Here is a 57671-nt window from a genome sequence, read left to right as displayed (position 1 = left end):
CGTAGAGTGTCTTGTGATAGAGGGTAATGGACGAGTGACATATGCAAGTATAAAAGTCATTTAATCAAATCTTTCAGAGTTAGGAATCTACCAATTGGCAGTAGTTTTAATTCTAAAGACAAAAGAGGGTGTAATTCCGGAGAGTGCCCGGAATTTTGTGTAAACCAGAAGGCAAGTGATAGTTCACTCAATAGGATTTTCTGTAAAATATTTTCTGTGGAAACAGCTCTAAAAAAATGGGGAAACATTTTTTGGTATAGATATTCGTTGACAGTTCAGCTGTCCACTATCAATTTTAAAATCCTCAAATATCAAAATGCTATTATATTTTTAAATAAAACTACCTTTGATTTTTAAGCCTGTCTGTATAAGCAGGATTTAATTTAATTGCTTTATTAAAATCCTTCCTGGCTTTTATGTGGTCACCACACATTCCGTATACTAAACCGCGATTATAGTAAGCATCGGCCTGCTCTGGCTTCAATTCTATAATCTTATTGAAATCTTTAATTGCCAATTGAAACTGTCCCTGTAGAGCATAAACTATCCCTCTGTTGCTATAAGCTTTTATATAACTGGGATTCAGCGAAATCGCCTTAGTATAATTTCTAATTGCCTCAGTTAATGCAGTATTTTCGTTTAGATACAATTTCTTCCACTGAGTTTGGTACAACAAACCTCTATTGTAGTAAGCTTCAATGTAGTTAGTATCTAAATCTATTGCTATATTGAAATCATCAAGAGCTTTTTGGGCTTTTCCAATAGATGCATAAGCAATCCCGCGACTATTATAAACAATCGCATATCCGGGATTTATTTCTATTGCTCTGGTAAAATCTTTTATAGCTTCCATAACTTTACCCAGCTTAAAATAAATCATACCCCGAGTATTATAAAATGATGCTGTACTTGATTGTAATTCTATAGCTTTATTCATTTCATGTAACGCCTCGTTTAGCTTGTCCATACCAAGATATGCAGATGCAAGATTGTAATGCGCTAATGCTGAATTTGGTTTGACATTAATAGCCTTTCCAAATACCCTTATCGCTTTTTCATACAATTTGTTTATTAGAAACTTTTCACCAATATTAATCAAATCTACAAACGAATAACCATCCATACTCGATATATCAATTGATTCCAATTTGTTAATCTCGTTTAACATAAACAAAACTCCTGGGTGATTAGGCCAAAGTGCTAAAGCATTTTCAAATTCATCTATAAATTCCCCTTCTCCTCTTTCCCTCATTATCAAGCCGCGCATGAAATGTTGATTTGCCCTTTCACAATTTTTTAGCTTCTCTATAAAATCTCTATAATTTGAATTGATAGTGTCAGCGCTAAATAAATGTGATATTACCGAGGAACTATTAATCAACACCAGTTCATAACATTTGGCTTTATCTATATTAGGAACTGCTAACCGGGGCGAAAACTCTAAAATCGGTTTATCAACCGTATTTATTGGCACATCGCCAAGCCAATTTGAGAAACCATCATGATCCATCTTATAAGTACTTAAAAACAAAACTGGATCATTAAGATTTACAATTTCCAGGTCCTTTTCAGCATATTTATAAAAACGTTTTAGGAACAGATTCAAATCTATCTTCAATGGCTCCATCGAACCCACTAACAATGCATGTTTATTATAATGCGTTGTTGCCACCCACAATGAGACATATGAAAACACTGAATTAAAAGTATTTAGCAAAATCTTAAAACTCTCCAGCGGGAATTCAATAGGTAACCAACTAGTCATTATCCCACCTTTTTTCAAATGTTCCCTACAAGTCTTAAAATACTCCAACGTATATAAACTGGCATTACCTGAATAAAAAGGCCATATCGAATCGTTCATAATCACATCATATTTTCGATCTGTCAGAAAAATGTAGTTGGCTCCATCCATTAAAATAAGTCTAAATTTGGGATTACTGAAAACGTTAGAATTTATATTAAGAAAATACTTAGAGGCCGCATCAATTACGCCTAAGCTAATTTCAACAACATCGACTTTAGCAGTTTCATACATTGTAAGTATATGACTTGTTTCACCGCTACCAAAGCCGACCTGCAGAACCTCAACAGGGTGGTGATGTAAGAGCATTGGGATATGGGCCTGAAGCTTCTGAGTAGTTCTTAAGGTAAAATCGGTACCAGCAACATTTGTAGAACCTGTCGTTAATACTTTACTGCCATCTGGGTATTCATGAACGCTTGTGACTCCTTCAATTCCTTCGAAGGCATATAAGATCTTTACGCGACTGTTGACTTCCTTTTCCGTTATGTTGTAATAACGCATAAGATAATCTCTAGGAAGAATTACACTAAACAGCACAGCCAAAATCCACATAAGTGAAAGTAGAAACAATGTAATAGCTTTAGGTTTGGAAGTTTTATACGGATTAAATACATTTACACTTCCCACAACCAGAGCAATGAAAGAAATTAATTGAATACTATATTGTGTTCCCAAGAGCCTAACAAGAAAAAAACCCGTAACTATTGATCCCAAAATACCACCGATTGTATTAGATGAGTATATGTAACCTACAGATTTCCCAAGAGTGTCAGGATCATCGATATAAATTTTATTGGCTGCTGGAAATAACATCCCCATTAACGTTGTTGGAAACAGCATTATTAAGCCGGATATAAGGAATTGCTGCTTAATTTGGTCTTGCCAGGATATCATCCCACTAAAACTTGATATGTACTCTAAATTTGCAAACACAAAAATTAAAGAAAGTCCAAATAGTCCAATCAATACTTCCAGCAAACCAAAAAATATGTTATGGTTTCTAATCAACTTAAGCTTATCGATTACAGAAAAAATTACTCCACCAACTCCCAAGCCCAATAGAAAAGTGGTTAGCATTATTGTAAATGCGTAAACGGTAGTGTGCAATTTCAATTCTAAAAGCCTCATCCATAATATTTCATATGACAGCGCCACAAAGCCGTAAAAACCATAGCTTATTAAAATTAAGTTTTTGTTGTGTTTTTCAGAAATTGGGTGTTTTACACCTTCTTTTTTTCTTCTTTTGTATTCGTGGTAATCTATGTCGGTTTTTTTATAAACCTTACTTAAAAGAAGAAAAATCAACCCCAGAAAAATATTAACAAAAGCTCCAATAGAAACAGATCTAACAATGCCAAAATGCTCCAAAAGGAAAAAGCCGGTAATAAAGCAACCCAAGGTGGCACCTAATGTATTAAATCCATACAATAAACCTACAATCCTTCCACTTTGGTCGATATCTCTCACCAAGTACTTACCTATCAGAGGTAAGGTCCCTCCCATCAGAAAAGTAGGTATAAACATTATCACAAACGATATTATACCTTTTACAAATATTAGTAATAATGCTGAATCCGAAAGGTAGTTAAAGAGAAACTTGTAGAAATAATTAAGTTTACCACTTACAAACGGAATTGCTAAAGCTGATAACCCAATGCAAATTTCCACAATGGCAAAAATAGATAATAAATTAGATTTTCTATCGGAAACCCTTCCAATAAAAATGCTGCCCAATGCCAAGCCAGCCATATAGGCGGCCAAAACAACACTTGCAGAATATGTGGTATTACCAAAAACGTTCGTAAAAATTCTAAGCCATAATACTTCATAAATCAGCCCGGATACCCCGGACAGCAGAAATAGTATATAGTATATCCCTTTTCCCAAATTACTGAATGGAAGCTGCCTCAAGGATGTCTTTGCAGATTTTATTATACCATCCCTCCCTCTTTTTCCATTCCTCCCACTTATGGACATTATCGCTTGGGTAATTTAGCTACTTCGCCTCTATATGTAACTACTTTTCCAAGGCTAATTGTAATTCCTTCGCTCTTTGGATTTTTCCTACCTGTCACTTTGACAACCAGCTTGTGGTTCCCAAACGGCAAGCCAGTTATCCATACCGCAGTAGATTGATTAGCCAGTTCCCACTTCTTAGGTAAATACATATCCCTTTCTTGCATTAATTTTCCATCTATATATGCTTCCAAAATACCCTGGTCATACCTTAAATCACCCTGAACATAGACAGCACTTCCTTCAAAATTAACTTCCATGTAATCACCCGGATTATCCGATCTACGCATGACTTCATCGCCTTTATAATCTACTTTACTCCAATCCCCAACCCATTTAATTCTGTCATCATATATACTAAATTTATCGATAGGCTCCAATGTTGGAAAAGATACTTCAACCTCTTCATCTTTGTTCACAAAAGACTGAATAGCAAATTCTAAAGTATCGCCTCTTTTATTCCCATTATTTCTTAGGATATTTTGAACTGCCAAACGTAAGCAAACTTTGGAAGCTGAATCTATCGAGAATGGAGTAAAGCAAAACACTTCTTTCATGTACGGTTTCATAGCCTCTTTAATATCCTTAGGTAATCTACTATAACCGAGCATAGTTCCTACAACCCCACCAGCATTACCGGGATTACAATCAGAATCCTGTCCGCATCTTGTCGCTATCTCTACAGTTTTCTTAAGATCTCCGTTGCCATAAAGTATTCCCAACGCTATATAAGACCCATTTAATCGGGCTTGAATATTAAACTTGCTCTTTACCCCCCATGGACACAGATCCCTGTTATATTTATCTTCTATTTTCTTCCAGACCTTTTTCCAATCGTCCGGATATTTTTCATACCAATTCAATACGTCCCTGATTATTTGGGCATAACCACTTCCCTTAGGTAACATACTCAATCCGTACTTTACAATTTTATAAGGATCATCCTCTATGAAGGCTGCTGCATACATTGCAGTTACAAAGTAACCCCCGTAGACACCATCGCCGTAATTCATAATGTGCCCAACCATATCACAGACTTCTTTACTTGACTTTGGCAATCCTGGACTAACAAGCCCAATAAAGTCACACTCTATCTGAAAGTCAATGTCGTCGGCATGGGGGTTGTAATATGGGTGCCCTGATTGCCCTGGTTCTATGCCAGATAGTATATTCTGTCTCCCTTGACCATTTGCATGCCAGAGTAAAAATCCACCGTAAGCAAAATCTTTTGCAAAATCTTCGATTGTTGCGCTAAATCCTTTTTCAACCAATGTTTTTAGAAAAGCCATATTTACATACATATCATCCTGCCAAGGTAGCCATTTTAACCCCTCTTTGTCCAAAGATAGCGGACCCTCGATTATTTCACTCTGGTACCTGAACTCAGTTGGACCACCAAACGAAACGCCATAGGCTTTACCAATCCATCCACCCTTTATTTTATCTAAAAGTTCTTGCTCTGTTACTCTGACTGTTTTTTTACCCGAGTAATTGTTACACGCTTTATAGCTAACAAAAATAAAAGAACCTACCAATAAAATGACCACAATTGTTCTTTTCATAAAATTTGCCCCTTTTTTTATGCGCTACCTTTTAATTATCAGACATAAACCTCTTCACTTCATCATAATTTGGCATTGACGGTTGCGCTCCCTTTCTGGTCACGGAATACGCGCCTACAAAGTTAGCAAAATGTATTGCCTCTTTTAATGACATTCCACTGCCCAACGCAAATGCTAATCCCCCGTTAAAGGCATCACCGGCAGCAGTTGTATCAACAGCATTAACCTTCTTAGTTGGGATCAGCATATTGTCACTTTTAGTATATAGAAAAGCTCCTCTTTCCCCTAGTGTTATAACAACATTGTTTACGCCTTTTTGTATAAGAGCTTCGGCAGCCTTAGCAGCGCTTATATCATCAACAACTTTTAAGCCTGTTAAAACCTCCGCTTCCGATTCATTAGGCGTTATTACATCTACTTGCTTCAATAGCTGATCACTTAGCTTTCTTGCTGGTGCAGGATTTAAAATGATTTTCACATTGTGCTGTTTTGCAACATTTACAGCATACTCTACTGTTTCAATTGGTATTTCCAACTGTATTAGCATTATAACAGCTTTCTTAATTTCGTCTATCGCTAATTTTATGTTTTCTTTTACTAAGTTAGCATTAGAACCAGGTGAAACAGCTATGGAATTTTCACCTTTTTCATCAACAAATATGAGTGCAACTCCAGATGGATTTTTTTCATCTCTGAAGACAAAATCAGTGTTTATTCCTGATTCTTGAAAATTTGCTATTGCCCTATCACCGAACATATCTTTTCCTACTTTAGCAATAAATGTCACATCTGCACCAAGCCTTGCTGCTGCTACTGCTTGATTTGCCCCTTTCCCTCCAGCAGCTATGTAAAACTCTTTCCCAATTACCGTTTCCCCCGGTCTAGGCAAGTTCTTTACCTTTATAACCATGTCAGTGTTCGAACTTCCCACAACCACAATCTTATTCCTTCCTATCATTACATCCTCCTACACTCAATTAAGATTATAAAAGGATAGTACAATAACTTTACTGTATGTATTCTCTTATACGTATAGTCTTTCTATCAGGTTGTTTTTTTAAAGAACCTCTATATAATCCTTGATATGATAATTAATAATAGACCCGCGATAAAAGATAAAAACATTAAAGCAATTAAACTATTTGTTCCCTCTTGTGCTTCCTTAAATTCCTTCCAAATAAAAACTCCCCAAAATGCTGCAACCATAGTCGCACCTTGTCCTAATCCATATGAAATAGCAAAGCCTGCTTGTCCAGCCGCAATGATACTAAAGGTCATACCTATACACCAGATAATTCCCCCAAGAATTCCAATTAAGTGAGTCCCAAAACTACCTTTAAAATACTCCCTATACGATACTGGCTCACCGACAAAAGGCTTCCTCATAATGATAGTATTAAAAACAAAGTTACTTATAAACACTCCAATGGAGAAAAAGAAAACCGCGGTATATGGGCTAAGTTTACCAGGTTCAAGATTAATGAAATCTGACGACATCGATCTCGCAACAAACCTATAGAAAAATCCCATTAGTATCCCACATAATATCGATAGTAATAATCCTTTTGTACTAACACTTTTCGGTTGCCCTGGCAGTCTCCTATATGCAACTGAATCTAAAATTATCGCAGCAACCACTAGTGCCACACCCACAAATAAAAGGATTGGATTCCCCAGCGGAGTAGCTATATAGTTAACAATCACTCCTAACACCAATGCTAATCCGATACCTACGGGAAATGCTACAGACATACCCGCAATTGCAATAGCAGCTACTAATAAAATATTTGCTGCATTGAAAACAACTCCACCAGTAAACGCATATAGTATATTTGAAAAATCAGCTTGGGAGATATCCCTCACAAAGCTTCTGCCTAAGCTTCCAATTGAACCAAGTGTAAATGCAAAAATAACTGACATTAACAAAACGCCTACTGTATAGTCCCAATAGAACAGCTCATATCGCCACTCTCTCCTGGCCAGCTTTTGTGTATTCGCCCAAGATCCCCAACACAACATTGTAATGAAACAAAAGATAACCGCTAACAGATAACTTTGAACTACAAACATTTTTCACCCCTTTATTTTCTTCTCAGATTACTCACCTTTTTGCCATATACAACTATATCGCTTAAACTAACCTCTCCAGAGTCATTTGGATTTAAAAGCTTTAAAAACACCTTATGTTTTCCAACAGGCAATTGGTATTTCCAGAACAAAGTATTTTTTCTGTCATGAAAATTGCATGGCAGTTCAGTAACCTCCTGTAGCTTACCATCTATATAAACTTCTACTTTAAACACATAATCTTCATTGTCATTATAAGCTTTACCGTTTATTACAAAACCATTTCCGTAGAATCCAATAGTGAGTGTGTCCTGTAAAACTAAGCCCTTTCCCTTCCTCCACAAAAACCGCTTCTCAACAGGAAAGTGATCTTTAAATCCAACTTCTAATTTGACAGGACGTGGATCTTGCAAGGATATCATTACCTTGTTCTTTTTAACTTTCCCACCGTTTCTCTTTATGTTTGCAATTGCATGTTTGTATGAGATATCGTACAATTCTTTTAGAGACGTTTCTGTATATATGAAGTCTATATCTTCAACTTCTTTTAGTTCTTTTTTCCAGTACTCGGGGATATTGTTATAGCCTATTATAGTTCCCAGTATACCGCCTGCAGTTGCTGGATTACAGTCGGAATCATCTCCGCATCTGGCGGCGATTTCAATTGTCTTCCCAAAATCCTTTTTACCATATAGCAATCCAAGAACAACCCAAGCAGAATTTATTTTCGCATCTATATTGAACGGAGTAAATACACCATCCGGGCACCCAATATCCTCACTCCATTTTTTATGAACTCTCCACCAGGTTTCTTTCCAATCATCAGGGAATTCATGGTACCGTTTTATTACATCACTTACACACTTTGCATATTGACTCTCTTTGGGTATCATTTTGAGAGCTTCTTTGACTATATATTCCACATCATCAGACACGAATGCCAGAGAATACATAGCAGCTACATATACGCCTCCGTACCATCCATCCCCATAGTTCATAATATGACCTACCTTATCACAAATCTCAGCAGCAGCATTTGGCATCCCGGGGCTCATCATACCTGCGAAATCTGCTTCTATCTGAAAATCAATGTCATCAGCATGGGGATTATTTAACCAATGGCCAGATTCGGGTGGCATCATCCCATGCAGTATATTATACCTTGCCATTTGATTTGCATGCCACAGTGGATATTCAGCGTTTGCGAAAGCTTTCGCGAAAGATGATCCAGGTGCATCTATACCTTCCTTCTCGATTACTTCAACAAATGTAATATCCATATATATATCATCATACAAACCGGGGGCATTGTCATACCACCACTTTATAATTCCTTTGGGCCAAGCAATCGGCTGATAATCTGGGATATAGGTGCTTTGATGTCTAAATTCTGTAGGGCCTCCGAAGGTACACCCTATTACTTGGCCAGCCCATCCTCCCATTATTTTATCTTTTAATGCACCTGGAGAAATCTTATATGATTTCCCAAATGCTATCCCAATCATCAAAAGGATAACTATTGAAACTAACAACCCTTTCAAAACTTTACTCATCTTGCTTTCTCCTTCAAATATTTTTGGTTTTCCCATTTCTTATAACGACAGACCAATGGTGAACATATGAACTTGCTCCAGTATTCCAAAATTTACATAAGCGTAACCTACTCTCGCTGTTAACCCATCAATCGTATAGTTTATTTCCCCACCAAGTGTAAAATCTTCCTCATCATAATTCACCCTATATCCACTCCGTAAGACCAGTAAGTTACCGAACTTATATTCTAATCCTATATTTATTTTTTCAGGGCCATCGTTGGGATGAGTACCTTCTATAGCACATGAGAGAACATGAGATGAACCCTCAAAGAAATCATAGCCTATACCAACTCTAAAATCCAATGGCATTCTTATATCAACTGCTTCCATTTGATATTCTTCAGACCATCCTACAAGATGAGCGTCGGGACCAAAATTTCTTGCCGCCATACAAAGGCGTAAACTCTTGAAACCAGTATAATAGGTAGTGCCAAAATCCACCGAAACATTATTCATACTCACTTCTGCTATTTCCTCTCTTATCCAACGAACATTCGCACCGATCGATAGTCTATCAGTAACACGTTTAGCATACGAAATACCAGCGGCCAAATCACCAGCTGTAAAAGTATTACCGGTAATAACTGCTTCGGTTCTAGTTTCTCCGGGCACTGCTCGATTTATAGTCTCATACATTTCTCCAACATTAAGAGAGACTACACTAAACCCAAGTACACCCATTCTCCCAAAGTTTTTTGCTAACGCTATTGATTGTCCTTTAACATCAGCAATCCAATTGACATTTGTAAATTGAATGTCAATATTTCCAACATCTACCAATGCTGAAGGATTACCAAAAATCGACCCAGAATTCCCATGTGAAAGTGCAGTGAAAGCTCCCCCTGTTGCAGAATAACGTGTATCATATGTAATTTTCAAAAATTGCCATCCGGACAAGCCAACCCTTTCTACATCGTATGGTGCGATACCACTCTGGGCTCCAAGATAGGTAAACGAGATTAGGGTCAGAAAAACACCCATAATTATAATTCTTTTACTAATCATATCCCCTTCTCCTTTTTTATGCAATTTTTCATAGTTTTCTTACCCTTTCATTTAATAATTGCAAATTTCCCAATGTAATATTCATCTTCATGCCCAGGCACTTCATTCTGTACGTGGAATATATATACACCCGGTGACACATATAGCATCCATCTATTAGTTTGATAATCAAATGTCTCAATACTACCCCAGGATTCAGAACCACTACCATCATCGTGGTGTATAGTTCTCACAAGTTCACCCGCAAGAGTATAAATCTTTATTGTACATTTTGCTGGCAATCCTATGAATTCCATTCTTAACTCTTCACCGACACCTAACAATCCGCTATGTTGCCTAAAGGGATTAGGTACTACATAAACATTTTTTGGAAAATTCTCATTTGGAGCCCTTAATGGATAAACAGGAAAACGGTTTGGATTTACCTTGCCAGACTCGTTTCCATTTTCATCATACGAAGTCACTGTATAATAATAACCTACACCTAAGGATAACCCTTCATCTGTATAAGTCACTAGATCATCCTCAATATTAGCACTTTCATTAGGTATAGTTGCTACCAATTCCCACGGTCCTGTACAGAAATATGAAGACCTATATACTTTATAACCTGCAAAATCGTTAACACCTCTAACAGGATCAACGTATGTATCGGGAATGGGTGGCCACTGTATCTTGATACCTCCTCCAACTGGTGTTAGTACTAAGGTATTTTCCCCATCAGTTGGAGTCATCGGTGGAGGATCAGCAATGTAATAGCCATTACTATACAACTCTCTTGCAGCTTCAACATTCTTTAACAAAGAATCCTTTGAATCAGTTGCAAGTCTTTGAATATTTTCAACACCCCCTTCAACAATTCTGGCGCGATCCATCTCACCCAGAACTATCGCGTAAACAAGTTTTACAGAGTCATTAGGAGCTATATCATGGGAGCCACACGAAACTACGAATTCAGGACTCCTCTCATATTTATTTCCTCCTTCACCACCCTTATCTCTCGCATCATCCCACGATAAACGAGGCTGTTGATGTGTCATGACTTCAAGGAATCTACTCGGTGGATCGGTACCCAGTCTTGGGGGAATATCTTCTCGAGGGGCATCACTTGAGGTCATCTGCCCAAGATATTGTAAAATATTTTGATAGACGTTGGCACCAGCAGAATCTAGACAGATTAAAGTCATGTATCCGGGTGACATAATCTCGTGACTTTTTGCACCCGGGTCAGTGATATTGGCAGGATCTCCGACATCTCCAGTTGTTGGACCAGGACCAAAATTGAATTGTACAGGTTCCTCTGTTTCCCAATTAAAACTCCTATCATCATAGAAGTAAAAACAATTATGTGCCTCATCCCATCCGTATTTATCATCGAAATCACTTCCAGGTCCTATCCAGTCACCCCTTTGGGTGATCCATACACCTAGCCGAATTCCAAAATGCATGTTTTCAAGTAATGTACTTCCTGTGTTTTTTATCGAAACCTCCAAAATAACAAAGTCATCATACTTTGGGAAACTCCAAACCATCCCTTTTAAGTTAACATCTACATCCAGGTCTTTAACATGATGCCCACCTAAAAATATTTCTTCAGCTTTAAGATTAGGATTAACTAGATTATAATTTTTTATAAGTTGAGCATTCCTTGTGGGGTAAACATACTGAGAGGATGGATAAAATACACCGTGTATACTATATCCATAATTATCTGTACCTCTCTCTCCATATATCATGTATCCACCACTAATAATATACGCAGGTCTATCTGATGGATCGGCTCCATGAGAGTAACCCGGGTAATCGAGAGTGTAATATGTCCATGGTAAATCTACCTCTCCTAACCTGAAAGCATTATGTAAAGTAACCCATACTTTCCCCCTTGTAAGCGATTCCTTTCCCCATTGAATCTCTTGAGATTTCAGGATCCCCGTGAAAAATATTAGATTAAATATTATAAAAAGAGAGATTATTCCTTTACTAAAACCTTCTCTCTTTGTAATTATTTCTTTTTTCATATCAAATCTCCTTTATTTTAAATATCCAACCTTAGCGCCTAATTAAAAGTCAACCTGCAGCTGGAAGTAAATTTGACGAGGATGATTAGTCCACATATTATACCATCCCCATTTGTTGGGCTCACCGGACCACCAGTGTTTAGGTAACCGCTCATGTAATGGCTTATCTTTATTCTCTTCAAAATATACTAGATCATCCCACCACAACATGTTAACATCATAATTGTTAAAGAGATTTCTAACTTCACAAACCAGTTCAAATCTTACGTTCCCAGCATAAATACCTTTTGAAACTTTTAAGTTTGTTCTCATGTGAGGAAACCATCTTTTGTTGTTAGGTTCTGTAGATGGATCATCCGGACCATGGTAAGTATATTGTTGACCACTCCAATATTCATAATATAGATTCATATTGAAATCACTCAAGGGTTTAAATCCCAGTATAGAAAAACCATATCCTTTCTCGAAGGACAAATTCATAATTCCTTTGAATTTATGATTGCTATTCCAATCTTTTTTTACCATCCCATAACCTTTTGGTTGATTTACACCCAGACCAAATTCATACATACTTTCATATCCAACAACACCCCCTGATACGTAAGATAAATCATAGTTTAGTGAGAAATTTAAAGGGAATCTAAATCTTGTATCTAACCTAAGCTCAACACCTCGTATATCTGCGTAAGCACAGTTACTAATCATCAATGCCACATTATATTGGTTTGTAGCGTTGTATAATGTTGTCCATGTGTTCGCATCTCCCCATCTTGGCTCTAAAAGAGTAGCTTCTCTAAAAACCGTCTGGCGGCTGGCATCCTTATAGTACCCTGTTATGCTCAATAGTGCTAAATCAGCAATATTTTGGTCAAATCCTATCTCAAATTGAATAGTCTTCTCATATCCCATTTTAGGATTACCATAATACCCTTGCCACTGGTCCATGTACGTCACTGTGCTGGTGTCATACGGATCGTATACTTTGTCCCAATCCTCTGTAAAATTTATATATGGAAAACCAAACATTTTGTGCCAAGAAGGTCTCTGATAGAAGTGACCATACATGAAATGGAGAACGCTATTTTCACTTATCGGGTGAGATATTCCCAGCCTCGGTGCCAGTGCTATCTGCATCTTAGTTCTTTCCTTTTCGGGTATGCCGGGATACCCTGGCTTTATATTTCCAGAGGTAGTTGCCTCATATGCTAAAGGATCAAACATATTTTTGGGTGCTTCTCTATTTTGATCAAAAAAGCTTAATCTCAAACCGGCATTGAGTATTAAACCAGAAAATTCTATCTTATCCTGTGCATAAATTGCAACTTCGTAGGGCTTCCCATCATATACATTCATCAGATTCCATCTCATTCCACCCTCGTAAGCTGACATTTGGTGATCATAGTAAAAATCATAAGATTTGATATCAAAACCTGCTTTAACCAAATTATTATTATTTACCTGACTTGAAATATCACCCTTGACATTATAGACTTTACTTTCCCACTTATCTTCCCAATGTTCATAAGCTTTAACAAGGTAATGTCCTAACGGACCGAAAACGTCATCGTCAAAAGACCAAGGGTACTGATGTGGATAATCTTCATCCCTTTTAACCCAACCATAATGATCCGTTCTATTCATTTTATCATCAAGAAAACTAAAAGTTAAATTGTAATAAGTGCTTGAACTCAAGATGTGCTTTAATCTAATGTAAAATTGCTTAACCCTTCGTAACTCAGGACGGCTACCCCAGGCTCCTTTCATACAATATTTATTCCACTCATACGGATCTCTCAATTCGGGGAGGTCATTCCATGCCATCTCCTGGGCTGTTTCAATAGATAGAAAATTAGTGGGCAGAGAGGATGAAGCGCTTTCATACCCACCATACAAACCATTTAAAGTTATTTTAAGCTTAGGGGTAATGCTGTAAGACACCTTTCCTTGAAAGTTAAACTCAGGATTGTACGGAATTACCTGAGGAAAAACATTCACTCCCCTCTTATACCTACCAGACAGAAGGAAACTTAACTTACTAGATGGAGAACCATAAATTGTCGCTTCAGTTTCGTATTCAGCCCTCTTTGTATAATTAGCTTGGTCAGGATCAGGGGTTATTACTTCTCTCCAAACATTGAATAGAGAATCTGGATTGAGTCCATAAAACTCACTATTAGGATCATTAGTTTGATCAGTCCACCAATCAAGGTCAAAATGCTGCCAGTCATAATTCTTTTTACTATACATATATCTTCCCCAATGGTACTTGCCAGGAGGACGAACTCTGAATAGAAAGGTACCGTGTATACCAGGTACTCCCTCTTTTGTTATAATATTGACAATACCCGACATCGCATCCCCATATTCTGCATTATATCCACCGGTCAGAACACTAATTTCCTGTACCGTAGTTAAATTTAGTCCCTGATAGTTGTCTGATAGCAACCCACTGTTCAGACTTACATTGTCCAACATATATTTCGATTCTAATTTTGTACCGCCTCTAAAATGTCCTCTAAAGATTCCTGGCTGTATCTCCAAGACCTCAGATAATGACCTTACCCATGTTTGAGATACCTTTTCCGGTGTCAAAATCACTTCACTAGCCGTTTTGTCTTTTTCAACAATTGGCCTCTCTGCTGTAACTATAACCTCTTTACCCATAACAGTAGTCGGCTTCAAAGGTACATTCAATTCTGTAGTTCTACCAGAACTTACAACAACATCCTTCAGTACCACTTTCTCATAACCAATATAATTAATCGCTACTGAATATTTACCGGGAGGAACATCAATAATGAAAAAATAACCATTATCATCAGTACTAGCACCTAAGGTTGTTCCAACGATGATGACGTTTGTACCTGGCAGAGGTTTCCCGCTTTCAGAATCATAAACTTTACCTGCAATTTTTCCTGTGATTGCTCCCCTCAGGCCGTTTCCCCCAACAATCAATACAATAACAAGGAAGCATAAGAAAAATTTCCTGCTTAAAGATTTTCCTTTCATTGTAATTTTACCTCCTCCTCATTTGTTTCCCCCTTTGAATTTGAAAAAACTTACTCATTGATATCTTTAACTGATTTCCTAATTATTAGTCTTGTTGGTAACATTATCTGCATAGTATTTCCAGCATTATAGGATGTATCTGTCGAGCTCATTTGATCGATCAGGAGTTTTACAGCTATTTCTCCCATCTCCGCTTTCTGCTGAGCAATCATGGTCATGGGAGGTGAAAGGTACTCGCAATATGGTTGGTCATCAAAAGATATAACCGAGATATCCTGGGGTATGCTTAAACCCTCCTCCTTAATAGCTTTTAGAGTCCCTAGTGAGATTAAATTGCTCAACGCTAGTATAGCTGTAGGTTTATTTTTTCCATTCAATAACAATTTCGTTCCAATATATCCGTTTTTCTCTCCGAAGCTATCGCCAGTTATCAGGGTCCTGTCAACCTCAATTCCATTATGAATTAGTGCATCTTTATACCCTTGAACCCTATCACTATTTACCGATGTTCCTATTAAACCCTGTATACATCCAATCACTTTATGTCCGCATTTGATTAAGTAGTTAACAGCGTCGTATGCACCTTTATAATTGTCGGAAACGACATAGGAACATTTAAGCTCTTTGAAATACCTGTCCACTATGACTATAGGAATCTTTTTCTTAAAAATAATTTCCAAATGATCGGAACTTATACCAACAGGACATATTATAAAACCATCGACTCTTCTGTTTATCAATATTTTTATCAACTCAGCTTCTTGACTTGTATTTTCCCCGCTATCACATAGCATAATCGTATATCCAAATTTCCTTGCTTCATTTTCAATATTCTTCGCAATTGATGCAAAAAATGGATTTGATATATCGGGAATAATTAAACCTATAGTGTTTGTTTTCCTTTCCCTAAGACTTTTTGCGATTGGATTAGGTGTATAATTCAGTTCCTTTGCTAACTTCAAAATAGCATTGGCAGTTTTCTCGCTTATTCTGTACTCTTTTGCCTTCCCATTCAGCACCCTGGAAACCGTCGTTATGGATACGCCCAGTTTATCTGCGATATATTTTATCGTAATTATGTTTCTGTTACCTTTGTTTTCCTCTACCATAGCCTCTCGAGCAATATAATGCCCTTGGGAAAGAACAAACGTTTGTCCATAGTATAAGCAATTTTAGCTTATTTGTCAAGCCTTACGAAATATTAATTCTACTTAAAGATTATTTTCCCTTTGAAAACCTTCTAAAAAGATTATTTAAAAAACTATAAGAATTCATTGGATTGCCGTAATCAAGTCTTGTGTCTGTAGTTAACTGAGGAAAATTTGGGACAATATCTGGAAACGGTTGTTTTCTCTGAAAAACAAACATATCTATACGGGTGAGTTTAATTCTGTTAAACTCATCGACATCTATCCAAATGAAATCTGAATACTTTCTCTGCAATTTATCAATATACGGATTCAAATATTTTTCTATTATAGAAATAGTATTTAGGCTATCTATGTTACAATTAAATTTACTCTTTAAGTAACAATCTAAATAATATTGAGATAACAATGCATCATACCACATTGCAGTATGACGCCTTACAGACAAATCTTTATCATATCCACGTTTATAAGCTTCTTCTGTCAAATAAACATCTCTTACTAAATCTACCATTGCTAATTTCAATTGTTCATAATATTCACTTTCTCTCCTTATCTTCTTACGAAAAACGAGCGGATGCCTTTGCATATCTTTTAGAAAAGACCTTACTGTCCAAATTCTATCATTTACTTTTAGCAATGGTTTATCAAGTAGTTCTTCTAACTTATTATTCAAGCAACAAGAATCATAGCTTGAAACTTCTTGGCCAAAGAGGGAATCTTTGAAAAGTTCCTTAGTTTCATCCGGATTCTTTAGATATATTTTTTTCAGGTAATCTGCCAAACTATAAAATGTATCTTTATAAAAATCTAACCTTTTACCTTTCATTATTTTTAAAACAAATTGATCATAAATCCTAATGGCTTTTTTTCTCTTTAGTTCATCCTTAACCATTTCCATCCTTTGTAATTGTTCCTGTTTAGAAACGGCTATTTTGTCCTCCCAACCTAATATCTTCATCATTAAATATTCATTTGGACTATACCTGATCGGGCCAAGTACTTTCCCTTTTTCCAATGGTTTCGAAAACAAAGCTTCCCTAACCACAGGATTCATCATAGTCTTCCACGATACATCTTTTGTGGGTACCTTTTCCTTACCCCAAATTTTTTTATATACCTCCTCAAAAGAGAAATTCTCCATTTCACTAATAATATTCTTTGCTATACTATCTCCTCTAAAATAAAAGTATTCTATTTCATATGTTCTCCCTATTGAATTATATAAATCTCTAATTTCTTCCTCATTTAAAGTAACCTTGTCAATTCCTTCTTTCCTAAAGAGTAACTGCCTCATTGCCTGTTCTTTTCTTCCTACAATATAATTTTGAATACTTTCGCTCTTTTTAAAATTGCTATAGAAATCTTTGTTTTTTTCAGCTTCAATAGCTAACAATTTTTCAGCTATTAGTGAATTTAAAATAATCTTTTTATGCACATTATTATTTAGTCGGCAATATTTAGGTCTTATAGTAAATTCAGATCTCTGATAAAATTCACCTACTGAAATAGTCTTATTTCCAATCTTTGCCAAAATTTTAACATCACCGCCATAGAAACCTTTTCTTCCACAATTTGAATATAAAATAAATATCATTAGAAGAATGCAAACAAATATCGAATTCAATTTTCTACACTTATACGTTTTAAATATAACCGGATACAACGTCATTCTCATAACACAGATTACTTAATTACAACTACCTTTTTCGTACTCAGTAAATTATTCGAAATCATTTTTACAAAATAAACACCACTGGTTATGCTACGTCCACAATCATTTTTCCCATCCCATATTACATTATACGTCCCCGCAGGTAATAACCTGTTGACTAAAGTAGAAATTAAATTACCATTTATATCATACACTAATAACTTAATTCCTAAATCCTCTGGAATCTTAATCTGAATATTTACTTGAGAATTAAATGGATTTGGATAAGCTAACACACAAAAATCTTGAGGCATTTTCCCCACGGAAGATTCCTTAATAGATGTTTCATTACAAATAACTTTAATATTATCAAAGTAAACTGAATAGTTTCTCGAACCAAACCCAATCCTACCTCTCCTTACCAACCTTGAACTAGAACATTCCAACAGTTGAGTATCATCTAAAGTTACCTCTATACGATTATCAGTTAGACTCATCTCTAATCTATGGTACTTATTATCAGGAACACCTTCTTCTTTAGTCCAATTCAAATAAATTTCCTGGTTATTTGTCACACTTACCAAACGTGAGCCGTTAGCAGTCAAAAACAAATAATTACAGTTGCCTTCATCTTGATATCCAAAAATTATACAAGCTTCAGCTTGCTTAATATCAGATTCCCCTGTACGAAAATCCAAAGTTAGATTAAAATCGGAGTACAAACTATCCTTTACAAAACAAAAACCAGGCAAAGAACCAGCTCCAGATCTTTCACCATTACTCAAATAATAGCGCAAATCTCCATTATCTATTTTCGTTGCCCATAGATTTTCTTGCTTTCTCTCGTAATTTCTTGCATCTCCAAAATACAATACGGGACTAAAAATAGGGTCATAGACATTTATTACTTTAGATGTATCATAACATTCATTTTCATTGTCTTTAACTGTCAATTTCACTTCATACTCTCCACTACTACTATATAGATGAGTCACTTTATCACCCTCTCCTGTGGTCCCATCTCCAAAATCCCAGTAAAATTCCTTAATCACTTTATCCAAACCTAGATATGAAATCGACGCATCAAAAAAAACCTCTAAAGGAGCCCAACCAAATTCCGGTTCAGCATTGAAGTCAACTCTTATCGGAGATTGCATCATTAAATCTTCAATTATCTCTTCATACTCGCTATTAAATAATCGTTTCTCTATATAAGTTCTAAAATTTGGTTTCATTTGCCATTCATAACCATTTTCTAGACGACCAGTTCCCGAACTCACTTCATAAAACATATTCGACAACCCTCTAACAGCATATAATACAGCAATTTCATCCCAACTGGGTCTATCTTTAAATTGGCAATTGAAATATCGAGAGTATGCTTCTCTAACAGGATTGGTAGTTGGCGCATTCTTTAGGCATGAACCTGTTAAAATATCTCCACCTGGTTGACTAAAAACTATAGGCGTAGGCCAATTTTCTATAACATTTTGAGACACATTAACAAGACCATGTCGTACAAGATTAAAACCATCATTCCATATCCCACACATAATAACTAACTTCTTAACTTTTTTCGAAATCAAATCATACTCGTTTTCAAGAAGATCATTTATATTGTTTAGAAAACCAACACTTATTATAGTAACAGAACTATCTGGTTGCTTACTCAAAATAGATCGATAAACTTCCAAAGCACTTGGTGCATCTTTCTTTTCAAGATCATGTGGATATTGAGCAACAAAATACAAATACGACGAGTAGTCAGGATCTGAAAGGTTACCTTTATAAATGCCAATTGGTATATTTCCACGACCATACCAGGTATTTATCGCATCAATTGCTGGAGGTCCATAGTCATGAACTTCATTGTAACAAACTGCAAGTATTTCAGCTTCCTGATTATTTGCTAAAGCATGAAGTATAGCTAAACCACCTACATCATCTACATCTGCACACATATCTGTTTCATATATAACTTTTACCTTCTCTTTAGCATCCAAAAAACAATTCCCAAAATAGGTCCCAGCAAAAACCAACATTAACAAAAATAATTTAGATAGCTTCTTTCCCATATAGAGTCCTCCTTAAATACATTTTACTTTAGAGATACACCAAATCTCCATCACACTAATAAATCTCATTTCCCACTAGCAGGTGGTTTAAGCATCAAATCTTCAATAATTTTTGCACAACTTTCAGGACTTAACTTCGCTCTAAAATACGTTCTTTGCCCAGGAGGCATACCCCATCTTTCAACATCAATTAATTCAGAAAAGTAATCGGATATCCCTCGGACTGCATAAAGTACAGCTATTTGATCCCAGCTGTGTCGACTGCAAAAATGCTTATAAAAAAATTGGTAATAAGCCTCTCGTACCGGATTTTCTTTGGGTGCATTCCTTAATCCTTCTCCGGTCAACATACCTGTACCTAGTTCACTAAAAACAATTGGCGAAGGCCAATTTCTAATTACATACTCAGACATATATTTTGTCCCATGTCTTTCTAAATTGAATCCTCCTCCATATCTGCTACCCATAATTACCAATTCTTTAACTTTTTTCCTTACCAGATCAGGTTTAGCTTTTAATAATTCATAAAGATTATTTAGAAACCCAACACTGGCTATAGTTACTGAATGATCCGGTTGAGCAGAAAGAACTTTAGCATAAACTTCCAGTGCACTGGGAGCATTTTCCCACTCAAGATCATGCGGGAATTTGGCCACAGAATCCAAATAAGCAGAATGATCAGGTTCAGGAAGTTTCTTTTTATATACTCCAATGGGAATATCACCTCTTCCGTACCATGTGTTGATAGCGTCAATGGCTGCCGGCCCTGATGGATGGACTTCGTTGTAACAAATTGCTAATATCTCAGCTTCACCATTATTGGCTAAACCGTGTAGCATGGCTAATGCGCCTACATCATCTACATCTAAACACATATCCGTTTCAAGAATAACCTTCTTTGGAATTCCGGTTATAACTGTCATCAGTTTTTTTCGACTGACAACCAATCCTTTATCATCAATCACTGTAAGGTTAACATAATATTCGCCAGGTTTACCATATACATACTTAACAACACTACCTTCTTGAACAACTCCATTCCCAAAATCCCAATAATAACGTACTATTTCCCCATCTGGATCAAATGACCCTGAAGCATCAAACGTTACTGTTTCTCCGGGTTTAGGACGATCAGATAAAATACTAATTTGAACTACAGGCTCATTGTCATAAACATGTATTTTTTTTATTACCTTACTCTGTAACCCCTTTTCATCTTTAACAATAAGACTAACTTGATAAATACCTTTTTTCATAAACCCATGTTTTACCCTTTTCCCAGAAGTACGAATATTATCTCCAAAATCCCAAGTCCAAGAAACAATAGATCCTTCGGTACTTGACGAGTAAGATCCATCGAATTGAATGAGTTTATTAACTAGAGGAATTTCGGTATCAATCTGAAAAACCGCGTCGACACCAGGACCTTTCCCTGTAGGAATAAAGCCCATATCATTAGTAATGAACCATTTATCTATACGGGCCTGATCCATACCGTAAGTCAATGTAAGTGTATGTATGCCTGGTTCAAGATAATAGGTTACAACTTCTTTTTGATTTCTATAGTCGTGTACTTCATCCCAATGCCATTCACAGTTAACATCTATACCATCCCATAGGACCCATTTTGAATCATCCATTCTAACCCAAAAAGCATCTTCATAATCCATATCAATTTTGACTCGACCCCATATTTTATAGGTTCCAGCATTATTAACTCTAAATCGATATGTAAAACGGCCATCTTTAGGAGGATTTATAATATTATTATTACCTTCCTTAACCTCAATATACTGTCCCCCAGAAGCCTTTTCATTATAATGAATCAACATTGGTTGATTTATATTACCTGCTTCGGTCTCAATCCATATATAGCATAGATCATTCTTTTGCTTTACAATATAAATTTGCGAAACCAGAGAGTTTTTCAATAAGATTACAAGCAGAAAAATAATACCTAATTTGACTTTCATATAGAATCCTCTATTCAATTCACATACACATTACCACTAATTATGCACCTTCAAAAATGTATTATAATAGTCGCTAATAATACTCTTACAATCCAAATTTTCCCATATTACAACACTTCTATCTACGTTTTTAATCTTTTCCCATCTTCCATTTACATATTGTAACCCCTTCACAACAAGACGATCTGCCCATGATGGATTTTTTAATATTGCAACCGCTGTTACATCAAATAGTGGCCTACTCTTAGGCCTACCTGGAAAATTCTCAAACAAGTTAACCAAATAATCCCCTATGCAATTAAACTCACCTCCGTGTCTACCTACTATCGGCTCCTCTATTCGCGGTCCTATACCCTTCATCTTACTTCGAAAGGTCTCCAAATCTACCTTTGCCGCATCAGCTCCAGTATTCTCTCCATAACGTACAACTACCATCTCAAACTGAACATCAGATTTTAAAATTGCACCTAATGCCGATGTGTCATTCTCTAAATTATACTCCCCCGGCATCGGATAATTTGACCCCAACCATACAACCCGAACATCCTTAACTATACTCGGATCCTTATATATAGCCAATGCAATATTGGTCAGCTTCCCTATACCCAATAATACCAACCTCCTCTTATCTGACTCCTTAGCTCTCTGAATAATGAAATCTACAGCTTCATGACCATCAAAACCCTCTTCATTAATGTGGGCAATTATATCCTTAAATGTACCATTAGCTCCCCTGTAAACCCTAACCCTATCCTCAAAACCACATAACTTCACTATCCTTTCCGCTTCCTCAAAATGTTTGTTTACATCTCCACCATTATAAGTCCTATTAACTGTTATCCCCTCGATATCAAAAACATTATCATTAAACAGTAAACACGCAATCGCATTTTGATCATCCATCTCGTTGTTTGCATCCGTATCAAGTATAACCCGTATCTTTTCATTTACTTTTAATGACGAACCTTCATCTCTATAAGTACAGGCATTAAAAATGAATAGTAATAGTATTACACTAACGAAAAAAAATCTGTTCATTCCTTATTTCCTCCTATCTCTCAATGAATCAGCTTACTATTTACAATAGATGTCGAAAATTATTTAATAATTCGCTCATTATAAAAAATCTAAAGCGCAAACAATTATCGAGCTAATTTATTAAGAAACTAAACCCTATAGCATTGCTATTTCCTAATACTCCTATACTACGAAATGCATAATCAAATCGAAGTGACACACCCCTATTTACATGTATCAAGATACCGAATCCAAATGTGGGGCCAAATACAGAATCTTCCATAAACAACCCTCGATAACCAGCTCGAAAGATGAAATCTGCAATACCTGGTAAACGGATTAAATACTTAACTCCAACATTTACTGATTCACTATTATTATTTGGATGTATGGCATCCAATGCTAAAGTTAAAAGCTGATTTGTCGAAGCTATTGGATTTAAAGAAAAACCTATTCGGAATATCAATGGTAGTTCCCACGAATCAGTTTTGAATTCTACTTGCACATCTTTATAGTTTCCAGCCTCATCAGGTGCTATATCTAAGGATCTTAACAAATCTAAACCACGGTATCTCATCCGACTACCATAATTAGATAAACACATCCCAATTTTCATACCATACTTCCCATCACTCGTCGGCGAAAAAAATTTCGTCTGGATTATAACTCCAAAATCTGCAGATACAGCACTTGCACTACAGTGATATATAGATGAGTTGATATATTTTATTGTTGCCCCAAAGCCAAACCAGCTAGAAATAAGGTGCCCATAAGAAAACGTAAATGCCAAATCGCGCGGAGAGAAAGTTTCACCTGTTCCATCCTGCAACTCCACAGTTGTTACTTCCATTTCACCATAATCAATACCAAATAATGAAATTGCAAAAGTTCCTACATTTTTAACAGGTATACCTGCAGCACAAAAAAATGTATTAGTGTTCACTATCCATGGCTGATAAGAAAAGAACGCTTCTTTTTTATTCATAAATGATAAACCACCTGGATTCCAATAAATACTCGACAATGAGTTTGCTATACTTACATATGCATCACCCATAGCAATTCCTTTTGGATCATATCCCAGCTCCAGAAAATTTGCTACAGTTGTACCTACTCGATTCGGAGAAAAACGGGCATATACAAGACTTATTGCTAGGTAGATAATCACTAAAACTCGCGATATAAAATTTTTATTCATCATTTTTCACCCCTAATCTTAATTATAATTACTTAATAACAGCAAACTTACCGGTTTTAACTTTACCCGTCTTCTTAGATTTTATATAATATACATAAACACCAGGTGCTATCTCCATTCCCTCTTTTGTCAGCAAATCCCAATAAGCTATACCATTGCTATGCTCGTTGTTGACTTCAAATTCGTCTACTAAATATCCACTTATCGTAAAAATTTTAATCTCACATTGCGATGGAATATTTGTAAACATAATTCTGCGTCTTTGATTTAAATAAATATTACGAACCGCTGGTTCTAGCAAATTTGTAACAATATATGGATTGGGAACAACTTTTATTTTGTCCAAATCCTCGGCTTTCGAAACCTCTTCCTCAGAAGGTGGCAATATTTCAAAATAGTATACATCATCTGCAGTAAAAGGCCTTACTCCATCAATTCTATAAACATCTCCAGCTTTGGGTAAATTTTCTTCCGAATTTGCTTGTCTGAAATTAAAAGCAAATAAACTTACCATCCACTTATACTCGCCATCCTCATTAGAAGCATATCCGGCAATAACATAATCTTCCAATATATCAAACTGACCATTTTTATTTGCATCATATGCCACTAAATCTAATTTGTAAAAACTTCCAGTTGAATCTCTGAACAATTTATTTTCCACATAAAAATCAAAAGTAGCTGGTAGTATTAATGATCTATCAAAGAGAGTTATCCCTTCGACAGAATACATACTCTTAAAATCATTAGAAATGGTTGTGTATTGTTCAGCTCCTCCAGTAAAGACTATATCATATTGCCATGGAAAGAGCTTATAAGCATTTTCCGACACCGTAATTTCTATTGGAGAATCTCCTGATATCCAACCTATTCTTGAAGAATCTAGTCGAGCCTCAACAGGAATATTAGTAGCTCGGAAAATTATACCATCAAAAAAATCCGATTCCACTAATTCTGAATTAATATGATAAAATCTGCCAACCATATCATATTGAATATTATTACCTGTATAATGTTCTGGGCTTTCTTCTACCAATATCTTTTTTTCAATAGTGTCATAAATAGTATATCCTATATTCCTGTAGAAAATTCCGAGTGGATATCCTTTTCCTTCTTTCCCAAACACTCTTATCGTATCAACTTTAAAACTTAATTTATAAACATGGTTCGGCTTAAGATCTGTTTGGCTTACTACATCAAAGCTAATTTCCCCAGTTCCTTTAATTATATCAGGAGAGTTTAATTCTATACTAGGTGGAATATAACCACTTGCTAAAGGATGGGGAGTCACTACCTGAACATTTGGACTCATATAAACTATTTCCTCATTCTCATCAACTACAATTGATGGTACAGTCTCAGAAGGTGCTATATCTACTCCCAGACCCTGTATACCATGGTCATACGCCGTTATATAGTAATAATATGTTCTTCCGTTTTCTACATCTTCATCTATATAATAGTGCCTTATACCTGTATTTCTTCCTAGGAAAAACGATTCACCATTTACTAGTGCATAGTCAGTAAAACCATAATAATCATTCTTCAAATCACATTGAAAGATTGGCACTTTCCCTGAAACATTACCAAATGCATCTCTGACTCTTGATGCGTCAGAAAAGAAACGATCCGTTGATTTGTATAATTTATACCCTTCAAAATCATTCTCACCACCAAGTAAAGGCTCCCTAGTTAACTTTTCCGCTCTATCATCCCAATATAAGATAACCTTACCATCTAAAGCTGTTGCATGTAAAGTTGACATTTCGGGTGGTTTAGCAAATCTATAATCATTCTCATAAATCATCTGAACTACCTTTTTTTGCTCCATCAATAAATAAGGCGGATCACCACTATTTAGACTTGCAACATCTTCATACGCTGCCATTAATGCACATGATATTCTTTCAGTTGTGCCTTTACTTAATACAAAAGGCCCTGAACCAAATACAGGAGCATAATCACTTGGTGGCCCTGTATATTTCACTAGATTTCGATCTGCAACCAATTTATATAAATCTTCGTCAAATCTTGGACAAGGTGGATTGGTGAACGGCCAAGGTATAAAATGAAAGCTTGTTAAACCTAGCATATCTGATTCTGATACATCGTTTATACCAAAATTGGGTTCACTATTTATACCTATCACCATATCAGGCTTATGATTACACTCTGTACCATCAGGATCTGGTCCGGTATAGTTTATATCACCGGGGCCAACACCATCAAGGCCTACATCATCTCCTGCATATTCTCCAATATCATAAACACCATTACCATTCAAATCTATACCATCTTGCCAATCTTGATCTTCATCAGCATCCCAATGCTCCTTTAAATCTTCCTCTTTCTTACCATAATACGATAAAAACTTAGATAGATCCGAAATACCATCATAAGGGCCTACTTTCTTAGTAGCAACATTATCTCTTCTTTCATCCACTAAACCATCCTCATCATTATCAATTCCATCATTATATATGCCAGGACTTTCCAAAAAAGCTATACCACATGTTCCAGGAGCGTATCCGCCTGCACCCATATTATTTGAATCCCAAACATATGCCAATTCCATACTTTCTTCAAAACCACCAAGGTCATCACCATCATCCCAAACATTAAAAGCATTTCCTACTCCCATATCCACAAAAAAACCAAATATTGCACGTGGGATATCATAATCTGAAATATTAGTTATATTATACTCCCAAAAAATTACATTCCTTGTCTGAGGATTTTCCCACTGATAACCTCTCACTTCTACACGATATCCCACACCACCCCATGGTTTACCTTTCTGAATAGTAACATTTGGATTTTTATCCCCTATAAATACTCCAGGTCTTGGGTAATACTTAATCCTTCTTCCAGGTGTAAGATATTCCTGATCTTGCGCGTCATTAGCAACAAAACAACATTCTAATTGAGCATATTTAACACCTCGCCCAAATCTACCATTCCACTCTCCTGGCCATTTCTTCTCATCACCACGAGCTGGCCATCCCTCAGGAGGCCACGAAAAAGGATCGTTGCTTATAGCAGGAGATTCACTCAAAGGATTAAAGTAACCTGGAACAGGGTAAAGCCCCCAGACAATATCTCCCTCTGGATTTCTATCAAGCATATCTTCATAGTTCCAGTAAGTCTCTATAAAATATAATGAATCAAGATCCTTCCTTGCCATTATTTCAGACAAATCTGTGACCGGAATGGAATCATTTTCAACAAATACCTGTGCCCCAAGCAAAACAGCCAAAACATCAAATACCTGTATTCCCTTTTCTGAATCTCTTGGCCATTTTGAACCATCCACCATATATTTGTATCCTATTTGTGTATTGTTAAAAAAAACTGTTAAAAACTGATTTCCATCCATCACCCCCATTCTAACAGCACTTCTATCACCTGCAGGATCATCTGGACCTTCATAAATTCTACCCTGGGAAAACAACTTCGAGCTATATAAGCAAGCTTGAATTAGGACCAGAACTCCAATAATTATTCTTCTAAATTTATTCATCCTTATTCCCCCCATAACTACTTATTAAAATTAAATTCCAATCCAACTCTAATTGAACGTGGAGCACCATACATTCCCGGATTATGTAAAACATCGTAATAAATACTGAAATCACTTCTATATGTATAAAGATCTACTGGACGAACAATTCCCGTGTAAGCCCTTCCAGTTGTACTATTCACAGATACTTCATTCAGTCTATCCAGAACATTATATGCAATTAAAGTTAACCTTATGCTTGTTCCCTTTATGGTACCTAAGTTGTAATATGCATTAATATCAACCCAAAACTGAGAGGGTTTACATTGATTATTTGGCAATAGATTAATTAAAACTAATGGGCTTTCGGAAATAGGAGTCCAAGTGTAGGGCGTTCCAGTGTTGTAATTCATCAATATTGTCACCCCACTTTTTCTCCCCTCATATCCCATAGCAACCTTTAAAGTATGTCTTTGATCCCATGACATTGGAATGAGCTTATTCACCGGATCCATATCTTGTCCCGCACGATTAAATGCTAGATACGGACTATCTGCCACTCCTCTAGAATACTGCAGTGAATAATTAACATTTACAAAATACATTCCAGAGCGAAATTGATACTTCAATTCCAACCCCCTAGCATTTCCATAATCCTTATTACAAAACAAACCATATCGTATTTGGCTATATGTGTAAATCAATTTTGAGCTTAGCAAGTCATAAAAATCTTTATAAAATAGCACAATCTCCAAATTCATATTACCAGTCAATTGCTGCCACAATCCAATCTCATATTGAACAGTTTTTTGACATTTCAGTAACGGATTCCCCACTAACGCTAATTCTGTAACTATAAAATCATTATTCTGATAGAAATAATTATAAGCTGGTATCTGTAAGAAATGACCATAGCCAAAACGTAAAAGTGCATACTCACCCAATTTATAAGAAAGACCCAACCTAGGACTAAATAAATATTGAGGTTTTACCTTCGGATACTTACTCATTCTTGATTCATCCTCGAAATAGTCTTGATTTGCCGGGTTCCTCCAGTTCGTTGGATACATAGTATTTGGATCAAAATAATCAAAGCGGACACCTGCATTTACTACCATCGATTCAAATTCCATTTTATCCTGTATATACGCAGAAAATTGAATCGGATTTTTCTTGTAATAATCAGTATAAATCGAAGAATCAGACCTAATTTCGGGCTTATAATAAGGATACATACGCTTACCGGAAAGACTATCAATTATAAAAATACTTTCTAATGAAGAGCCCTCGTATTTATTTCTTATATTAGCATACCTATTATTCAAAAAAACATTATTTAGATCAAAACCCGCTTTAATACCATGATTTTTATTAACTTGCCAATTAAAATCAAATTTTACATTTGTTTTTTTCTCCGTCCTAATTGTATGACCTTTAATTTGTCCTCCTGTTGAAAACCATTGACCTGTTATCCGACCATAAAAATCATGAACATAGCCACTGTCCAGAGGATCTTCAAAAACATAATTGCCATATTTATACTTATTATAAGACAATTTTAATTCGTAAAACATATTCGTTGACAACATATGATTTACGTATAGCGCTATAAAATTAGTCCTTTCGTGACTGGTTGGCAATCCATAAGGATTGTATTTAAATTGATGATTATAGTTTTGAAAATCACTAGTGTTACAATTATAAATTACGTTTAATTTCAGAGAAGAAATAGGTTTTAGCGTAAATTTAGCAAACAAAGAAGTTTCTTTATCATCTTCAAGGGGGACATAAGAGCTATCCCCATTCTTCTCGCTTATCCAGGAAATTGGATAATTACTAAAATCACTATAATCATCAGGATTAAAAATATTTATTCCGTATAAATGCCCCATATTGTAGTAATACCTAAAATTTATTAAATATCTTAAAAACTTACCGAATAGTGGACCAGAAACATTTATTTTATAATCTTTTATCCTCACTTTATTATTATCTAATCCAATAAAAATATCTTTATGTGTGGTCAAGAAATCTCCAACACTTACTTCTCCCGACATATTAAATTTCTCACTTCCTTCTTTCGTTACAATATTTACTACCCCACTCATAGCATTTCCATATTCAGCATTAAAAGTCCCAGTTATTACCTCCACTTCTTCAATTATATCAGGATTTAGCTCAACCGTTTGACTTTCATGAAAAAAAGATTCAGTTACAGCTATACCATCGACCATATATGATACCTCATCACCTCTACCACCTCTAAAATGCGAACCAACCACACCCGGTTCAAGACTTACTATTTGATACATGTTATCTATGGGTAATTTATTAATTTCTTCCGAAGTTATATTCCTAACAGAACTCGTTTGGTCTTTCTTTATCTCAATCTTTTTCGCATAGACAACAACTTCTTCACCCTCAATTACAGATTGTGACATACTAATATTCAAGTATGTAGTTCTGTTAACATTTACTATCACATCTTCCAACTTAACTTTTTTATATCCAATCATTTGAAACTCTATATCATAACTTCCTGGGGGAATATTAAATATAAAGAATCCTCCATTATTATCAGATGCAGTCCCCATTTGAGTACCTAAAATGACTATGTTTACACCTACAAGCGGCTCCCCAGTTTTTTCATCTACCACCTTACCTGATATTTTTCCACTAGTTTGCGGGTACCCAAACCCTACAACTAGACACACAGTTACTATTAACACCTTAGCGAGTTCCCAAACCCTCATATCTTCCCTCTCGATATATATGATATTATATTAATCGGGTGGGGGATATTCAATTAATCAATCCCCCACCCATTTTTTACTATTTCTACTTAATCAAAACCATCTTTCTTGTAAGTGAAAAACCACTCTCTGTTTCTAAGCGATAAAGATAAACGCCACTGCTCAGAGAACTGCCATCAAAAATGACTTTATAATCTCCCGGCTTTTTTACCTCATTCAGTAGAACGCATATTTCCTCTCCCTTGAGATTGTAAACGCTCAATTTTACATGTTCGTTTTTCGATACAGTAAAAGCTATTTCTGTGATCGGATTGAAGGGATTTGGATAATTTTGACGTAATGAAAAATCTTTCGGTCTATCATCGGTTTTCTCGTCAGCTATCTTTGTTAAATCGCGATATTGGAGAAGAACCGCCTTAAAGGTTGAATCTCTTTCATCCCAGTTCCAAGTGTGTCCACCTCTACCTCTTATATGAAAACTCACAAGTGGATTTATCCCATCAGACCACACAGCAAGTCTAAATTTTGTTGTCACAATAGGTGTTTCAGACTGCCATACAGATTCTGCATCCGTATCAACACCCGGTCTGCCTTCAGCCTTAGATCCACCTACACCATTCATAACAGTAACCCATTCTTCTCCATCCCAATATTGAACAGCCCATAGTGTATACGGTTGAGGTTGGTTTCCGTAAACTCCGCCCCATGTAAAGTAATTCACATATTTTGGTACTGGCCATTCAACCATCCAGTAAAAAGGATCCTCCTCTGTAGGATATCCAGCATCAAATTCAAAAGGATATCCAAATTCACCCCACTCAGTAATTTCATAAAAATCACCTTTTACAGGATCAAATAAGATAGTTGCAGGCTGACCACGGATATATTCATATTCCCTGGCTTTAAATGCAGCACTGACAACGGCTTCTGGCAATAACCCTAAATTAACCATTTCATCTTTTTCATTATCTGGCTCTGCATTCGAAAAATCCAGGTATTGTATAAGCACAGATTTAACATTACCATTTGTACCTCTAAAATGAATACTCTTTAAAGTATCATTATCCACAAATTCATCCGTTGTATCACAATATGCTATAACCCTTAACTTTGTAGTGACAATTGGCTCTAAACCTCGCCATTGAAATACCCCATTGTTAATCCAACCGCCCACTCCATTTAACGTATCAGCTTCCCATCCATTATGGGCTTTAGGGACATCAATCCACTTCTCATTTTCACTATCCCAATATTGTATAGCCCACGGAGTATTTGGCTGCGGCTGATTCTCGTAAGCTCCACCAACCGTAATGTAATTAATATTTTTGGGTGTTTGCCATTCAACCATCCAATAGAATGGATCATCTTTTGTTGCAACCAACTTATCCTCAAAGGGAATTCCATATTCATGATATTCTGATGGATAAGCAAAATCTTGTTTAACTGGATCCCAGAGAATATCTTCTGGCTTCCCCCTTGCCATACCTTCTGGAACGGAACCACTGACAGTAGCCTCATCAAGCAAAGCAAGATTAACGTTTGGATCCTGAGAATTATCACCTTGACCATATACTAAAGATGATACAAAAAGAAAAAGACTACAAAAAACCAAAAACATAACAATTTCTTTTTTCATGTTACCTCCTCCTTTTATGATTTCTTTCCAACTCAGACATATAGAATAGTTTTTATTCAAAACACAGAACAAACGTTTGTTCATAGTATAAGCAATTTTAGCTTATTTGTCAAGCCTTATTAAAAATATTTTTCTGCTACCACACCTTTTTTAACTTAGATTCAAATAAAGTCGTTTAATATCAGTATTAAATACTTCGCTAATATGCACAAATGATTTAGCAGAAACATTATCTTAAAAGGACCCCTTTGAGAAATATAAATGTATGACTTCTAAGTATACACGACAAATCTTGTCTCAATTTGCTTAAATCTCTTTTTAGCTCATTTAGAATAATTGTAATATTTACTTTGAAACCCTGCTCTTTGTATATTCACGATTGCTTTTCTATATTATTTCTTTTTTTTATTAACGTAAAAGTCCTCTTTTAACTTTTGTCCCATAATATTTCCATATTTGTATATAATTAATTTGTATTTTTTATAGGGTGACCAGATTTTTACACAAAATTATGAACACAATCATAAAAGGTAACCTGAATCCCTTCTCACTATCCAGACCGCAGACAAAGCAGCGATTGTTATCTTTTATTTCCATCTCTCCATTTTACTATCTTCATAGCTTTTATAACTCGATAAAAATCATCTTTATTCCACTGCCCCACCCACCTAAATATTTCTTCACCCTCTTTGTTAAAAATTAAAATAGTAGGGATAAAGAATATATCATATTTTAAGACAATCTCATCGCAATCTAATACATTTACAAAATAGACATCAACTTCATCTCTATATTTGTACCAGAAATCTTTTAAAAAATTTCTATTTGCCATACTCGGTCCGAACCATTTATTACCAAACTCAATTATATGGGGTCTGCCAGATTTTATGACTTTATCATAGCCTTTACATGGCAGTGTAGGTGGTGATTCTATCTTTAGAATCTTACAATTATAAACAAGAATACTAATTAATAGAACAATAACGATCTTATAATTTTTTAATGATCTCATTTTTGTATAATTCATAAAACTTTTTCTTTATTTCATCTCTAATCACTCGAAATTTATTGAGTTTTTCCTCATAATTTCCTTGAAAATTTGCAGGGTCTTCAAAACCAATATGGAACCTTTTTTTAACTTTACCTGAAAAAAATGAGCAGTTCTCTTTTGCATTATCACATACGGTAACAACCATATCAAAATCCTGATCAAGAAACTCAGACACATTCTTGGGTTCGTTTCCACTTTTTATATTTATACCAATTTCTTTCATTACTTCCACCGCTAATGGATGCACCTTTTCTGTAGGTTCAGAGCCAGCGGAGAGTACCTCGATCCTACTGTCAAAGGATTTCAAGACCCCCCCTGCCATCTGACTCCGACAGGAATTGCCGGTACATAGAATTAATATTTTCAATATCTGCCCCATCAAAAGCTCTGTATTAATTTATCTTTTTTTACCAAACATACAATCCTAAATTGTATTAAAAGTAAGAAATTTTTTATAAAATTTTATTAATTTAAAAATGAATAAATTGAGCTAAGAAGAAATGGCAGACCTATCAAGGCAATTAAAAAACTTCCTGGAAAGACAGGATAAATCAAAAATAGAACCCGCTAAAATATCAAACCTTAAAGAAAAACTTCAGAGAATATATGAAAAATCTACAAGAGAAAAATTCTTTCCTGAAGAGGTGGTTATTAAAGATTATAAAAATATTGAACATTTCATTAACGGAAAATGGTATAATACCCCACATGGTGATGTATTTATCGCAAGAAGTCAATTTCAAATTTCAAATAGAATGGGAAATAGGAAATTAGAGGAAATATTACAGATAAATGATACATGGCTGGCAAAACTTGGTAATTTTAAACAGATAGACGCAATTGATTTTAACCAGACAATATTCCTTGATACAGAAACAACAGGATTATCTGTAGGTACTGGAACAATCAGTTTTATAATCGGTATTGGCTATCTGAGCGAGGAAAAATTTTTTATTGATCAATATTTTATTGAAAACTTTAACAAAGAAGCGGGAATGCTATCATTACTTGCCGATTTTTTAAAATCTTACAGTACAATGATTACCTTTAATGGAAAAGCCTTTGATATACCAATTCTGGAATCCCGCTATATCTTAAATATGCTTGACTCCCCTTTTAAAAATCTTTCACATCTTGACCTTCTCTACCCTGCAAGACAGCTGTGGAATCTGGAACTTGAAAATTGCAAGCTTTCCACAATCGAGGAAAAAATTCTTTCAATAAAAAGAGAAAACGATATTCCAGGCGAAGAGGTGCCCAGATATTATTTCAGATATCTTCATACATCAGACCCGAAAGAAATAAAACCAATATTTGATCACAATAGACAGGACATACTTTCACTGGTACTTACAACAATTGCTATCTGGCAACATTTCCACAATATCGACCCACATGCAAACACCCCATCTATAAAAAAATCAAGAGCAAAAATCTTAACCAAAAAAGGGGAAATCGACAGAGCAATTGAAGAGTATAAAGAGCTAATCAGTCACAATATACCATCATTCGTAAAAAAAGAATTTCTAATAAAACTTGGCATGCTATACAAAAAGAAAAAGATATTTAGAGAAATGGAAAGTGTATTTTTGAAATCTATAAAAATTGATGATCCATTTTACTTAACCCCTTATATAGAACTTGCAAAATACTACGAACATAAGATGAAAAACTATAAAGAAGCATTAAAATATATTGAGATGGCTCTTGAAAGAATAAGTAATACAAAAAGAGAAGACATTCAACAATTAATAAAAAGACTAAACAGAGTAAAAAGAAAAATAGCTACCTAACACTCTTAGATGACCAGTTAATCCCCGTAATATTTCCTACAACCATCGCATCGTAAATACCTTTAGCCTCATTTGGAATTATATCTCTAAGTCTATCGTTAAATCTATAAATAACTTTCAGGCTATTGATACATGATTCACTGTAATGGATACATAGTTTGTCTGGATTATTATAATGAAATTGAATTGCTGAATTGTCTTTATAGACAGACCATATCCGAAACTCATCCATATAACCAATCCATAAGGTTGAATCAGAAAATCCAAGGGCAGAGGCACCAATTAAAATTTTATCAATAGCTAAATCAATTAATATGGGGAACTGATCAATAATTGTTCCATTCATATACAGATAAATAATATTGCCTGATCTTGTAACACATATATGGTAGAATCTATGGCCTCTATAATCATCTTCAAGCTTGTTGTACCGGAAAATATTTCCTTCCAATGTAAAAATTAGCTGAGACAGATACTTTGCATCTTCCCGCAGCTGCAAAATATCCCTATTGTGCCTTGCCAGTGATAAAATAACTCTATCATGAATCGTAGAATCATCAATACCAGATACCCACATCTCAATTGCAAAATCATTATTAAAAATACCATTCAGAGAGTCATCAGAATTTATTATAAGATAAAAATCACCGTCAAAATAGATTGAGTTGATATTCTCTTCCTTTCTAAGCCCACATCTAAAAAATATTAATATTGTAAGAAAAAATATCCCAAGCCTAAAAGCTTTAACGATCACCTGCTACTACACTCCTTAATCTAACTTCCAGATCCCTTTTTTCTTTCTGAATTTGACTCAGCCTTTTCAGGTATTCGGTTTCAAGCTCCCCTTTTAATTCCTTTTCCTTAATTTTATTTCTCAATAACCTTATCTCCTCATTATACTCATCAAAAATGATTCGTTTTATGCAGTCTATTGCTACCGTTCTGATATCCTCTTGATCAGGTATTTTTTCCAGATCAAGAGCATCCTGCATTAACTTCGATATAAACTTATTTTCACTTTCCATCCAGCCAAAATCAAATAGTTCCGATGGATTAAAATCACCCTCTTTTTCTAGCTTCTCAACAATTAAGCTGAACAATTTTCGCAAAATTTCTATCGTGAATCTCTCTTGATCAATATATTCCTGCACAAAATCTTTATACAGATGGGGGCTATGCAATAGAATTTTAATCAGTTCATATTCGGCCTTTTGTCGCCCCTTCAACTCCTTAAAATCAATAACTTTATCTCCCGTAGACTCTAACCGCGCTGACTTTCTTTTAAGTCTATTTATTAAATTGAAAAATGAAGACTCTTCGATTCCTATACGTTCAGCAAACTGCCTTGAGACCATTTCCTTTAATACGGGATTCCTTATATTCGCAAATTCCACTGCAACTTCATTTATCAGTTTTGTCTTTTCCACATTGGAAACTTTACTCCCTGCAATCTTATCGGCAATAAAATCAATAAAGTCAATTGCTTCTTCTATTATTTTGTTATATGCTTCAATTCCATTTTTCATCACAAAATCATCCGGATCACTTCCATCAGGCAACCTTGCAACTTTTACCTCGCACTCTTCTTTTAAAAGCACATAGCCTGCCCTCTCCGCGGCTTTTCTACCTGCTTCATCTCCATCGAAACTCAAAACGATACTATTTGCAAATCTTTTCAAAACCCGAGCGTGATGCTCATTAAAAGCAGTCCCCGAAACAGCAACTACATTTCTAACACCACTTTCATAAACTCTCATAAAATCAGTATATCCTTCAACGATTATTGCCTGCTGATTTTTTCTTATATAATCCTTTGACCAGTTTAAACCAAATAGTGTTGCACTTTTAAAATATATATCAGTCTCCGGGGAATTCATATACTTGGCATTATCATCTTCCTTAAGTGACCTACCAGCAAATGCAACAACTCTATTGTTCAAATTATAAATTGGAAACATAACTCTATCACGAAATCTATCATAACAGTTCCCCTTTTCACTTACAATAAAAAGACCTGATTTCTTTAAAACATTCAAAGAATATTTTGATAAGTTTAGAATATTAAACAAACCATCCCACTTATCCGGTGAATAGCCAATTTTAAACCTTTTAATTGTTTCCTCTCTAAGTCCCCTTGATTTTAAATAATTCAAAGCCTTTTCACCCTCTGGTTCAAATAACTTGCTTGTATAGTATTTAAGCGCAATTTCATGTAATTCATAAAGAAGTGATGTATCAGTTCTATTACCAACTCCTTTTTCGTCATACTCTAATTTGATACCATATTTTTCAGCTAATCTTTCCACAGCTTCTATAAAATCTATTTTTTCATATTCCATTAAAAATGTAAATACATTACCACCTCTTCCACATCCAAAACAATGATATATACCCATTTCAGGATTTACACTAAATGAGGGTGTCTTTTCATGATGAAAAGGACACAGAGCGAACCAATTTTTTCCTCTCTTTTTAAGCTGTACTACCTCTGAAATAACTTCAAGTATATCTGCTCTTGCTCTAATCTGATCTATCACATGCTGAGGTATCCTCGGCATTATTCAAACTCCACTATTGTCTTACCCGAGCCACCTCTTTCAGGAACATCGAAATAGTAATTCCTTATTCCTTTTATATTTTTGAGCAGATTCCAGACAAGCTTTTGCAGTACACCGGTTCCTTTCCCATGGACAATTTCGGCTCTTTTGACCCCCTTTAACATAGCCCTGTCGATAAATCTAATAACCTCCCCTTCTGCTTCATCGGGATACTTACCTCTTATATCAAGTGTCGTAGAGACTATATCTTCCTCAATATTAACAGAAAATCCATCATGTTCATTACTCTCAACAACCTTATCACCTTGCTCTACCAGTTCCAGTTCTGACGTATCAATCACAAGTATTTTATCATCAATAACAACCGATGCTTTATTTGTTTTTTTATTTACTTCCTTAATTATACCGTTTTTATTAAGTACTTTTACAAGTACCATATCACCTTCGTTTAAATCAACATTTATAATCTTTTTCTTTTCTTGCCTCTGTTTTATGTCTTTTTCCATATCATTTATAATATTTAACGTTTTCTTAATTGTCATTTTGTCTGCCTTTGTTTCTCTGATCTCTTTTATAGTTCTGTTTAACTCTCGCTTATATTCCTCAACAATTGCCATTAATTTTTCTTTCAATTGCTTTTCAAACTTTTTCTCTTTTTCCTTTAATCGATCCAGTCTTTTTTGATATTCCTGTACAACTTTATCCAGTGTTTTCTTTGCTCTTTCAACTTCCTCTCTTTCTATTTCTAACCTCTTCCTTTGCTTATCAATCTCCAAAAGTAATTTTTCATAATCTACAACATCTTTGCCAATATAGCTTCTAGCTCTTTCTAACAGGTCACTATCAAGACCTATCCTCTTGGATATTTCGATAGCAAAACTATTTCCAGGAATCCCAACTTTCAATTTGTAGGTTGGCTCAAGTCTATCAGGATCAAAATCCATTCCTGCATTAACTACCTTTGGATTCTCCTCGGCAAAAGCTTTTAGCGCATTATGATGAGTTGTTACAATGGTAAATGCACCCCTTCCAATCATTTCCTCGACAATAACCCGCCCAAGGGCAGAGCCTTCGACCGGATCAGTACCCGTCCCAAGTTCATCTATTAAAATCAAACTCTTATTATCAGCAACATCTATAAAGTTTTTTAGATTTTTCATATGGGAAGTAAATGTAGATAGGTCATCTTCAATTGACTGCTGATCTCCGATATCAACTAAAAACTTATCAAAAAACGGAATGTAACTCCCTTTATCAGCAGGAATTGGTAATCCACACATTGCCATAAGGGACAAAATCCCGACTGTTTTCATTGCTACAGTTTTACCACCAGCATTTGGACCTGTTATAACTACAGCTTTAATATTTCCCGATACTTGAAAATTTAGTGGTATGACATCTTTGATCTTTGCAAGTACGGGATGTCGGGCATTCAGTATGTAAAAACCATTGTTTTCACCAACTATCTCCGGTAACGAACACTTCTCTTCGACGCCATAGGTTGCACAAGCATTCAGATAATCCAGCTCAATAAGTTCTACAATATTTGCTAATATTGTATCAATATTGGGTCTTATTTGTTTTGTAACATTTTTCAATATACGTCTTATCTCATCTTTTTCCTCTTCTTCAAGTTCTACTAATTTATTATTAATATCTACTATCTCCATAGGTTCAGTAAATGTAGTCTGTCCCGTTGCAGACTGTCCGTGAATAACTCCACTTACTTTTCTTTTAAATTCAGTCCTTACAGGAATTACGAGCCTGCCATCTCTAATAGTCGGTTTATCCTCCATTAACCAGCCTTCTTTTCTGGCTTTCGTCATAACATGCTCTATCTTAATGTGCATTAGATCAACCAGATGTTTAATTTCCGCCCTTATCTTTGCCAACTGCGGAGAAGCACTGCTCTTAATCTTCATATTTATATCAAGAATCTTATCTATCCCTTTTCGTATATTTAAAAGCGGGTCTAACACAACTATGTTAAAGCTTAAAGGTTTAAGGCAATCTTTGTGCTTTGCATAAAAAGATTTTATACCAGCACACATAGTGAGAATATTCCTGAGCTCGTTAAGCACTTCAACCGGATAAAAAGACTCTTTAACTCTTCCTTTTAAAATCTCATCCCTAATGTCATTAAACTGCACAATAGGGAGTTTCTCACCCCTTTCAATCAATGACATTAAAGACCATATTTTATCCTGAGTGGATTTTATTTCAATTAAATTGTTAAAAGGCTTTATAGATAAAATTCTCTTGCAACCCGGGGAAGAAAGAGCTTTTTTGGATATATGACCAAGCAACTTATAATATTCAAGTTTCCTATAAACATTTTCCATTTCTATCATAAATTATTCGTTCTTTTGTACTTCAAGATTAAAAATGCTTCTTATACTGTTTCCAATGTTATCAAGCTCGTCAGATATATGGAAAATTTTTGTAACATCGGTTTTTACTCTATTCAAAACGGGATACAGAACAGACTTTTCCCTTATCTGCTTATCAATCGTTAATTCAGGGAAAACTGAAATAAGCCATATTACAAGGCACATAATTACCACACCTTTGAGTCCACCAAATGCAAGTCCCAATGTTTTATCAAGCCACACAAGACGAAGCATCTGTATTAAGCCCTTGACTATTGTTCCGAGCAGGTAAAATGCCAAATATATAACTATAAAAACTATTAAAAATCCTAGTACGACCTGCACTCCCTCAGCAGATGGGAAGAAATTTTTAACAAGTGATACCCCGACTGAATAATATTTAATGCTTAACACTGTTGAAAATCCGAGGGCAATTAGCTTTACAGCCTCCTCAATCAACCCCCTTCTGAAACCCCTCAATGCCAGGAAGCCAATAATAATTAATGTAATAAAATCAAAAATATTATTGATCATTGATTTACCCTGCCAGCTTTGAACGAACTATTTTTTGTACCTCAGAACCATCCGCTCTACCCTTAACTATCTGCATAATCCTTGGCATAACCTTGCTCATATCTTTCATACTACTTGCCCCTACTTCTTTTATAACCTGATCAATAATTTTAATAAGTTCCTCCTGACTTAACTTTTCTGGTAGATATGTCTGTATTATTTCCAGTTCACGAAGTTCCCTTTCAGCCATATCCTCTCTTCCAGCTTTTTCGTACGCCTCTATTGCCTCTTTTCTCTGTTTGACAGCATGATTTAAAACATTAATAACCTCGTCGTTAGATAAATCTCTTTTAAGTTCTATTTCTTTTTGTTTAATTCCATTTTTCAACATCCTGATAACACTGACCATCAATATATCTTTTTTCTTCATAGCCTCAACTAAATCTCTTTGTAACCTCTCTTTTATACCCATACCAAACCTCTTTTAACCCTTTTAATTATTTATCATTATAATTGAATACATCCTCCCTGTTTTCCCCCTATCTCTTCTATAAGAAAAAAACTTCTCTGGATCACAGGCCGTACAATGCTTTAAAAATTCTATATTATCTACTGGTATGCCTACCCTCAATAACCTGTCCTTGATCTCTTCTTCCATATTGAGAAAAATTTTCCCATTTTCTAATTGATAGTAATGCTTAAAGTAGCCAATGATATCATCCCCGATTTCGTAGCAACATTCCCGAATAAATGGACCCACAGCACAGAAAATCTCGTCCATCTTTGAACCAAATTCTTTTACAACTACATCAGCGAACTTTTCAATTATACCCTTTACAATTCCTCGCCATCCAATGTGAACAGCACCGATAACCCTCTTCTTTGTATCACAAAATAATGCAGGAGCACAATCAGCTGTCTTTACCGCTAATATCAACCCTTTTTTATTCGTCACCAACCCATCACCCCTACCTGCTATCCCAGGTTTTGATACTATAAAAACCTTTGAGCTATGAATTTGGTCGACCTCAGAAATGAATTCTGGAAACAATCCAAAACTTTTAACAAAATCACCCAAGGTATTTATTTTATTACCAGTCGACTCACCTTTAATTCCAAAAGCATGATTAACCCAGGGTATTTTATCTAACAAAATCGAGCTTAAATAGTGCAAGCTTCCTTTTTTACTCGCTATCTTTAATTGTATTTCTGATCTCAATCAATAACCTTTCCATTAACTAATATTGCAACTGGCTCAACCTTTTCTCCATCAAATCTAAGTATAAATGAACTATTATTTACTCTTGGCCTATTGCCAGTAAATGAAATATTCCTTGAAATACCCCTGAATAGATTTAACTCATTCAAACGATCCCTTAAACTTTCCCTTGAAACATCTTTTTCATTTATACTGGAAAGAATAGCATTCATTGTATCATATCCATACAATTGGAATCTCCCTGGATACTTACCAAACTTTGCTCTAAATCCTACTGACATATTTCTATAGCTAACCTTCATTTCATCAATATAGTAGTCACTTATAAAAAAAAGATTCTTAATATAGGACTTACTCCTTCTTAACCTATAAATATCATACCAATTTCCGTCACCCAGTAAAAACGTCTGAATATTATAGTAAGCTACCTGTGGTAAAATATAATCCATATCCGAGGTATGTATAGGTAGAAACAAAGCGTCAATGGTGGTTATCTTATAATCCAGAGTATCCCGCTTCGGTATTTCAAATTCTGCTGAATCCATCAATCCAGTGTATATAAGAACATCTTTTAATCCCATTTCAACTATGCTATCGCCAAGAATATAACTATATAACGAATCATTTATATAAAATAATAGATTATAGTATAAGGACCCTGGCGTATTTATAAGAGCATTTAAACTGTCAGCCATAAATTTCAACTTTTTCTCAAAATTTTTTCTGGCTATTTCCAAACCTATTGCTCTAATTCTTCTCAGCTGTTCTGAAATATCCTCAGGAGTACCATAATACCATTGCTGGGTTAAAATATTACCTCCGTAAAAATCAAATGCCTCACAGAATGCATCCGCCATCTCTTTACCGTACATATCAAGCGGTGCAATTACCGCTACATTTTTGAATTTCATAACATCTACAGCATATTTTGCAAGCATGTAACCCAAATTAACATAATCAACATTTGCCTGAAAAATGTATCGCCCTAACCCAGTTAATCTACTATCAGTAGCAGTAGGAGTAATAAGTGGTATTTTTCTTTCATTAGCAATTACTCCTGCAGGTATACAATTTTTACTTGTAACCGGGCCAAAAACGCATATCACTTTATTATTCCTAGCAAGGTAATTCATTTGATGAATTGTCTTATAAATATCACCATTGTTATCAAATATGATAAAGGATATATCAATATCCGAAATCCTTCTAAATTGTATTAATGAATACTTCACACCTTCAAGAATAGCATTACCGATTTTAGCATAATCACCAGACAGTGGCAGAATAACCCCTATATAGTATTTTTTATCATGGCTCCCCCTTATTTTATCATATATATCCCGATAATACTGATCCGATAATATTTCCGAAATCTCTTTTCTAACCGTCTTTAGCTCTTTTATCCCCTCGCGATCCATTCCCATATCACTATATTTCTCAGCAAGTTTCAATACAATTATTGCATTTTCAGGACCCGTTGCAATATCCTTTAAGTCCTCAAGTTTTTCCAAAGATAAATGAAAGTCAGAAATTATACTCAACATATCAGATGCTTTATCAATAAGAATTGAATTATCAGAATAGGCAACAGCCTTTGCATAATTCACAAATGAACTATCATAAATCCCAAGTAATAGGTAGGCATCACCAAGTGCGTAATACAAATCATCAATGTACTTTGAATTTTTAACACTCCTAATGAAACTTAGCCCTTCTTCTATCACTTCTTTATATCTACCAAGTCTCAAATTACATTTAATAGCCATTAAAAAAGAGGCGTTATAGTATTTATTTTTCAGGGATGGAATCGACCTCAACTCATCAAACAATTGATATGCTCGGTTGTATTCCCCTCTATTATAAAACTTTACACCATCTTCAAATTTAATCTTCAGTGTATCAACAAATTCCTTTAGAGTATCAGCTTTAAGAGTACTATCACCATACAAAGTATCCATAACTATAGTATCAATAGCTGTCGATTTAATAGAATCCTGTATAGAATACTCAGGTATTAATAGATTAACAAATATAAATGAGACAATTATTAATATAAACGTACGTGCTATTCCCATTCTATCGTCCCCGGTGGCTTTGTAGTGATATCATATACAACCCGGTTAACACCTTTAATTTTATTCACAATTTTCGTGGCTATACTGTCCATGATATTATAGGGTATCTTTGCCCAATCCGCCGTCATACCATCCATGCTCGTAACAGCCCGGAGTGCTATTACATTTTCATATGTCCGCTTATCACCCATAACCCCCACAGTTTTTACCGGCAATAGCACAGCAAAAGCTTGCCATATTTTATAATACTCACCGCTTGATTTCAGCTCATCAATAAATATCTTATCTGCTTTCCGCAGCAGTCTTAGTCGATACTTTGTAACCTCGCCAATTATCCTTACAGCCAATCCGGGACCAGGAAACGGATGACGGTAAAGTATCTCTTTCGGTATGTTAAGCTCCTCACCTATTTTTCTCACTTCATCTTTAAATAAAAATTTAAATGGTTCAATTAATTTAAATTTTAACCTCTTCGGCAAACCTCCAACATTATGATGACTTTTAATCGTCTGGGATGGACCTTTTACAGAACGACTCTCAATAACATCCGGATAAAGTGTCCCTTGTGCAAGAAATCTTACCCCTTTATATTTTTTTACTATCTCTTCAAAAGCTCCTATAAAAGTTCGCCCTATTATTTTTCTCTTACGCTCAGGGTCTGTTACACCTTTTAATGCTTTTAAAAAATTATGGCTATAATTATAACTTTCTATAGGAATACCAAGATCTTTTTTTAGCCTTTTTACCACCTCAATTTGTTCATCTGCCCTCAAAAGCCCATTATCTATGAATACTGGGATACACTGCTTGCGAAGAGTCTGATATAATATTACCGACATTACAGATGAATCAACACCTCCACTAACTGCAACTAAAACCTTTTCTCCACCGACTCGTTCCTTTACTTCGGACTTAATTTGGTCAATTATATATTTCGGAGTAAAATCCTGTTTCAATTTGGCTATCCTAATAAGAAAATTGCGAATAATTTCTTTACCGTATGCGGTATGAATAACTTCAGGATGAAATTGAACACCTATAATCGGCTCTGTTTTATGAGACAAAACCGCCGGGACATTATACTCAGTAACAGCTATTATTTCAAAATCTTCCGGTAGAGTATCGACATGATCACCATGACTCATCCATACTATGAACTCTTTGTCAATTCCTTCGAAAAGAGGCGATTTTCTTACTACCCTTAAAAGACTTCGCCCGTACTCTCTTTTAATATCGGAGTGCACCTTAGCGCCAAAGTGCTTAGCAATTATCTGTAATCCGTAACAAATACCAAGCATTGGCAAGCGTAAATTAAATACTTCAGGGTCTATATCTGGGGATTCCACCTCATACACACTTGAAGGACCACCGGAGAAAATAAGAGCTGATACTCCATTTGCCTTTATCTCATTGGCAGTAACCTTAGGTTCCACAATTTCCGAAAATATATTACACTCACGAACTCTTCGGGCAATTAGCTGAGTATATTGTGAACCAAAATCTATTATCCATACTTTATTAATTTTCCTGTCGTCCATTAAAGCGTCTCTACCCATTTTTTAAAATGATTAATAACAGTGTAATTTGTAAGATCATAATGGATCGGTGTTATGGAAATATAATTATTAATAAGAGCAACATCATCTATATTTATATCATCTTCTTTAATTATTTTATCCCCTTCCATCCAGTAATACGTTCGATTACGCGGATCAACTCTCTTGTCAAAACTTTCTGCATAACCAGAAGTTCCCTGACGTGTTATTCTTACGCCCTTTATTTCGTCAATACTTTTTACATTGGGAACATTAATATTGAGCAATGTTCCTTCAGGTAATCTATCTTTTAAAATCTTATCTACAATTTTCACTGCAAATTGAGCCGCAGGTTTAAAATTGGGATTGGTATAGGTTCCAAGTGATATTGCTATCGATGGTATTCCCATTATTGTGCCCTCTGTAGCAGCTGAAACAGTTCCTGAATATATTACATTGATTCCAGTGTTAGAACCAAGATTAATTCCCGATACAATCATATCTGGTTTTTTATCCAATAAAGCACATACCCCTATTTTTACACAATCAGCAGGTGTACCCGATACAGCAAAACCCTCCCATCTACCGTTTTTGGAAAAATTCTTGACCCTCAATGGATCTGAAAGAGTTATTGCATGGCCTACAGCACTTTTTTCACTTTCCGGTGCTACAACTACAACTTTCCAAAATTTTCTGAGCTCTGTCACCAAAGTATCTATACCTTCAGCAAAAATGCCATCGTCATTTGTTACAAGAATATAGTAATTATTCTTTCTCATTGAAAGAAGCTCAATATCCTTACTAGCAGGCTTTTTAACTCCGCCCTCTCACATACAATATCAACAAAACCTTTTTCGAGCAAGAACTCAGCTCTTTGAAACCCTTCAGGCAAATCCTGCCCTATTGTTTGCTTTATTACACGCGGTCCTGCAAAACCAATAAGAGCACCAGGCTCTGCTATATGTATATCACCGAGCATAGCATAGCTTGCTGTTGTCCCACCTGTTGTCGGATCTGTAAGTATCGATATATATGGGATACCCTTCTTATGCAACCTCGTCAGTTTTGCACTGGTCTTAGCCATTTGCATCAGAGAAAGGATACCCTCCATCATTCTCGCACCACCCGATTGAGATATAATGATTAGTGGTCGATTTAATTCAATCGCTTTATCAATAGCCCTTGCTACCTTCTCCCCTACAACAGATCCCATACTTCCACCTATAAATCTAAAATCCATTACCGCCATAATGACATTTATTCCACCGATACTTCCCATAACGGTTCTTACTGCTTCATTCATTCCCGTCTTTGCAATAGCATCTTTCAGCTGGTCCGAATACTTCTTCAGCGCTTTAAATTTCAATGGATCATTAGATTTTATATGAGTATTAAATTCTTCCCAACCTTCATCAAGTAACAGTCTTAAATAAACATCCGATGAAATTCTGAAATGGTAGCCACATTTCTTACAAACCCAATAATTTTTCTCCAATTCTCTGGTATAAAGTATTTCATTACAGGAAGAACATTTTGTCCATAATCCATCGGGAATATCCTTCTTCCCCGTGCTCAACAACCCTTTTTTCTTTCTCTTAAACCAGGCCATTTCAACTCTCTATTTTTTTTGTTAAAAGTAAAGCATCATCACGGTTATTATAATACTTTTTTCTCACACCAACAACTTCAAACCCATATTTGAAGTACAATTTCTTTGCTTCCTCATTTTTTGAATTTACATCAAGATATATATATAAAATTCCATTCTCTTTCGCTTCTTTTATCACTTTTTCAAGCAACATCCTACCTAATCCCATCCTTCTTTTCTCTGGATGTACTGCTAAATTGGCTATATGTATTTCATCATCAATGTACCAAAATATCACAAAACCCCTAACTTTATCCTCTACTTCAACTACATAAAATCTTGTTACAGGATTTCTAAGTTCATTCATAAATGAAAACTCAGACCATGGATTTTCAAAGGAAAGCTCTTCAATTTCCATAACCATTTCAATATCATCAGCGGTAGCTTCCCTTATTTCTGCTTTGACTTTTACTTCCATTTAACAGCCTTAAATTCCGAGAAATAATATGGTTCAAGCTCGAAACTATAAAGGGCTTTTAATTTATCAAAATATAAACATCCAAGTATAGCTGTATCTACACTATCAGGGTACCTTACAAGTACCTCTTTGTTATCAAGATTGAAGGGATAATTCCCAATAAATCTTTTTACTTCCTGGAATTTCTCAACTAATGATTCTACAGAATCAACATCGGGTTTCTTATCAAATAAATTATTCTCATCCCCTGCTTTAACGTAAAAAACATAGTTACTATAAGACCTTATAAACAAAATTGTGTACTCATCAACCTCATCCTTAACCCTGTGGTACAAAGATGAAAATGTCGGCACAGGCAGTATAGGTTTGTTTATTACTATTGCCATCCCTTTTGCAAAGCTCAAGCCTATCCTGAGACCTGTATAAGAACCTGGACCGTTTGTTACAGCTATTCCATCAAGTTCATCAAAGTTAATCCCTGATTTCTTAACTTCGTATAAAAGCTCTGTTATCATCTCCGCATGTACAGATTTACCAATAACACTTTTATGAATAAGCACCTTACAATTTTCAACCAAAGCAATACTACAATTCTCTGTACTTGTGTCAATTCCCAGTATTTTCACTTATATACCTCATCTTGGATAAAGGTTCGATCCATTCGACATTTCCTTTAATCATTATTATTCTTTTATTCTCCTGTGCAAACTGACTCTCAAATCTAATTCTGATAACATCATCAGGCAACAATACTTCAATCTTGTCACCCCACTCTATTAAAACAACACCTGGCGATGCAATATACTCAAAAATCCCGAGTTCTATCCATTCATCAATTCTATTTTCCCTATAACAATCGATATGATAGACTTTAAATTTATCTCCTTTATATTCATTAACTAAAGTGTATGTAGGACTTGTAATAAAATCCTTAACACCACATCCTTCACAAACTCCCTTTATCATAGTAGTCTTTCCAGCACCTATCTCTCCATAAAATGCAATTGTCTCATTTCCTTTTAATAATTTACCTATTTTCACCCCAAACTGGTATGTTCTCTCAGCGCTATCAGAAATATACTTAATCACTTCAACCTCGGCTCCAAAATAGCTACTGGCACAATCATCTCTTCCAAAGAAATACCACCGTGTTGAAAAGTATTTTTATAAAATGTCTGATACTTATGATAATTTGTAGGATATACAAAGTAATAATCTTCCTTAGCTATTATATAATTCGTATTTATACCAAAAGATGGTAATTTGTACTCTTCAGGTTTTTTTATATTTAACGCATATTTGGGATGGGTATTTAGATTTTTACCATATTTAAATCTTATATTAGGAGAAGTTTCCCTATCTCCTATTACTTCGACATCATGTTTGACTTTAATGCTTCCATGATCACTCGTTATTACAATTTTAAAATCATATTGTGAAAAATTTCTCAATATCGAATATAACCACGAATTTTTAAACCACGTCCTAATTAAAGAACGATATCCAGCTTCATCCGGTACTATCTCCTTTAAAAAGTCCATCTCTGACCTTTTATGAGCAAGCATATCGACAAAATTTATTACCACAGCTACCAGAGGTGAAGTTAAATATGTATTAATTTTTTTCTCCAATGTCCAGCCCTCTTCAGAACCAATTATTTTTATATATTTATAACTACCTTTTAATGTAATTCCATTCTTCTTTATTAAACTTCCAAGCATCGAAGATTCATATCGATTCATGGAACTCTCGCTTGAATCATTCTTAAGCCAGATATCAGGATAATTTTTAGTAAAATCCACTGGGAATAAACCACTGAATATCGAGTTTCTCGCAAAAGGAGTAGCTGATGGAATAATAGAGTAATAATAGTCAGTCTTTATATTGAAAAATTCATATAGTTCTGGTGAAAATGTCAGCCATTGATCAAGCCTCATACAATCAATAAGAATAAATAATACTTTCTCCCCTCTGATTAAAAAGGGGGAAACATATTTTTTTATCAAATCTGGTGATAATGTCGGTCTTTTCTGGGGATGTTCATTAACCCATTTTTTATAGTTTTTTTCGATAAAACGGGAAAACTCCAGATTACATGTTCTTTTTTGATCCTCTAATGTCTCCTTAAGACCACTATCTGGATATTCATCAAATTCCACTTCCCATCTCGCAAGCTTTAGGCAAATTTTTATCCAATCATTATAATCAAGGTCTGAGAAATTAATTCGTGACATCTTATTGAACTCTTCCAGGTAATCCTTTGATATCTGCTCAAGGGTTATTCTACCCTGTTCCAATATTTTTTTACATACCAGCAAAACCTGAGATGGATTTATTGGTTTTGTTAAATAATCGGTTATTTTCATCCCGATTGCCTCTTCCATCAAAGATTCTTCTTCATTTTTTGTCACCATTACAACGGGTGTCGCAGGTGAAATTTCTTTTAGCTCCTCAAGTGTTTTCAATCCATCCTTCCCGGGCATTATCTCATCAAGTAATACAAGATCAAAATGATCCTGACATACCAGTTTTATCGCATCTTCACCATTGGTAACAGGAACTACTTCATAACCCTTACTTCTTAGAAATAAAATATGTGCCTTCAACAAATCTACTTCATCATCTACCCACAATACTTTTTTCTTTTTCATAGTCAAATCCACCTCTTTCAACCTCTAAATATAATTATTTATAAGTTTTTATACTTTAGTTATATTTTATTCAATTGCTTCTCCTTTACTCCAAGCTTTAATAAATTCTCAAAATTCAAAATACTGGTGTTTTCCACAAAGAATTGAAAACAGAAAAAGACTAAGTTCTTATTAAATATAAATTATATACGAGACTAAACTTGTAGCAATATCGAAATAATCTTTTTATTCATTTAAACTTAACAAATAAAAACAAAGGCAATTAGAAATAATACCGATCTTATTTTTTAATAAGTTATTTTGTCGTCATTACGAAATCGCCCTTCCAATCAGGTGGCGGTGGATTCTTCTTGTAAAATTTACATCTTTCTATAAATACCCTCGATGGTGGATCATCACCACGAACCCTTATTGCTTTTTGAAACCATTTTATAGCATTATCCCAATCTCTATTCCAATATGCCATCAAACCCTTAGTAAAATAATCTCTGACTTCCTCCATATTACCATCAAGCTTACCTTTCTTCGAGAGTAATTCATAAACTGTAATTGGTTTTGTCTTACCCTTTACCACCAATTTATCCAGCACTCTTGCTTCTATTTTATCTTTTGCACTATTATACGTTGTTTCCCCAATCATAATCCATGTTCCATATACCTTATTTGCACCCTCAAATCTCGATGCCTGGTTGACAGCATCCCCCATCACAGTATATTGAAAGCGCTGATTGGAACCCATATTACCTGCACTAACTATACCCGAATTTATTCCCATTCTTACATAAATATTTACACCATGGTCCTTTCTAATCTCTTCTCTTAACTCCTTCAATTTTTCCTGCTGGTCTAAAGCAGCCCAACAGGCTTTCCAAGCATGATCAGGATCCTCAACTGGCACACCGAAATCACACATAATAGCGTCACCCTCGTATTTATCAACATAACCATCATAAGACATCAGGATTTCAGTCATTGGAGATAAATACTTATTAAGAACTATTGCTAACTCCTCAGCAGGTAATGTCTCTGAGATAGTAGTAAACCCTGCTATATCAGAGAAGAACATTGTTGCTTCTCTTTTCTCTCCCTTCAGACTAAATGCTTCTGGATGTTCTTCTAAATACCTGAGGATTCTTGGACTCATGTATGTCTGAAACATACTTCTTATTTTCTTCTTTTCTCTCTGCTCTGCAATAAATTGATACAATACATCGGTAACATAGCTTACAAACACACCCGCTATGACAGGAGTTATATAAAGCCATGTATTATTATTTTTAAATAGAAAAATGGATAAATAAACGCCTAAGGCTATATTCGCAAGAGTAAATAGACCCCCAAAGACTGGTCTAATAAGTAAAACCAGCATAACAGTAATCAAACAAAAGATAAGTATAAGCAGGAAGTCCAAGGTCAGTGGCAGTGTCTTTATATAATTACCATCTAATATTGTTTGAATTGCATGAGCGTGAGTTTCAACTCCTGGCATTAATCTTCTAACACCACCATATTCGTAAAATGGAGTATACTTATTATCGTGTAGCTCTTCTATTGAAACACCTACTAAAACTATTTTGTCTTTAAATGGATTCTCCGATTGGATAATATCTTCAACAATACTCGTATCTCCCTCAGCAAGAGCGGCAAATGCCTCCACCTGCTTTACAGAATCCGATAGAAGAGCTATCCTTAGCTCATAAGGATAAATTGAGTTTTTCTTAAACAATTCCATATAGTCTGTATCCTCTTCTTCCTTTAAATCAAACTCAGAATCATCAAGAATAGATGATAAAGAGTATGTTGGAAAAGTACCAGCAGGTCCGTAATAATTTATTAGCACTGTCTGTTCAAACCCTCTTGAACCCCTATGTGCTAATACCCTTAAACTATCGGCTTTTGTACTATCAAAAAAGACAAAAAATCCTTCATCATCCAAATAAAAATCTGGATTTGGCGACAGACCATTTTCTTTAAATATAACCTTCATCCCTATGGAATAAATAAAACTATTATTCACTAAATCGAAAATTAAATAACGTCTTGTAAATCCATCGGGATCCTGTATCTCACCTACGACTCCCCACTCAGAACCAGTCTCCATAAGGATAGGAATTGGCGTATCAGCAAAAGAATAAACCCCTCCTCTCGAAAATTGCCTCACAATCTTTCCGCACAAGATAACATTACCTGCCCTTTTTATCTGTTCAGCAAGCAGGCTATCCCCATTTGGATTTTTATAATCAGGCTCAGTAAACTGGATATCAAATACAATTAGTCTTGCTCCTACTTCAATCAAATTTTTCACAAGGTGTGCATAGTATTCTCGAGGAAAAGGATATCTATCTTTGCAAGCTTTAAATGTCTGATCATCTATTGCAACGACTATTATATTAGAATTTGATACATCAAGTGGTCCCCTTACCTTAAATCTATAATCGAGAAATTTCAATTCAAGAGATCTAAAAAATCCTATACGAAGTAATAGGAACATAACAAGAGAAACACCAAAAGCTATAATAAAACCGGCTATAAGTTGCCTTAGTATATTTTTTTTCATTAAAAGGTTTCTAGAAAGTGAATGTATATCCTATATTAAAGCTCAAATCATTATAAGTATTTTCTGGATCGTTTAAGTTATCATATTTTAACATACCGCGAATTCGGTGATTACTAAATATTATTATATCTCCTCCAATGTATATAGTACTTTGATTAAATGATATACCTCCAGTGGCATTGATATATTTATAACCCGCATATACATTTGAACCCATATTAGAAACATCGTATATCGCTCTGAGGTCTATGGAACTGAACTCATTTGGTTTTTTAGAAAGACCACTTTTACTGGTATTCTTGGAAAAACTTATATAGGTACGCATTGGAAAGGCATATTGAGTATTTAAACTAATTCTATACATGTCTGAATTCAAAGAGGAAAATCTATATCCAGGCAACCTATCTTCAATCCTGTCGACGCGATCAGAATTATTGTATATAAATCTTATCTGGTTCGTTAATCCACCTAACTGCAGCTTATGGCTAATACTAAAACTTTGAGTAATTGTAACATTATCTTCTCGATAATCGTATAATGTATCTCCCCTGCCTGTGCTCACCGTATCAAATGTTGTTATATCATTTGCCCGGCTATTCTGTCTTGTGGAGAAATTAATCTGTGGCAGCCCTTCCCCTGGATAGATAGAAAATCCAGCAGAAAAGAGGCTTATTGTATTCGTAGCCCTATTCTCTTGGCTAAGATTGTCTCTACGTTGATCAAATAATAAGTTTAAAAATAATCGCCCATTAAATAATCTTATTTTATCAGAAATTGTATATCCCTGAATATTATTGCGCATATACGGATTGGCCAATGAATAAAAATGTGGTCCAATGCGCCTGTATTCAAAAATTATATAATTATTAAGATAGTTTAACTTCAATTTACTTTTAAATGCAGTGGAAGGCATATCAAGAATCTGCTTTAAACCTATATTACCACTTGTGTCTGGTATTATTGGTAACAAAGGTCTTTGATTCTGGTTTATTATAAATATATCTTTTATATCCTCGGGTTCTATAGGTATTGTACTCAATTCAAAATAATCTCCAATTTTACCATCCATTAAAGAATCATCGGCTAAAAAAGTATCTAACTTCGCCTTGGTGAGAACCCCATCATAAATATTTGTATTCAACATAGAAAAAGCACCTTCTGTTCTGAAAACAACTCTTCGATTATCAAATGTTAAAGTGAGATCCGTACCAACTACTATGTTGTCTTCGGGCATATCACCAGCCATTTCAATTTTATCAAATGCTAGTGTTGTTGATCCTAAAAATTTCTTTACCGATAATGTATCATCTTTTGCTTTAATGACCGAAAGACCAAGCTGAAATCTCCTGCCACTTCCAAAATACGGTCTTATGGCAAATACATTTCTCTTAAAAGTATAACCCGTTCTCTTATATATTGAATTGATAGAATCCAGCTTTATATCTCCTTTAATCGCTCTTTCACTCTCCCCAATTATAAGCTGTAAATTTATGTATTTCAGTTTCAAGTTTCCCTCAAATCCTCTTATTCTTTTTCCATTTAGACCAAGCTCATTCATCCTTGGTGTTACGTCTCCAAAATTCAAATCCACAAATGGAGTATTAATAACTGCTAAATATCTATTCTTGGGCTGCCTATTTGGAGATTCCTGTGATGTTAGAAATACTAAAGACCTGAACTTAAGCCAATCATAATTTACATCACCAATCACTCTAATGGATTGGATATCCTGTTTTATACCTCTTATCTGCTCTGATAATACGTTTGATTCAATCCTACCCGAGTATTTAATAAGCTTTTCAGCTTCCTCCTTGCTTCTTGCCATTGTAAATCCCCAAATTAACGGCTTAAAAGATTCACCGTTAATGTTCTTCATCTCAATACGTACAGAATGTATCCCCGGTCTTACGCCGGTAGGTCTGCATAAAATCATATCCTCAGTTTTTTCAGCAGCTTTTGTAATATTTAGCCCATCTATGAATATCCTTATACTATTCAAATCAACATCTGAAACATTAAATAACGAAACAGCTATTAAAAGTTCCCCAGGAGCAATAACAGAACCTTCCTCGGGACTCAAAATTAATGCTCCAGACTCAACACCTTCATCTGAAGAGGAACTTTCGGTTGCTTCTACCTGCCGACTTTCAATCATTTCATTTTTTTCAAGAACAGATAAAAAGATAGGTACATTATATGGATCAACTTCAGGATACGCTAAAATTGCACCATCACTTGATTCAATAATAATTAAATATTCTACGCCCTGAGGTGTAACAAAACCACCGGGTATTGTCCCTTTAAAAACACCATTTTCGTATACTAAATTAGTCTCATTATAACTATCAGAACCAGCAATCCTGTAATATAACGTGGCACTTGATATCTGGATATCTGGAGGTTCTAAAATAGCCTCAATTTTTATTGGTTCACCTTCATAAACTTCACTGGGTGGTGTATGATATATCTTATATTGCCCAAATATAGTTGCTATTTGTATTATAAATAAAAAAAGGGATGCTTTAACTTTCATATTAAAGACCTCTTTCCAATGAAAATCTACAACAGGATTTACTTATACTCAATAATTATTTCTTTCGTATCTCCATCTGAATTTTGTAATTGTATACGCAAGGTGTTTATTTGTTCCTCCTCTTCGGCTTCTGTCGGATCTTCTGGCATTTCATCTGGCGACACATTTTCCACATTAATTTCTCCATCGGGAGTGGATGTACCCGATTGATTGGCTCCAACAACCACTGTTATACCGCTATTATTATTAGTTACTTCTACTGTCCCCTCTACACCATAAAAAATGTCCCCATTCACAGGATCAGATATAACCCAGAAAATAGTTCCCTTAACGGATGCTACCGATGTTGGTGTAGCAATTACAAAATCACCCTTTCTCTGCTTACTAATTTCTGCCTTCAAAATCCCATATTGCATATTGATCTGCTTTGAAATCTCTCCTTGCTTTCTATCTCCTGCAATAACCATTTGTGTATTTTCCCTTATCTTTAGCTGACTCTTATCATCAAGAAATACTATTACTGCATAACCATTATCACCAGTTTTCACAACATCTTTATTGAAAATAGAGGTGCCAATTTTAAGATCATATTTAAATTCTTTATCTTCTGCCCGTTTTAACTTTGCATTTCCCTTGGATTTTATCGTCAAGGCAACTTTTTCACTTGAATAAGAAAAAGTGTATAATAAAATTATCATAATTAAAGGTAAAATTTTTACTCTCATAGCGTCCTCTCGGTATTATTCAATTCTTATATTTTGAATTGTATAATTACCCATTAAAAATCCATTAGCTATATCCTGCAATTGATCCTGAGTTAATTGTTGAGTATCATTTAGGAGAATCACTCCTGTTGGCAAAAATCCATTTAATTCACCCGAAAAAAGATTTTCATAGGTATCAGTACCAATTATCTGCTCCAGTAACTGCAAATAAATATTAGTCTCTCCTTCTCTTTCTGCAGAAAATACTTTAAAAACAAATATCTCACTTTCAACGGTTTCAGGTCCAGAAGTAGTAGGATATACTTTTTTAACCTGCCAGACATAATATTTGCCTTGTTCTAGCGGCTTTGCCCCTGATAGTGGGTATTGAAAAGTAGTTGGTGCCGTATTGAGGCTCGTTGTCTTAAGTTGTAAAACGATTTCCGGCGGTATCCGATAATACCCACCATTATCCGGGAAAGGTAGATTAGAATCATCATTCAAAGCTTCTTCAACGGATGAATGTTTAGCTGGATCATACTCGCAAATTCTTATCCAGTAACCACACTGGGGAAATAAATCTTCATTCCACATGAATTCTGCTGATTCCCACTGAAATATAGGATACAGTGTTTGAATCTGAATTTGATCTTCAAAAGCGCCACCTGGTGCAATTAACTCAAGACTTGTGGGATTAGATATAGCCAGAATTTCGTCATCGCTGATAATTTCAGCACCTTCCTCATTTAGAATTTTGAAGAAAAATGAATATGTTCCTGCTGGCAACCTACCTGAAGCAAAAACAACTTGCTGGATTGAAGCGAACTCATCTTCTGAAATATATTCAGATTCTTCAACATCAATCCCTGTTAGTGGTGTACCATCATCATAGTAGATTCTGTCCATATTAAGGTCAATATCTTTTGTTGTGATAGTTATCGAGGAATTGCCCTTAAATGTGAAAGGAGTTGTCAAAACTCTAAATATGACCTTATTATCAAGCCCCAGGGCTGGAACATCAGCGATCATTTCAAACTCAATTTTAATCCTAACATCTAATGGCTCACTATTAAGTAATGTATAGGAAAAAATATCAGGATTATTTCGACCATCGTTAAAATCAAAATCCGATAGATAAAATATCTCATAGTTATAAAAGTAATTCTTAATAATCTGAATATTTGTCGTACCCTGAGGCATAACCATTACTATTAAAAAAACTATTGAGGCGAGTAAAAATAACCTCTTCATTTTAAATCCTCCTAAAACATATTTATTTTATATAAAACTAAATTAAATTTATGTGAGGTAGAACAAATAATCATCTAATAATGAATATAATATTGAATTAATATTCTTACAAACAAAAAAAGTCCCAAATAGGGACTTTGCTTAAAAGTTTCCCGGTGACGACCTACTCTCCCACCCTGTCTCCAGGGCAGTACCATCGGCGCTGGAGGGCTTAACTTCCGAGTTCGAAATGGGATCGGGTGTTTCCCCTCCGCTATAGGCACCGGGAAAATTCTTGAGAGAAGAGAGCGTGATTCAAATTAATCTTATAAAAAGATTTGATCAAGACTCACGGACTATTAGTACCACTCGGCTGAACCCCTCACAGGGCTTACACCTGTGGCCTATCAACCTCGTAGTCTACGAGGGTCCTTCAGTCCCGACGTTAATCGGGAAGGGAGATCTAATCTTGGGGTGGGCTTCGCGCTTATATGCTTTCAGCGCTTATCCCTTCCGAACATGGCTACCCAGCGGTGCGCCTGACGGCACAACTGGTACACCAGAGGTTCGTCCGCTCTGGTCCTCTCGTACTAAGAGCAGCCCCCCTCAAATCTCCTGCGCCCACAGCGGATAAGGACCGAACTGTCTTGCGACGTTCTGAACCCAGCTCACGTGCCGCTTTAATGGGCGAACAGCCCAACCCTTGGGACCTTCTCCAGCCCCAGGATGCGACGAGCCGACATCGAGGTGCCAAACCTCCCCGTCGATGTGAACTCTTGGGGGAG

General features: G+C 35.3%; 38 protein-coding genes and 2 rRNA genes. 1 reads left to right on the top strand and 39 read right to left on the bottom strand.

What is annotated here, in order from left to right:
- Window positions 1-340: 340 nt before the first annotated feature.
- The 19 genes from H0Z29_01505 to H0Z29_01415 form a co-directional block, all read right to left on the bottom strand.
- Window positions 341-3784: a fused MFS/spermidine synthase gene (locus H0Z29_01505; protein ID MBO8130174.1), complete on the bottom strand. Its 3444-nt coding sequence runs from the start codon at window positions 3782-3784 to the stop codon at window positions 341-343.
- Window positions 3784-5385 (bottom strand): ADP-ribosylglycohydrolase family protein, encoded by a 1602-nt coding sequence (locus tag H0Z29_01500; protein MBO8130173.1) that lies wholly within the window; start codon window positions 5383-5385, stop codon window positions 3784-3786. The genes H0Z29_01505 and H0Z29_01500 overlap by 1 nt, the downstream gene beginning before the upstream one ends.
- Window positions 5386-5416: 31 nt before the next feature.
- Window positions 5417-6343, bottom strand: coding sequence for a ribokinase (rbsK, locus tag H0Z29_01495; protein MBO8130172.1), 927 nt, complete (start codon window positions 6341-6343; stop codon window positions 5417-5419).
- 110 nt (window positions 6344-6453) lie between these two features.
- Window positions 6454-7455, bottom strand: coding sequence for a multidrug DMT transporter permease (locus H0Z29_01490; GenBank protein ID MBO8130171.1), 1002 nt, complete (start codon window positions 7453-7455; stop codon window positions 6454-6456).
- 11 nt (window positions 7456-7466) lie between these two features.
- A complete protein-coding gene (locus H0Z29_01485; protein ID MBO8130170.1) occupies window positions 7467-9005 on the bottom strand; it encodes an ADP-ribosylglycohydrolase family protein in 1539 nt (512 codons plus the stop codon).
- 39 nt (window positions 9006-9044) lie between these two features.
- The gene (locus tag H0Z29_01480; protein ID MBO8130169.1) at window positions 9045-10052 is read right to left on the bottom strand and encodes a PorV/PorQ family protein; all 1008 of its coding nucleotides are present in this window, start codon (window positions 10050-10052) and stop codon (window positions 9045-9047) included.
- 47 nt (window positions 10053-10099) lie between these two features.
- Window positions 10100-12070, bottom strand: coding sequence for a hypothetical protein (locus H0Z29_01475; protein MBO8130168.1), 1971 nt, complete (start codon window positions 12068-12070; stop codon window positions 10100-10102).
- 42 nt (window positions 12071-12112) lie between these two features.
- A complete protein-coding gene (locus H0Z29_01470) occupies window positions 12113-15079 on the bottom strand; it encodes a TonB-dependent receptor (GenBank protein ID MBO8130167.1) in 2967 nt (988 codons plus the stop codon).
- A gap of 50 nt (window positions 15080-15129) precedes the next feature.
- The gene (locus H0Z29_01465; GenBank protein ID MBO8130166.1) at window positions 15130-16188 is read right to left on the bottom strand and encodes a LacI family DNA-binding transcriptional regulator; all 1059 of its coding nucleotides are present in this window, start codon (window positions 16186-16188) and stop codon (window positions 15130-15132) included.
- Between the two features lie 109 nt (window positions 16189-16297).
- Entirely contained in the window at window positions 16298-17824 is a 1527-nt protein-coding gene (locus tag H0Z29_01460; protein ID MBO8130165.1) for a hypothetical protein, read from the bottom strand.
- Window positions 17825-17913: 89 nt separating this feature from the next.
- Complete coding sequence (locus H0Z29_01455; protein ID MBO8130164.1) at window positions 17914-19956, bottom strand: PKD domain-containing protein; 2043 nt, start codon at window positions 19954-19956, stop codon at window positions 17914-17916.
- A gap of 65 nt (window positions 19957-20021) precedes the next feature.
- Window positions 20022-21929: a PKD domain-containing protein gene (locus H0Z29_01450; GenBank protein ID MBO8130163.1), complete on the bottom strand. Its 1908-nt coding sequence runs from the start codon at window positions 21927-21929 to the stop codon at window positions 20022-20024.
- Window positions 21930-21965: 36 nt separating this feature from the next.
- The gene (locus tag H0Z29_01445) at window positions 21966-22967 is read right to left on the bottom strand and encodes a nucleoside hydrolase (protein MBO8130162.1); all 1002 of its coding nucleotides are present in this window, start codon (window positions 22965-22967) and stop codon (window positions 21966-21968) included.
- Window positions 22968-23079: 112 nt separating this feature from the next.
- Window positions 23080-24147 carry a PorV/PorQ family protein gene (locus tag H0Z29_01440; GenBank protein MBO8130161.1) on the bottom strand — a complete coding sequence of 356 codons (1068 nt, stop codon included), beginning with the start codon at window positions 24145-24147 and terminating at the stop codon, window positions 23080-23082.
- A 25-nt stretch (window positions 24148-24172) separates the two neighbouring features.
- A complete protein-coding gene (locus H0Z29_01435) occupies window positions 24173-27664 on the bottom strand; it encodes a hypothetical protein (protein ID MBO8130160.1) in 3492 nt (1163 codons plus the stop codon).
- 17 nt (window positions 27665-27681) lie between these two features.
- On the bottom strand, window positions 27682-30396 hold the full coding sequence (locus tag H0Z29_01430; protein MBO8130159.1) for a TonB-dependent receptor: 2715 nt from the start codon (window positions 30394-30396) through the stop codon (window positions 27682-27684).
- Window positions 30397-30481: 85 nt separating this feature from the next.
- Complete coding sequence (locus H0Z29_01425) at window positions 30482-32032, bottom strand: T9SS type A sorting domain-containing protein (GenBank protein ID MBO8130158.1); 1551 nt, start codon at window positions 32030-32032, stop codon at window positions 30482-30484.
- 580 nt (window positions 32033-32612) lie between these two features.
- Window positions 32613-33044 carry a thioredoxin family protein gene (locus tag H0Z29_01420; protein MBO8130157.1) on the bottom strand — a complete coding sequence of 144 codons (432 nt, stop codon included), beginning with the start codon at window positions 33042-33044 and terminating at the stop codon, window positions 32613-32615.
- On the bottom strand, window positions 33022-33462 hold the full coding sequence (locus H0Z29_01415; GenBank protein ID MBO8130156.1) for an arsenate reductase ArsC: 441 nt from the start codon (window positions 33460-33462) through the stop codon (window positions 33022-33024). The genes H0Z29_01420 and H0Z29_01415 overlap by 23 nt, the downstream gene beginning before the upstream one ends.
- Before the next feature lie 121 nt (window positions 33463-33583).
- Between H0Z29_01415 and H0Z29_01410 the strand changes: the two genes are divergently transcribed.
- Window positions 33584-34876, top strand: a complete 1293-nt coding sequence (locus H0Z29_01410) for a ribonuclease H-like domain-containing protein (protein ID MBO8130155.1) — start codon at window positions 33584-33586, stop codon at window positions 34874-34876.
- Here H0Z29_01410 and H0Z29_01405 read toward each other — a convergent pair.
- From H0Z29_01405 to H0Z29_01310, 20 genes are all read right to left on the bottom strand, one after another.
- Entirely contained in the window at window positions 34869-35630 is a 762-nt protein-coding gene (locus H0Z29_01405; protein MBO8130154.1) for a hypothetical protein, read from the bottom strand. The two genes, H0Z29_01410 and H0Z29_01405, sit on opposite strands and share 8 nt — an antisense overlap.
- Entirely contained in the window at window positions 35620-37434 is a 1815-nt protein-coding gene (locus H0Z29_01400; GenBank protein ID MBO8130153.1) for a DNA primase, read from the bottom strand. Before H0Z29_01400 ends, H0Z29_01405 begins: the two co-directional genes overlap by 11 nt.
- Window positions 37434-39785 carry an endonuclease MutS2 gene (locus H0Z29_01395; protein MBO8130152.1) on the bottom strand — a complete coding sequence of 784 codons (2352 nt, stop codon included), beginning with the start codon at window positions 39783-39785 and terminating at the stop codon, window positions 37434-37436. Before H0Z29_01395 ends, H0Z29_01400 begins: the two co-directional genes overlap by 1 nt.
- 3 nt (window positions 39786-39788) lie before the next feature.
- Window positions 39789-40337, bottom strand: a complete 549-nt coding sequence (locus H0Z29_01390; GenBank protein MBO8130151.1) for a CvpA family protein — start codon at window positions 40335-40337, stop codon at window positions 39789-39791.
- A gap of 4 nt (window positions 40338-40341) precedes the next feature.
- Window positions 40342-40788, bottom strand: a complete 447-nt coding sequence (locus H0Z29_01385) for a GatB/YqeY domain-containing protein (GenBank protein ID MBO8130150.1) — start codon at window positions 40786-40788, stop codon at window positions 40342-40344.
- A gap of 21 nt (window positions 40789-40809) precedes the next feature.
- Window positions 40810-41535, bottom strand: coding sequence for a peptidoglycan editing factor PgeF (pgeF, locus tag H0Z29_01380; protein MBO8130149.1), 726 nt, complete (start codon window positions 41533-41535; stop codon window positions 40810-40812).
- The gene (locus tag H0Z29_01375; protein MBO8130148.1) at window positions 41532-43610 is read right to left on the bottom strand and encodes a penicillin-binding protein activator; all 2079 of its coding nucleotides are present in this window, start codon (window positions 43608-43610) and stop codon (window positions 41532-41534) included. The genes pgeF and H0Z29_01375 overlap by 4 nt, the downstream gene beginning before the upstream one ends.
- On the bottom strand, window positions 43601-45148 hold the full coding sequence (guaA, locus tag H0Z29_01370; GenBank protein MBO8130147.1) for a glutamine-hydrolyzing GMP synthase: 1548 nt from the start codon (window positions 45146-45148) through the stop codon (window positions 43601-43603). The genes H0Z29_01375 and guaA overlap by 10 nt, the downstream gene beginning before the upstream one ends.
- Complete coding sequence (gene surE, locus H0Z29_01365; GenBank protein ID MBO8130146.1) at window positions 45148-45924, bottom strand: 5'/3'-nucleotidase SurE; 777 nt, start codon at window positions 45922-45924, stop codon at window positions 45148-45150. Before surE ends, guaA begins: the two co-directional genes overlap by 1 nt.
- Window positions 45921-46754: an acetyl-CoA carboxylase carboxyltransferase subunit beta gene (locus H0Z29_01360; GenBank protein MBO8130145.1), complete on the bottom strand. Its 834-nt coding sequence runs from the start codon at window positions 46752-46754 to the stop codon at window positions 45921-45923. The genes surE and H0Z29_01360 overlap by 4 nt, the downstream gene beginning before the upstream one ends.
- 1 nt (window position 46755) lies before the next feature.
- Window positions 46756-47211, bottom strand: coding sequence for a ribosomal protein S18-alanine N-acetyltransferase (gene rimI / locus H0Z29_01355; protein ID MBO8130144.1), 456 nt, complete (start codon window positions 47209-47211; stop codon window positions 46756-46758).
- Window positions 47202-47837, bottom strand: a complete 636-nt coding sequence (gene tsaB / locus H0Z29_01350; GenBank protein MBO8130143.1) for a tRNA (adenosine(37)-N6)-threonylcarbamoyltransferase complex dimerization subunit type 1 TsaB — start codon at window positions 47835-47837, stop codon at window positions 47202-47204. Before tsaB ends, rimI begins: the two co-directional genes overlap by 10 nt.
- Complete coding sequence (gene tsaE, locus H0Z29_01345; GenBank protein MBO8130142.1) at window positions 47818-48300, bottom strand: tRNA (adenosine(37)-N6)-threonylcarbamoyltransferase complex ATPase subunit type 1 TsaE; 483 nt, start codon at window positions 48298-48300, stop codon at window positions 47818-47820. The genes tsaB and tsaE overlap by 20 nt, the downstream gene beginning before the upstream one ends.
- Complete coding sequence (locus tag H0Z29_01340) at window positions 48297-49862, bottom strand: response regulator (protein ID MBO8130141.1); 1566 nt, start codon at window positions 49860-49862, stop codon at window positions 48297-48299. Before H0Z29_01340 ends, tsaE begins: the two co-directional genes overlap by 4 nt.
- Window positions 49863-50157: 295 nt before the next feature.
- Window positions 50158-52419, bottom strand: coding sequence for an adenylate/guanylate cyclase domain-containing protein (locus H0Z29_01335; protein MBO8130140.1), 2262 nt, complete (start codon window positions 52417-52419; stop codon window positions 50158-50160).
- 10 nt (window positions 52420-52429) lie between these two features.
- Window positions 52430-54952, bottom strand: a complete 2523-nt coding sequence (locus tag H0Z29_01330; GenBank protein MBO8130139.1) for a hypothetical protein — start codon at window positions 54950-54952, stop codon at window positions 52430-52432.
- 38 nt (window positions 54953-54990) lie between these two features.
- Window positions 54991-55677 carry a FecR domain-containing protein gene (locus tag H0Z29_01325; protein MBO8130138.1) on the bottom strand — a complete coding sequence of 229 codons (687 nt, stop codon included), beginning with the start codon at window positions 55675-55677 and terminating at the stop codon, window positions 54991-54993.
- A 15-nt stretch (window positions 55678-55692) separates the two neighbouring features.
- Window positions 55693-56907 (bottom strand): hypothetical protein, encoded by a 1215-nt coding sequence (locus tag H0Z29_01320; protein ID MBO8130137.1) that lies wholly within the window; start codon window positions 56905-56907, stop codon window positions 55693-55695.
- Window positions 56908-57057: 150 nt separating this feature from the next.
- Window positions 57058-57174, bottom strand: a 5S ribosomal RNA gene (gene rrf / locus H0Z29_01315).
- Between the two features lie 48 nt (window positions 57175-57222).
- Window positions 57223-57671 (bottom strand): 23S ribosomal RNA (locus tag H0Z29_01310); the annotation flags it as partial.

It is taken from the genome of Candidatus Neomarinimicrobiota bacterium, assembly GCA_017656425.1.
GTDB lineage: Bacteria > Fidelibacterota > UBA2242 > UBA2242 > B5-G15 > JACDNV01.
This window is presented reverse-complemented; position numbering and strand designations above follow the sequence as displayed.

What these genes read in the sequence shown, in the direction of transcription:
- H0Z29_01505 (MBO8130174.1), bottom strand. Translation starts at nt 3,784, where the DNA reads ATGTCCATAAGTGGGAGGAATGGAAAAAGAGGGAGGGATGGTATAATA.
- H0Z29_01500 (MBO8130173.1), bottom strand. Translation starts at nt 5,385, where the DNA reads ATGAAAAGAACAATTGTGGTCATTTTATTGGTAGGTTCTTTTATTTTT.
- rbsK (MBO8130172.1), bottom strand. Translation starts at nt 6,343, where the DNA reads ATGATAGGAAGGAATAAGATTGTGGTTGTGGGAAGTTCGAACACTGAC.
- H0Z29_01490 (MBO8130171.1), bottom strand. Translation starts at nt 7,455, where the DNA reads ATGTTTGTAGTTCAAAGTTATCTGTTAGCGGTTATCTTTTGTTTCATT.
- H0Z29_01485 (MBO8130170.1), bottom strand. Translation starts at nt 9,005, where the DNA reads ATGAGTAAAGTTTTGAAAGGGTTGTTAGTTTCAATAGTTATCCTTTTG.
- H0Z29_01480 (MBO8130169.1), bottom strand. Translation starts at nt 10,052, where the DNA reads ATGATTAGTAAAAGAATTATAATTATGGGTGTTTTTCTGACCCTAATC.
- H0Z29_01475 (MBO8130168.1), bottom strand. Translation starts at nt 12,070, where the DNA reads ATGAAAAAAGAAATAATTACAAAGAGAGAAGGTTTTAGTAAAGGAATA.
- H0Z29_01470 (MBO8130167.1), bottom strand. Translation starts at nt 15,079, where the DNA reads ATGAAAGGAAAATCTTTAAGCAGGAAATTTTTCTTATGCTTCCTTGTT.
- H0Z29_01465 (MBO8130166.1), bottom strand. Translation starts at nt 16,188, where the DNA reads ATGGTAGAGGAAAACAAAGGTAACAGAAACATAATTACGATAAAATAT.
- H0Z29_01460 (MBO8130165.1), bottom strand. Translation starts at nt 17,824, where the DNA reads ATGATATTTATTTTATATTCAAATTGTGGAAGAAAAGGTTTCTATGGC.
- H0Z29_01455 (MBO8130164.1), bottom strand. Translation starts at nt 19,956, where the DNA reads ATGGGAAAGAAGCTATCTAAATTATTTTTGTTAATGTTGGTTTTTGCT.
- H0Z29_01450 (MBO8130163.1), bottom strand. Translation starts at nt 21,929, where the DNA reads ATGAAAGTCAAATTAGGTATTATTTTTCTGCTTGTAATCTTATTGAAA.
- H0Z29_01445 (MBO8130162.1), bottom strand. Translation starts at nt 22,967, where the DNA reads ATGAACAGATTTTTTTTCGTTAGTGTAATACTATTACTATTCATTTTT.
- H0Z29_01440 (MBO8130161.1), bottom strand. Translation starts at nt 24,147, where the DNA reads ATGATGAATAAAAATTTTATATCGCGAGTTTTAGTGATTATCTACCTA.
- H0Z29_01435 (MBO8130160.1), bottom strand. Translation starts at nt 27,664, where the DNA reads ATGAATAAATTTAGAAGAATAATTATTGGAGTTCTGGTCCTAATTCAA.
- H0Z29_01430 (MBO8130159.1), bottom strand. Translation starts at nt 30,396, where the DNA reads ATGAGGGTTTGGGAACTCGCTAAGGTGTTAATAGTAACTGTGTGTCTA.
- H0Z29_01425 (MBO8130158.1), bottom strand. Translation starts at nt 32,032, where the DNA reads ATGAAAAAAGAAATTGTTATGTTTTTGGTTTTTTGTAGTCTTTTTCTT.
- H0Z29_01420 (MBO8130157.1), bottom strand. Translation starts at nt 33,044, where the DNA reads ATGAGATCATTAAAAAATTATAAGATCGTTATTGTTCTATTAATTAGT.
- H0Z29_01415 (MBO8130156.1), bottom strand. Translation starts at nt 33,462, where the DNA reads ATGGGGCAGATATTGAAAATATTAATTCTATGTACCGGCAATTCCTGT.
- H0Z29_01410 (MBO8130155.1), top strand. Translation starts at nt 33,584, where the DNA reads ATGGCAGACCTATCAAGGCAATTAAAAAACTTCCTGGAAAGACAGGAT.
- H0Z29_01400 (MBO8130153.1), bottom strand. Translation starts at nt 37,434, where the DNA reads ATGCCGAGGATACCTCAGCATGTGATAGATCAGATTAGAGCAAGAGCA.
- H0Z29_01395 (MBO8130152.1), bottom strand. Translation starts at nt 39,785, where the DNA reads ATGATAGAAATGGAAAATGTTTATAGGAAACTTGAATATTATAAGTTG.
- H0Z29_01390 (MBO8130151.1), bottom strand. Translation starts at nt 40,337, where the DNA reads ATGATCAATAATATTTTTGATTTTATTACATTAATTATTATTGGCTTC.
- H0Z29_01385 (MBO8130150.1), bottom strand. Translation starts at nt 40,788, where the DNA reads ATGGGTATAAAAGAGAGGTTACAAAGAGATTTAGTTGAGGCTATGAAG.
- H0Z29_01375 (MBO8130148.1), bottom strand. Translation starts at nt 43,610, where the DNA reads ATGGGAATAGCACGTACGTTTATATTAATAATTGTCTCATTTATATTT.
- guaA (MBO8130147.1), bottom strand. Translation starts at nt 45,148, where the DNA reads ATGGACGACAGGAAAATTAATAAAGTATGGATAATAGATTTTGGTTCA.
- surE (MBO8130146.1), bottom strand. Translation starts at nt 45,924, where the DNA reads ATGAGAAAGAATAATTACTATATTCTTGTAACAAATGACGATGGCATT.
- H0Z29_01360 (MBO8130145.1), bottom strand. Translation starts at nt 46,754, where the DNA reads ATGGCCTGGTTTAAGAGAAAGAAAAAAGGGTTGTTGAGCACGGGGAAG.
- rimI (MBO8130144.1), bottom strand. Translation starts at nt 47,211, where the DNA reads ATGGAAGTAAAAGTCAAAGCAGAAATAAGGGAAGCTACCGCTGATGAT.
- H0Z29_01340 (MBO8130141.1), bottom strand. Translation starts at nt 49,862, where the DNA reads ATGAAAAAGAAAAAAGTATTGTGGGTAGATGATGAAGTAGATTTGTTG.
- H0Z29_01335 (MBO8130140.1), bottom strand. Translation starts at nt 52,419, where the DNA reads ATGAAAAAAAATATACTAAGGCAACTTATAGCCGGTTTTATTATAGCT.
- H0Z29_01330 (MBO8130139.1), bottom strand. Translation starts at nt 54,952, where the DNA reads ATGAAAGTTAAAGCATCCCTTTTTTTATTTATAATACAAATAGCAACT.
- H0Z29_01325 (MBO8130138.1), bottom strand. Translation starts at nt 55,677, where the DNA reads ATGAGAGTAAAAATTTTACCTTTAATTATGATAATTTTATTATACACT.
- H0Z29_01320 (MBO8130137.1), bottom strand. Translation starts at nt 56,907, where the DNA reads ATGAAGAGGTTATTTTTACTCGCCTCAATAGTTTTTTTAATAGTAATG.